General features: G+C 60.7%; 49 protein-coding genes. 22 read left to right on the top strand and 27 right to left on the bottom strand.

The features are described from left to right. Positions 1 to 99: 99 nt before the first annotated feature. Positions 100 to 2,007 (bottom strand): BTAD domain-containing putative transcriptional regulator, encoded by a 1,908-nt coding sequence (locus ACWGTO_RS23400; RefSeq protein ID WP_454577164.1) that lies wholly within the window; start codon positions 2,005 to 2,007, stop codon positions 100 to 102. Between the two features lie 118 nt (positions 2,008 to 2,125). On the opposite strand from ACWGTO_RS23400, the gene ACWGTO_RS23395 reads away from it, so the two are divergent. The 3 genes from ACWGTO_RS23395 (at position 2,126) to ACWGTO_RS23385 (ending at position 4,953) form a co-directional block, all read left to right on the top strand. Beyond that, the gene (locus ACWGTO_RS23395; RefSeq protein ID WP_454577163.1) at positions 2,126 to 2,329 is read left to right on the top strand and encodes a hypothetical protein; all 204 of its coding nucleotides are present in this window, start codon (positions 2,126 to 2,128) and stop codon (positions 2,327 to 2,329) included. A gap of 91 nt (positions 2,330 to 2,420) precedes the next feature. Then, positions 2,421 to 4,502, top strand: coding sequence for an ATP-dependent helicase (locus ACWGTO_RS23390; RefSeq protein WP_454577162.1), 2,082 nt, complete (start codon positions 2,421 to 2,423; stop codon positions 4,500 to 4,502). A gap of 148 nt (positions 4,503 to 4,650) precedes the next feature. Next, the gene (locus ACWGTO_RS23385) at positions 4,651 to 4,953 is read left to right on the top strand and encodes a DUF982 domain-containing protein (protein ID WP_454577161.1); all 303 of its coding nucleotides are present in this window, start codon (positions 4,651 to 4,653) and stop codon (positions 4,951 to 4,953) included. Between the two features lie 33 nt (positions 4,954 to 4,986). On the opposite strand, the gene ACWGTO_RS23380 is transcribed toward ACWGTO_RS23385, so the two are convergent. Then, a complete protein-coding gene (locus ACWGTO_RS23380; protein WP_454577160.1) occupies positions 4,987 to 5,814 on the bottom strand; it encodes a sterol desaturase family protein in 828 nt (275 codons plus the stop codon). Positions 5,815 to 6,496: 682 nt separating this feature from the next. On the opposite strand from ACWGTO_RS23380, the gene ACWGTO_RS23375 reads away from it, so the two are divergent. The 3 genes from ACWGTO_RS23375 to ACWGTO_RS23365 are packed head-to-tail and all read left to right on the top strand — an operon-like array spanning position 6,497 to position 9,831. Further along, positions 6,497 to 7,441: a methyltransferase domain-containing protein gene (locus ACWGTO_RS23375; protein WP_454577159.1), complete on the top strand. Its 945-nt coding sequence runs from the start codon at positions 6,497 to 6,499 to the stop codon at positions 7,439 to 7,441. Positions 7,442 to 7,449: 8 nt separating this feature from the next. Next, positions 7,450 to 8,796 carry a class I SAM-dependent methyltransferase gene (locus ACWGTO_RS23370; protein WP_454577158.1) on the top strand — a complete coding sequence of 449 codons (1,347 nt, stop codon included), beginning with the start codon at positions 7,450 to 7,452 and terminating at the stop codon, positions 8,794 to 8,796. Positions 8,797 to 8,835: 39 nt separating this feature from the next. After that, a complete protein-coding gene (locus ACWGTO_RS23365; protein WP_454577157.1) occupies positions 8,836 to 9,831 on the top strand; it encodes a glycosyltransferase family 2 protein in 996 nt (331 codons plus the stop codon). 132 nt (positions 9,832 to 9,963) lie between these two features. On the opposite strand, the gene ACWGTO_RS23360 is transcribed toward ACWGTO_RS23365, so the two are convergent. From ACWGTO_RS23360 to ACWGTO_RS23350, 3 genes are all read right to left on the bottom strand, one after another. Beyond that, on the bottom strand, positions 9,964 to 10,749 hold the full coding sequence (locus tag ACWGTO_RS23360; RefSeq protein WP_454577156.1) for a GGDEF domain-containing protein: 786 nt from the start codon (positions 10,747 to 10,749) through the stop codon (positions 9,964 to 9,966). 266 nt (positions 10,750 to 11,015) lie between these two features. Next, positions 11,016 to 11,537 (bottom strand): hypothetical protein, encoded by a 522-nt coding sequence (locus tag ACWGTO_RS23355; RefSeq protein ID WP_454577155.1) that lies wholly within the window; start codon positions 11,535 to 11,537, stop codon positions 11,016 to 11,018. A 444-nt stretch (positions 11,538 to 11,981) separates the two neighbouring features. Further along, positions 11,982 to 12,494, bottom strand: coding sequence for a DinB family protein (locus ACWGTO_RS23350; RefSeq protein ID WP_454577154.1), 513 nt, complete (start codon positions 12,492 to 12,494; stop codon positions 11,982 to 11,984). Between the two features lie 70 nt (positions 12,495 to 12,564). On the opposite strand from ACWGTO_RS23350, the gene ACWGTO_RS23345 reads away from it, so the two are divergent. Together ACWGTO_RS23345 and bluB are read left to right on the top strand one after the other, a co-directional pair. Beyond that, positions 12,565 to 13,260 carry a glutathione S-transferase family protein gene (locus tag ACWGTO_RS23345; protein ID WP_454577153.1) on the top strand — a complete coding sequence of 232 codons (696 nt, stop codon included), beginning with the start codon at positions 12,565 to 12,567 and terminating at the stop codon, positions 13,258 to 13,260. Between the two features lie 82 nt (positions 13,261 to 13,342). Next, positions 13,343 to 13,978, top strand: a complete 636-nt coding sequence (bluB, locus tag ACWGTO_RS23340; RefSeq protein ID WP_454577152.1) for a 5,6-dimethylbenzimidazole synthase — start codon at positions 13,343 to 13,345, stop codon at positions 13,976 to 13,978. A gap of 6 nt (positions 13,979 to 13,984) precedes the next feature. Here the strand turns inward: bluB and ACWGTO_RS23335 are convergent, their stop codons facing one another. After that, a complete protein-coding gene (locus ACWGTO_RS23335; protein WP_454577151.1) occupies positions 13,985 to 14,185 on the bottom strand; it encodes a hypothetical protein in 201 nt (66 codons plus the stop codon). A gap of 197 nt (positions 14,186 to 14,382) precedes the next feature. Here ACWGTO_RS23335 and ndk point away from each other — a divergent pair, with 197 nt between their 5' ends. Continuing rightward, the gene (gene ndk, locus ACWGTO_RS23330) at positions 14,383 to 14,805 is read left to right on the top strand and encodes a nucleoside-diphosphate kinase (RefSeq protein WP_142867808.1); all 423 of its coding nucleotides are present in this window, start codon (positions 14,383 to 14,385) and stop codon (positions 14,803 to 14,805) included. A gap of 135 nt (positions 14,806 to 14,940) precedes the next feature. Then, positions 14,941 to 15,552: a class I SAM-dependent methyltransferase gene (locus ACWGTO_RS23325; RefSeq protein WP_454577150.1), complete on the top strand. Its 612-nt coding sequence runs from the start codon at positions 14,941 to 14,943 to the stop codon at positions 15,550 to 15,552. Positions 15,553 to 15,555: 3 nt separating this feature from the next. Here ACWGTO_RS23325 and ACWGTO_RS23320 read toward each other — a convergent pair whose 3' ends face one another. Beyond that, a complete protein-coding gene (locus ACWGTO_RS23320; protein WP_454577149.1) occupies positions 15,556 to 15,750 on the bottom strand; it encodes a hypothetical protein in 195 nt (64 codons plus the stop codon). A gap of 18 nt (positions 15,751 to 15,768) precedes the next feature. Here ACWGTO_RS23320 and ACWGTO_RS23315 point away from each other — a divergent pair, with 18 nt between their 5' ends. Continuing rightward, positions 15,769 to 16,056, top strand: coding sequence for a cupin domain-containing protein (locus tag ACWGTO_RS23315; RefSeq protein ID WP_454577148.1), 288 nt, complete (start codon positions 15,769 to 15,771; stop codon positions 16,054 to 16,056). A 79-nt stretch (positions 16,057 to 16,135) separates the two neighbouring features. Here the strand turns inward: ACWGTO_RS23315 and ACWGTO_RS23310 are convergent, their stop codons facing one another. The 7 genes from ACWGTO_RS23310 to ACWGTO_RS23280 form a co-directional block, all read right to left on the bottom strand. After that, positions 16,136 to 16,405 carry a hypothetical protein gene (locus ACWGTO_RS23310; RefSeq protein WP_454577147.1) on the bottom strand — a complete coding sequence of 90 codons (270 nt, stop codon included), beginning with the start codon at positions 16,403 to 16,405 and terminating at the stop codon, positions 16,136 to 16,138. 262 nt (positions 16,406 to 16,667) lie between these two features. After that, entirely contained in the window at positions 16,668 to 17,435 is a 768-nt protein-coding gene (locus ACWGTO_RS23305) for a YbaY family lipoprotein (RefSeq protein WP_454577146.1), read from the bottom strand. A gap of 68 nt (positions 17,436 to 17,503) precedes the next feature. Next, entirely contained in the window at positions 17,504 to 17,977 is a 474-nt protein-coding gene (locus tag ACWGTO_RS23300) for a molybdenum cofactor biosynthesis protein MoaE (protein WP_454577145.1), read from the bottom strand. Between the two features lie 4 nt (positions 17,978 to 17,981). Continuing rightward, positions 17,982 to 18,233 carry a molybdopterin converting factor subunit 1 gene (gene moaD / locus ACWGTO_RS23295; protein WP_454577144.1) on the bottom strand — a complete coding sequence of 84 codons (252 nt, stop codon included), beginning with the start codon at positions 18,231 to 18,233 and terminating at the stop codon, positions 17,982 to 17,984. Position 18,234: 1 nt separating this feature from the next. Then, positions 18,235 to 18,831 (bottom strand): CDP-diacylglycerol--glycerol-3-phosphate 3-phosphatidyltransferase, encoded by a 597-nt coding sequence (gene pgsA / locus ACWGTO_RS23290; protein ID WP_091577231.1) that lies wholly within the window; start codon positions 18,829 to 18,831, stop codon positions 18,235 to 18,237. A 177-nt stretch (positions 18,832 to 19,008) separates the two neighbouring features. Then, complete coding sequence (gene uvrC, locus ACWGTO_RS23285; RefSeq protein WP_454577143.1) at positions 19,009 to 21,087, bottom strand: excinuclease ABC subunit UvrC; 2,079 nt, start codon at positions 21,085 to 21,087, stop codon at positions 19,009 to 19,011. Further along, positions 21,084 to 21,848 (bottom strand): SDR family oxidoreductase, encoded by a 765-nt coding sequence (locus tag ACWGTO_RS23280; protein WP_454577142.1) that lies wholly within the window; start codon positions 21,846 to 21,848, stop codon positions 21,084 to 21,086. The genes uvrC and ACWGTO_RS23280 overlap by 4 nt, the downstream gene beginning before the upstream one ends. Positions 21,849 to 22,261: 413 nt before the next feature. Between ACWGTO_RS23280 and ACWGTO_RS23275 the strand changes: the two genes are divergently transcribed. After that, positions 22,262 to 22,912 carry an outer membrane protein gene (locus tag ACWGTO_RS23275; protein WP_454577141.1) on the top strand — a complete coding sequence of 217 codons (651 nt, stop codon included), beginning with the start codon at positions 22,262 to 22,264 and terminating at the stop codon, positions 22,910 to 22,912. 63 nt (positions 22,913 to 22,975) lie between these two features. Here ACWGTO_RS23275 and ACWGTO_RS23270 read toward each other — a convergent pair whose 3' ends face one another. From ACWGTO_RS23270 to ACWGTO_RS23260, 3 genes are all read right to left on the bottom strand, one after another. Beyond that, on the bottom strand, positions 22,976 to 23,572 hold the full coding sequence (locus ACWGTO_RS23270; protein ID WP_454577140.1) for a glutathione S-transferase family protein: 597 nt from the start codon (positions 23,570 to 23,572) through the stop codon (positions 22,976 to 22,978). A 298-nt stretch (positions 23,573 to 23,870) separates the two neighbouring features. Continuing rightward, complete coding sequence (locus ACWGTO_RS23265) at positions 23,871 to 24,275, bottom strand: hypothetical protein (RefSeq protein ID WP_454577139.1); 405 nt, start codon at positions 24,273 to 24,275, stop codon at positions 23,871 to 23,873. 593 nt (positions 24,276 to 24,868) lie between these two features. After that, positions 24,869 to 25,396 (bottom strand): DinB family protein, encoded by a 528-nt coding sequence (locus tag ACWGTO_RS23260; RefSeq protein WP_454577138.1) that lies wholly within the window; start codon positions 25,394 to 25,396, stop codon positions 24,869 to 24,871. A 62-nt stretch (positions 25,397 to 25,458) separates the two neighbouring features. Between ACWGTO_RS23260 and ACWGTO_RS23255 the strand changes: the two genes are divergently transcribed. After that, complete coding sequence (locus ACWGTO_RS23255; protein WP_454577137.1) at positions 25,459 to 26,085, top strand: TetR/AcrR family transcriptional regulator; 627 nt, start codon at positions 25,459 to 25,461, stop codon at positions 26,083 to 26,085. 31 nt (positions 26,086 to 26,116) lie between these two features. Here ACWGTO_RS23255 and ACWGTO_RS23250 read toward each other — a convergent pair whose 3' ends face one another. From ACWGTO_RS23250 to ACWGTO_RS23230, 5 genes are all read right to left on the bottom strand, one after another. Beyond that, on the bottom strand, positions 26,117 to 26,953 hold the full coding sequence (locus ACWGTO_RS23250; protein WP_454577136.1) for an EamA family transporter: 837 nt from the start codon (positions 26,951 to 26,953) through the stop codon (positions 26,117 to 26,119). Further along, positions 26,950 to 27,531, bottom strand: coding sequence for a TetR/AcrR family transcriptional regulator (locus ACWGTO_RS23245; RefSeq protein WP_454577167.1), 582 nt, complete (start codon positions 27,529 to 27,531; stop codon positions 26,950 to 26,952). The genes ACWGTO_RS23250 and ACWGTO_RS23245 overlap by 4 nt, the downstream gene beginning before the upstream one ends. A gap of 130 nt (positions 27,532 to 27,661) precedes the next feature. Next, the gene (locus ACWGTO_RS23240; RefSeq protein ID WP_454577135.1) at positions 27,662 to 28,114 is read right to left on the bottom strand and encodes a hypothetical protein; all 453 of its coding nucleotides are present in this window, start codon (positions 28,112 to 28,114) and stop codon (positions 27,662 to 27,664) included. 251 nt (positions 28,115 to 28,365) lie between these two features. After that, positions 28,366 to 29,220 carry a 23S rRNA (adenine(2030)-N(6))-methyltransferase RlmJ gene (locus ACWGTO_RS23235; RefSeq protein WP_454577134.1) on the bottom strand — a complete coding sequence of 285 codons (855 nt, stop codon included), beginning with the start codon at positions 29,218 to 29,220 and terminating at the stop codon, positions 28,366 to 28,368. Between the two features lie 7 nt (positions 29,221 to 29,227). After that, complete coding sequence (locus ACWGTO_RS23230; RefSeq protein WP_454577133.1) at positions 29,228 to 29,842, bottom strand: hypothetical protein; 615 nt, start codon at positions 29,840 to 29,842, stop codon at positions 29,228 to 29,230. 866 nt (positions 29,843 to 30,708) lie between these two features. Here ACWGTO_RS23230 and ACWGTO_RS23225 point away from each other — a divergent pair. Together ACWGTO_RS23225 and galE are read left to right on the top strand one after the other, a co-directional pair. After that, positions 30,709 to 31,746: a UDP-glucuronic acid decarboxylase family protein gene (locus tag ACWGTO_RS23225; RefSeq protein WP_454577132.1), complete on the top strand. Its 1,038-nt coding sequence runs from the start codon at positions 30,709 to 30,711 to the stop codon at positions 31,744 to 31,746. Continuing rightward, positions 31,747 to 32,826 carry a UDP-glucose 4-epimerase GalE gene (gene galE, locus ACWGTO_RS23220; RefSeq protein ID WP_454577131.1) on the top strand — a complete coding sequence of 360 codons (1,080 nt, stop codon included), beginning with the start codon at positions 31,747 to 31,749 and terminating at the stop codon, positions 32,824 to 32,826. Positions 32,827 to 32,986: 160 nt separating this feature from the next. Here the strand turns inward: galE and ACWGTO_RS23215 are convergent, their stop codons facing one another. The 3 genes from ACWGTO_RS23215 to ACWGTO_RS23205 form a co-directional block, all read right to left on the bottom strand. Further along, positions 32,987 to 33,553 (bottom strand): DUF995 domain-containing protein, encoded by a 567-nt coding sequence (locus ACWGTO_RS23215; protein ID WP_454577130.1) that lies wholly within the window; start codon positions 33,551 to 33,553, stop codon positions 32,987 to 32,989. A 228-nt stretch (positions 33,554 to 33,781) separates the two neighbouring features. Next, positions 33,782 to 35,803, bottom strand: coding sequence for a sulfatase-like hydrolase/transferase (locus ACWGTO_RS23210; RefSeq protein ID WP_454577129.1), 2,022 nt, complete (start codon positions 35,801 to 35,803; stop codon positions 33,782 to 33,784). A gap of 743 nt (positions 35,804 to 36,546) precedes the next feature. Further along, positions 36,547 to 37,065: a hypothetical protein gene (locus ACWGTO_RS23205; protein WP_454577128.1), complete on the bottom strand. Its 519-nt coding sequence runs from the start codon at positions 37,063 to 37,065 to the stop codon at positions 36,547 to 36,549. Positions 37,066 to 37,300: 235 nt separating this feature from the next. Between ACWGTO_RS23205 and ACWGTO_RS23200 the strand changes: the two genes are divergently transcribed. Continuing rightward, complete coding sequence (locus ACWGTO_RS23200; RefSeq protein WP_454577127.1) at positions 37,301 to 39,982, top strand: DUF6212 domain-containing protein; 2,682 nt, start codon at positions 37,301 to 37,303, stop codon at positions 39,980 to 39,982. A gap of 285 nt (positions 39,983 to 40,267) precedes the next feature. Continuing rightward, positions 40,268 to 40,555: a hypothetical protein gene (locus tag ACWGTO_RS23195; protein ID WP_454577126.1), complete on the top strand. Its 288-nt coding sequence runs from the start codon at positions 40,268 to 40,270 to the stop codon at positions 40,553 to 40,555. 38 nt (positions 40,556 to 40,593) lie between these two features. Here the strand turns inward: ACWGTO_RS23195 and ACWGTO_RS23190 are convergent, their stop codons facing one another. Then, complete coding sequence (locus ACWGTO_RS23190; RefSeq protein ID WP_454577125.1) at positions 40,594 to 41,607, bottom strand: glycosyltransferase family 2 protein; 1,014 nt, start codon at positions 41,605 to 41,607, stop codon at positions 40,594 to 40,596. Here ACWGTO_RS23190 and ACWGTO_RS23185 point away from each other — a divergent pair. Further along, positions 41,581 to 45,027: a DUF6212 domain-containing protein gene (locus ACWGTO_RS23185; RefSeq protein ID WP_454577124.1), complete on the top strand. Its 3,447-nt coding sequence runs from the start codon at positions 41,581 to 41,583 to the stop codon at positions 45,025 to 45,027. The genes ACWGTO_RS23190 and ACWGTO_RS23185 overlap by 27 nt on opposite strands. Before the next feature lie 83 nt (positions 45,028 to 45,110). Next, complete coding sequence (locus ACWGTO_RS23180; RefSeq protein WP_454577123.1) at positions 45,111 to 45,887, top strand: OmpA family protein; 777 nt, start codon at positions 45,111 to 45,113, stop codon at positions 45,885 to 45,887. Between the two features lie 53 nt (positions 45,888 to 45,940). Here the strand turns inward: ACWGTO_RS23180 and ACWGTO_RS23175 are convergent, their stop codons facing one another. Continuing rightward, positions 45,941 to 46,549, bottom strand: a complete 609-nt coding sequence (locus ACWGTO_RS23175) for a TetR/AcrR family transcriptional regulator (protein WP_454577122.1) — start codon at positions 46,547 to 46,549, stop codon at positions 45,941 to 45,943. Between the two features lie 136 nt (positions 46,550 to 46,685). On the opposite strand from ACWGTO_RS23175, the gene ACWGTO_RS23170 reads away from it, so the two are divergent. The 3 genes from ACWGTO_RS23170 to ACWGTO_RS23160 all read left to right on the top strand — a co-directional run bounded on the left by ACWGTO_RS23170 (position 46,686) and on the right by ACWGTO_RS23160 (position 49,404). Next, the gene (locus ACWGTO_RS23170; RefSeq protein WP_454577121.1) at positions 46,686 to 47,147 is read left to right on the top strand and encodes a carboxymuconolactone decarboxylase family protein; all 462 of its coding nucleotides are present in this window, start codon (positions 46,686 to 46,688) and stop codon (positions 47,145 to 47,147) included. 131 nt (positions 47,148 to 47,278) lie between these two features. Further along, positions 47,279 to 48,223 (top strand): lysozyme inhibitor LprI family protein, encoded by a 945-nt coding sequence (locus ACWGTO_RS23165; RefSeq protein ID WP_454577120.1) that lies wholly within the window; start codon positions 47,279 to 47,281, stop codon positions 48,221 to 48,223. Positions 48,224 to 48,246: 23 nt separating this feature from the next. Beyond that, positions 48,247 to 49,404, top strand: a complete 1,158-nt coding sequence (locus ACWGTO_RS23160) for a hypothetical protein (RefSeq protein ID WP_454577119.1) — start codon at positions 48,247 to 48,249, stop codon at positions 49,402 to 49,404. Positions 49,405 to 49,421: the final 17 nt, after the last annotated feature.

The raw sequence follows: 49,421 nt of genomic DNA, 5'->3' as shown, positions 1-49,421 counted from the left end.
ACGGCGACCACATTACCGCCTCAGGCTGCCAAAAGCTCATCGCCGTGCATCAAGGCGGCTAAATAGCCACAGCGCCATCGTCGCCACAGATTTCGGACTTCATCCGTCCGGTATGCCGACTGCCAAGAGGTCTCTTCGAAGATCATTAAGGACTGTTGGATCGCGGTACGGATCTATCAAGATAGTGCTCACGTTCGCACCAGGCCTCGCTGTCAGACATTGTCTGGCGGCGTTGGCTGCGAGCAGCTTGTCGCCCATCCGCCAATGGCAGACCGCGACGAACGCGTATGCCCAAAATGCGTAGGCGTTGAGATTACGGTAGGACGTTATCGCTTCGGGATACCGTCCGAGCACCATAAGAATCTGTCCGCGCAGATCCCAGAACCAATCGTAGTTGAGCGGGTCACGGGCGATGCAGTCGTCCAGATCGGCCAAAGCTTCCTCATACTGGCCAAGATAGTTGCGGCACAAACCCCGTATCGCTCTCGACCGGGTCTCGTTCGGATTGAGGCTCACGGCCCGTTCGAGATGGGGCAGCGCCTCGTCAAGCTGCCCGATAAAGATCAGCGCGTGACCCAGCGACACATGGCTCCACGCCTGTTGCGGGCCAAGTCTGACAGCGCTGCGACCGTGGATGAGAGCAGACTTGAGCGTGTCGTCGTCCCCTTCAAGCAACCATTTGCTGGTGAGTACGATCGACATCATCGCATGAGCCATGGCGACATTCGGGTCGAGCTCAATCGCCCTGACGAGAAAAGGCATAGCGTCCAGCACAGTGTCATAGCGCGCCATGCGAACACGCGCCTGAAGATAGAGTTCATAGGCATCAAGCTGGGTCATGGGGAGACGCCGTATTTTCTCCACACCCGACGTCCGGACAGTGCCGGCGACGGTGATGGCCACACTCCTCGCGATTTCGTCCTGGAGTTCAAAGATATCCGTTAGTTCCCGATCAAATCGATCGGCCCATATTTGATTGCCGGACCTGGCCTCTATCAACCGCGCCGAGATCCTGACCCTGTTGCCCGCACGGCGGATACTCCCCTCAAGCAAATAGTCGGCGGATAACTGCTTTGCGACAGTCGGGGCGTCGATTGTCTTTTGTTTGAACGTGAAGGATGAATTGCGAGCTATGACGTAAAGGTCGCCAAAGCGGCCAAGCTCGGTGATGATGTCTTCTGTAATTCCGTCGCTGAAGTACTCCTGACCGGGATCGCCACTCATATTTTCGAACGAAAGAACAGCGATGACCGGCTTCTGGCCCGACAGACCGCTGGTTGTCGGTTTGGTCGACATCTCGTCGATGGTCCGGCGCAATTGCTGAAGTTCGTCAGCCGGCTCCGCGCCCAACTCACGCTTCAGCAGCATCTTGCACACCTCGTACTGCTTGATGGCCAAGGCTGTCTGGTTCATGGCAATGTGCGCCTGCATCAGCGCAACATGCGACGACTCCCGCAGCGGATCGAGAGCTATCAGCCGTTCGGCAATGGCGACGCGCTCGGCACCGGTCACCGAGGCTGCCAGCGACTGGAATACCTTGATTGCGCGGATGGACAGGTCGGCACGGGCCTCGCGCAGCCAGTTCTCGAAAGCGTTGTCGGCTGTGCTGAGGCCGTCAAGAAAGGGTCCAGCATAGAGGACGGCTGCCTGCCGCAGCTCGGCTACATCGTTGCTCGCGGATGCTGCGATGAATTCCGCTACGTCGATCGTGACGAATTTTGGATTGAGCGCGACGCGGTCTCCGATCAGGACCAGGGCGTCAGCTCCCAGTGCGGCAAAGTCCTTGCGAATAGCGGTCAGGGCCTGCCGCAGGCTGTTCCTTGCCTGCTCCTCACCTCGGTCGCCCCATAGAAAAGCAGCCAGCTTGTGACGCGTCACCTCCTGCTTCGGCGCTACCGCGAGGATGCCCACAAGTGCTCTGTTCTTCTTGGCAGGCACCTCGAGGATTTCCCCCTCCGGGGATGTCACGCGAAACCCACCCAGCAGATCGAGCCGCGCCAAGCTCATCGCGATTTACTCTGAATTTCTGCTTTTTTCACAATCTTCACGAGACTTTTCACAGCCGGCTCACGCCCCGATTTCGATGTTGCCTCCCTCGACTAAACAACATCCAAGGGGAACTCCAATGACCACCGTCAACGAGGATTTGGGAAACGCAAGCGAAGTCTTCTCCAACGACCTGCCGACGAGGCCGAAGCTTGGTCTAGGTCGATTTTTGTGCCGCGCAGCAGAAACATACGCGTCTGCCGTTCGGATGGCTTACGGGCCAGCAATCGGTTTCCGTGTAGAGGCGCCCATGCGCCGCTTCGACGAGGACGACCGTAAATGAGATCCCTCTCTCTAACGATCTTATCTCCTGCCCTACCGTGACGCTTCTCAAGTCCGGTTGCGAACAAAGCGGAAACGATGCTTGATGGGCGATGACCATCGCCATCAATGATTCGACCCTGCAGCCCGCCTATCTCGCGAAGCTCAATGCCGAGCAGCGGCTGGCCGTCGAGCATGGTGACGGCCAGGTCGCCGGGCCGCTGCTGGTGATTGCGGGTGCGGGCTCCGGCAAGACCAACACACTGGCCCACCGGGTTGCGCATCTGATCGTCAAGGGCGCCGATCCGAGACGCATCCTGCTCATGACGTTCTCGCGCCGCGCCGCCACAGAAATGGCCAGGCGGGTGGAACGCATTGCCGCCGAGGTGCTGGGCCGCGATGCGTCCGTCATCGCCGACGCGCTCGCCTGGGCGGGCACGTTTCATGGCATCGGCGCGAGGCTCTTGCGCGACTATGCGCTGACGATCGGCCTCGATCCGGCCTTTACCATCCACGACCGCGAGGATTCCGCCGACCTGATGAATCTTGCCCGGCATGAGCTCGGCTTTTCGAAGACCGAAAGCCGGTTTCCGACCAAGGGCACGTGCCTGGCGATCTATTCGCGCACTGTTAACGCGCAGGCGCCACTCGGCGAGGTGCTGGGCGCGGCCTTTCCCTGGTGCGCCGGCTGGGCGGAACAACTGAAGGCGCTGTTTGCCGGCTACGTCGAGGCCAAGCAGGCACAGAACGTGCTCGATTACGACGACCTCCTGCTCTACTGGGCGCAGATGGCCGCCGAGCCTGAAATCGCCGCGCATCTTTCCTCCCGTTTCGACCATGTGCTGGTCGACGAATACCAGGACACCAACAGGCTGCAGGCCTCGATCCTTTCGGCGCTGAAGCCGGACGGCGCCGGACTGACGGTGGTCGGCGACGACGCGCAGTCGATCTATTCGTTCCGCGCCGCCGAAGTGCGCAACATCCTCGATTTCCCCCAGCAATTCGCGCGCGCCGCCGATGTCATCATGCTGGAACGCAATTACCGCTCGACCGAGACCATTTTGGCCGCAGCCAATGCGGTGATTTCCGAGGCGTCGGAGCGCTTCACCAAGAACCTGTGGTCGGAGCGCAAATCCTCGCAAAAGCCGAAACTGGTCAGCGTGCGCGACGAGGCCGAACAGGCGAATTACGTCTGCCAGGCCATCCTTGCCGAGCGCGAGGCCGGAACGGTGCTGAAGTCGCAAGCGGTGCTGTTTCGCACCTCGCATCACAGCGGGCCGCTGGAGATCGAGCTGACGCGCCGCAACATCCCGTTCGTCAAGTTCGGCGGGCTGAAATTCCTCGACGCCGCCCATGTCAAGGATGTGCTGGCGGTGCTGCGCTTTGCCGAGAACCCCCGCGACCGCGTCGCCGGCTTTCGCGTGCTGCAGCTTCTGCCCGGCATCGGCCCTTCGGCGGCCGGCGCCGTCGTCGAGGCCATGGCGACGTCGCTCGACGAAGCGATGGGGCTGGCCCGCTACAGGCCGCCGCAACGCGCGGCGGAGGACTGGCCGGCTTTCGTTTCCCTGTTTTCCGGCCTGCGCGCCAGGCCAGGCAAATGGCCGGCAGATCTCGAACAGGTCAGGCTGTGGTACGAGCCGCATCTGGAACGCATGCACGAAGACGCCACGACGCGGCGAGCTGACATCATGCAGCTCGAGCAGATCGCCTCGGGCTACGCCTCGCGCGAGCGCTTCCTGACCGAACTGACGCTGGATCCGCCGGATGCGACCAGCGACCAGGCCGGGCCGCCGCATCGCGACGAGGACTATCTGATCCTGTCGACCATCCATTCGGCCAAGGGCCAGGAGTGGAAGAATGTCATCGTGCTCAACACCGTCGATGGCTGCATCCCGGCCGATCTCGGGGTCGGCACCAAGGAAGATATCGAGGAAGAACGCCGGCTGCTTTACGTCGCGATGACGCGCGCCAAGGACGGCCTGCACCTGGTGACGCCGCAGCGCTTTTATCCGCACAACCAGCCGGCGCGCGGCGACCGCAACGTTTATGCCTCGCGCAGCCGCTTCATCCCGGCCTCGATCCTCGGCGCCTTCGAGCAGACCTCGTGGGCGAGCATCCACGTAAAGGACGATCCTCGCCACAGACCTGAAGTCCGGGTCGACCTCGGCGCCCGCATGCGCGGCATGTGGAAATAGCCGCCGGTGGCCGGCGCCACCCAGGGAACGGCGTCGAAAGCAAAATTCGCTGTCATGGAACCTCGGGCCGCCAGCCGCGTTTCTCGGCGTCCCACCCGCGATCGGAGAGCGGCGACCGTCGCTCTTTCGCCCATCCAGAGAGGCCAGAATGCACCACGCAATGTTCTTCACCCCGGTTGCCGTCACCGTTGGCGCCGGCCACAAACGCATGCTCGCTTCGCTGTTCGAAATGCACGATTTCCTGACCGAATTTCCGCCGTCGCGCCGGCGCCTGAGCTATGGCGCCGCGGTAAAGGCCTGCGAGGCGGCACGCGCCGGCGAAATCTCGACTGAAGCCGCGCGCGATGCCTTGATCACCTTTGCGGTCACGGCGGGCATCCTCTGGCCCGCGGTCCAGCCGATCATCTCGGTCAAGCCGGTCGCGCGCGGCTATGGCGGCTACGCCGCCTGAGCGTGGCTGGACCAAGCCTGACCAGCGAAAAGATCAATCGGACTTGCCGGCCGTCGTCGGGGAGGCTTCGGCCAGGCTCGCCGGCTGCGCGAGCCGTTCGGTGCTGCCGACAAACGGATAGGCAAGCTGCTGATGATAGAGCGGCGGGACCGGGTCACCGGTGCCGTATTTCTGCGGCATCCTGTCGGGCATGAACAAGGTCCCTCCCAGCATGTCGAGCAAAGGCAGTTGCCCAGCGAAATTCTTGTCCCAGGCTTCACGCTCATTGGCATGATGCCAGTGATGAAACTGCGGTGACGCCAGAAGCCATTTCAACGGTCCGACCCTGATGCGCGTGTTCGAATGGACGAACAGCGACTGCCACTGATAGACCAGTGTGAAGATCAGTATGGCGGTGGTCGAGAAGCCCAACGCGAAGACCGGCAGGAACGAGGCCGATTTGGTCAGGATCTGGTCGACAGGATGGACGCGGTGCGCGGCCAGCCAATCCATCTCCTCGATGCTGTGGTGGATCGAATGGAAGCGCCACAGGAACGGGATGGCGTGAAAGGCGCGATGCGCCAGGTAGAAGCCGGTATCGGCCAGCACGAGAACCTCGATCGCCTGCAGCCAGACCGGTTGCGACTGCACCGCCTGCGCAAGTCCGGCCGGAACAAACCGGTGGAGCACCAGCATCGCTGTGCCGATCACGGCGAGCAGGCCGATCTTGATGATGATGCCGTTGAACAAGAGGTAGACGACGTCGTTCAACCAATGCCGGCGCGCCGGCGATTGCTCGGCATGCAGCGGCAACAGCCTCTCCAGCGGAATGAAGATGAGCGCGATGACCAGCACCGCCTTGAGGTCTACGAGATCGGACACCCCTGCCCTCGTTGTAGCCGAAGATTGGTTCGCAGAGATTAATGGCCAAGGGATGAACGGATAGTTGACGGTGGCTTGCCGCTACCGATCACCCAATTTTTCGAAAATCGAGATTCGATCCGTATAGCGATTTTTCTTGCTCCATTTCTTTAATATCGCATCGAATACGGAGTTGATCTCAGAGGCGATAGTTTTAAGAGCAACCAAAAAACAAATATATTTGTCGATGATCGCAACCAGAAATTGTACACCATCTTCGATTTTAGCTTATCTAAAACTCTCATTCCAAGTATGTTGATTCATGATGTACATAACTCTCCAATACGTATTGTGTGATCAAGCTTTGGGAGTTAACGTGCCTTTGTGAATCGGGGAGGCGGCCAAGCGACCTGTGCGCTGGACACGCTATTAAGCGCAAATCCATAAGTATATCAGCGTAGGCATGGGTGGGACCTTGCAGAATACACAAGGAATATTGACGTCTCGACTGGGCAACTTTTGGAATAGAAACAATCTTGGCTCTCTGGTCACGGTAGTCCGCCGGCTCGGCTTTCAACAGCTTTTTGCTCTTCGAAAACAACCTGCCCTGGACATATCCAACTCACTGCCTTCCGCGGTGCCTCCCGAAGCACCGTCCGCAGTACCGCCTCCCGAAGCGCCGCTTGCCGGAAAATTTGTCCATATGATCGACAATCTCTGGTGCGATACATATGGCGTGTTCGTGAAAGGCTGGGCTCATGCTTGGGAACTCCCCATCACTGCGATGCGGTTGAGGAGCGGGGATTTTCAGGTAGAGGTTTTGGACTTCCACGACCGATCCGATCTGGCGCCCTTCTTCCCATCGCTAAACTCAATGAATTGCGGCTTCTCCGCCTATCTGGCCTGCAGTCCGTTCCGGCCGGTGGTTTTGGAAATCGAGACGCTTGATGGCTCAGCGGAATTCGAAATCTCCGCACTTTCGGCCAATCATCCTGTCAATACTGCCCTTCCCGAGCCGGAGCTCGCGCACCAGCGTTTTGTCGAAGAGATGAAGAGGACCGGCGGTGTCGTTGTGGAAATCGGGGCGCGTGTCGTGGGACCGTCGTCTTCGCTACAGGCACGCCGGTTCGAGCCCGAGTGCACATTCATCGGTGTCGACATTCATGAAGCGCCGGGCGTCGACGTTGTGGCGGACGCACATTTCCTGAGCGAACATTTCGAACCCGGTTCAGTAGACGGAATATTCTCTTATGCGGTGATGGAGCATCTTAGTTGTCCGTGGCTGCTGGCGGCGCAGATAAACAAGGTGCTGAAGGTAGGAGGCTTGACCCTGCACTCGGTGCCGCAAGCCTTTCCAATCCATGAAATGCCCAATGATTTCTGGCGGATTTCGAGCGAAGGCTTGAAAATCCTGTTCGCGCCCGAGATGGGCTTCGAGATCCTCGAAGTCGGAATGACGACGCCGGTGAAAATGTATGTGCACCCGACCTTCCGGAAAGGTCCCATGCTCGAATTTGCGCTCCATGATGGCATGGCGGCGTCCTATGTCCTGGCGCGCAAGACTTTCGATCTTCCGGATGGTGCGGTTTCCTGGCCCCTCCAGCGCAGCAAATCCATGGAACACAGCAAAGCCTATCCGAAGCACTGAGCACAACGATGCCAGAGAAGAAATTCATAAACTTCGACTGCCCGCCGGCCCCGGCGGAATTCGTTTGTCCAGCGTGCGGTGGCGCCAATGCCAAGGCGAAAGTTCTTAGCGCCGGAACGATGTCGCTTTACCGATGCGATCAATGTGCGTCGCTGATTTATCACCCATTTCCGTCAATCGACTATACGGAACACACTAACCCGCTGGGTATCCGCAACTACGTCGAAATGAACGCCTCGATCGACACTGTCGCGCGGAACATCCTGAGGGTTGTTCCAGAAGGTCGCGCCGGCCGGATCGTCGATATCGGCTGCGGTTTCGGCTTTGCCCTGGATGCCGTGCGCACCATTGCCGGCTGGGAGGCCAAGGGCTTCGAGCCTTCCCAGTATGGTCGCGCGGGGCGAGATCAACTCGGCCTCGATATCCTCCGCGATTTTGCGCCGCTAAACGCCAATCCCCAATATCTGTATGATGTGGTGCATTGCTCGGAGGTGATCGAGCACATTCACGATGCGGCCGGCTTTCTGACAATCCTGACGTCGTATTTGGCCGAGGACGGCATAATCGTCCTGACCACGCCCAACCCCGAGCGGATCAATCCTGCCACCGAACGAAGCACCCTTTTGGCGCTGCTGTCTCCTGGAGCTCACACGATCCTCTTCAGCGCTGAAGCGCTGATACGGCTGTTCGATGAAGCGGGATTGCCATTCGTGTCCGTCGACAAAAGCTCAGACAGCACCTTGTTCTATGCATCGCGCAAACCGATCAAATTCCAACCCGCCGAAAATTGGGAGAGTAAAGTTCTAGCGTATCTCGAGAATGCGCTTGCCCGCGCCATCCCTGGTTCCTCGTTGGCAATCGGCTTGCGCTATCGCCTTTTTCGTGGAGCCATCGACCACGGCAGGTACGAACTGGCCGAAGAGAACTTCGCCTCAATTCTTGCGGATGCCCGGCCCAAACTGGATGACATAAATACCTTGGCCGAGTTTGCCGACCGGTGGCCGCTTTGCATAGCGGCTTCGACCTACTATCGCGGAATGCTGCTGCTCATCCACAAGGGCGACTATCTGAACGCGGCCGAGCATCTCCATGCGGCACATCTGCTGTGCCGGAAGAAGCTCTCAATCGAATCCTCGGTAGCGGGCGTCGAAGCCGATTTGATCTGGCGGGCGAAGTACCACGAAGCGCTTTCGCTAAAATATGCAGGCCAGAACCGTCGAGCCCTCTCGGTTCTTGACGCATTGGAGAATAAGGATCTCATGGTGGAAGTACCGTCGAACCTTGTTCCGGACGTTATAAACCTTCGATCCTCACTCAAAAATTTACTTCCTCAATATGAAAGACTCAATGCTTGATGTATTTTGAACCACGGACCGGAATGAAGGTTTAATTTGATGGAACGATCGATAGTTGCCTGCATACCGCTCTATAATGGCCGGGATTTCATTGGAGCGTCACTGAAAAGTGTTCTCGAGCAGACCCGTCCGCCAGACGAGGTGATCATTGTCGACGATGGCTCCACCGACGATGGTGCCGAAGTCGCACGTGACATAGCCAAGGGCGACAATCGGGTTTGTATCCTGACAAAACAGAACGGCGGCCAATCGTCGGCCCGCAACATGGGCGTCCGCAACTCCAGGAGCGACCTGATCGCTTTTCTTGATCAAGACGACTGGTGGTACCCAAAACATCTGGAGACTCTGGAAGCTGCGGCAAGGCCTGAACCTCAGATAGGTCCATTCGGATGGGTCTACAGTGACCTCGACGAATACGATCGGGATGGAAATCTCGTGGTTCGGCAGATGCTCAAGCGACTTGGTTCAGAACATCCGAAACGGACCATCTACAACTGTTTGTCCCAGAACATGTACGTTCTCCCATCTGCCTCCCTGATCTCTCGCGAAGCATTCGAGGCGGTAGGTGGATTTGACGAGCGGCTTTCCGGTTACGAGGACGACGATCTTTTCCTGCGCCTGTTCAGGGCGGGCTACACCAACAGGTTTCTGAGAGAGGCCTTGTCGGCGTGGCGCATTCATGGTGAGTCCGCGTCATACAGCGCAAGAATGGCAAGGTCGGCTCTAATCTACGCAGACAAGCTTCTGGAGACATTTCCAGACGACGTTTCCTTGCGACGCTACTACGCCAGAGACTTGATAACGCCGCGTTTCTTTCGAAGTGCGGCTGGCACCTACCGGATTGCAGGTCGGTGCGGAAGCTCGGAACTGATGACGCCAGCACTTGCGCTGATCGACAGGATCACGCCTACAATGAGGATCAGGCGATGGCTGATCATGCGCGCGATACGGCCTTTCCTCGGCAGTCATTTGGTTGCGAAACTGGTATCTTTGGAATTCACACGTGGCTTTGTAAGCCGGGTCCTCGCAATTTAGGGTGTCACGCAATTAGTTTGTCCGACTATGCAAGTCTGTTTCAGCGCATTCTTTGCGCGATGGCCAGGAGGTAGATAGTTCCTCCCCGCTCCGGTGTTCCTGTAGCACCGCGCACGCAGACAGGCACGCCGCTCAGTGGAGCGTCGTATCCCCTGCCAGCAGGCCGCGCGGCCCGGTTGTCTCGAAACTGACCTGGTCGCGCCCGTTCGACTTGGCCTTGTAGAGGTGCCGGTCGGCTGTCAGGAACATGTCGGCATAGGTGGTGGGTCCGCTGAAGGCGACGCCGCCGATGCTCACCGAGAGCGGACAAGGCCGGCCGTCTGGGGCGAACTCGACCTCACGGATTCTGCGCCTGATCCCTTCTGCGACCAGCCACGACTGCGACGGGTCGGCGCCAGGCAGGAAGATGGCGAATTCCTCGCCGCCGATGCGCCCGACGATATCGGCGCCGCGCAGCTGAGCCTTGATCGTCGCGGCAATCAGCTTGAGCGCCTGATCGCCGCAATCATGGCCGAGACGGTCGTTGATGGTCTTGAAATGATCGGCGTCGACGATCAGCAGCGCGCCGGCATCGACGACGGCCTGGCTGCGGGCCTGTTCGAGATAGGCTTCGACCAGCATCGAAAACGCGCCGCGGTTGAACACCGCCGTCAGGCTGTCGGTCGCCGCGACGATGGCCAAGTTCTTCTGGGCAATTGCCAGCTGGCGCATCTTGTACATCAGGAAAGAGAAGAACGATCCACCCAGCACGAGCGGCAGCAAAAGGTCGGTGAGTTGCGCCCAGCGCAGCGCTTCAGGCGACAGCGACGGAAAATTGTAGGAATCGACAAAGAAGGCAGCCGCGATACAGATCGCTGTGCCGACAACTGTAACCGCTATGACCCTGCCCCAGCTCGTGGGCGACAGATCGATCCGCATTCCATTCTCCCACCGTGTCCGCCATTTTGCAGTGGGAACACAAATGAAACCCTAAAACCTTGCCTTCAATTGTAATGTGGTTAACAGCCCGTAGAAAGCACGGCCGGTCGCCGTGAAGATGCCGGCGGTCACAAAAAGCCCGCCACTTGCGTAGCGGGCTTTCCGACTGGCCGGAGGCTTCTCGTCAGCACATGTCCCTCGGGGCATGCGGTAGGAGAGTGCCGTAAAGCCTCACGGCTGGTTTCGACACTCCCGCGAAACCCGTCTCAGCGACGGGAGATCAGCAGGCAGAGCTGCCGTAGATCGCTGTCGTAGGTGCCCTCGCTGCTGAGCACATCGACGCAGCGCTTCTTCATGCGTGCGATCTGGCTGCTCGACATGTCGGCGACGACGCCGGGGATACCCCGAGTGCCGGAGGTCCCCGGAGTGCCAGGCGTTCCAACGCCGACTCCGACATTGACGCCGTTGTTGGTACCAATCGATACGTTGGCAGTGGTGCCGTTTGTGCCGATGGATGCCGTGGCACCGCCACCGCCAATGGTGGCGTTCGCACCTGCGCCACCAGCGCCGCCGATCGAAGCGTTGGCACTGGTGCTGTTACCACCAAACGACACACTTCCGTTGGCCCCGTTGGCGCCGCCCACATTCGCGCTGGCTCCGCTATTGCCAACGGAAGCGCTGCCGATGCCACCAATGCCAACATTTTGGGCGTTTGCGGGAATGGCAAAAATAACGATAATCACGCCGCCTGCAAGTGTTCTGGCGAGTTTCTTTATAATACTAGTCATAACACTCTCCTTTGTGACACTTCTATTTATTGCACTGCAACAATCCGGTATCGATCCCGCGTTTTTGTTTGTGCGACTTAAATACGCGCCAGGAGTTTTCAAAGTTTCTTAATTTTTTCCAACTTGTTTCATCGTAGTTTGCAACTGTTGTACTGCTGTTCTAAAAAGAAATATGATTCTTCTTAAAGATTTAAATTTTATCGAATCGGCCAACAAAAGATCCACGCTAAAACCGGTGTTGCGAACTTCTCTTCCCCACAAGCGGCTACGAGCGACCCGGAATCGTCAATGACGGAAGCTCCAGCGTGGCGCGAAAACGGGCACTATGGGGATGTCGTCACCGGCCACGCCGCTTGCGGAGCGGCCATAAAGCGCAAGCCGTTTTCTCGGGCGCGCGCAAGGCACACCCGTCGCCAAGCCGGCGACTGCCGCGAGCACCTGTCGTCAGGCGTAGGCGCGGCCTTCGTCGGTGCGCTGAAAAAACGCCAGGTCGAGCGGCACCGAAGGCCGCCCGAGAATGGTCAGAATGGCGTGCGCCTGACCGCGGTGATGGGTCTGGTGGTTGAAGACGTGGCCCAGTGCCGGCGCCAGCCGCTGCGAGACGGTGCGCATGTCGGAAACGGTCATGTAGGAGAAGCGGCCGGACAGGGCCTTTTCGCTCAAGGTCCCGACCCAGTCGACGATCCGCCTGTCCTCGGCCTCGCGCGCCAACTTCAGGCCAGGCAACGCGCGGTGCAGGATGGCGTCAAGCTTTGCCGGTGCATCGCCCTCGCCGGTGAAGCGTTTCATCCAGATGCGGTCGGCGGCAAGCAGATGGTTGAGGGTGCCCATCATCGAGCCGAAAAACGCGCCGACGTCGCGGTTGAACTCTTCTTCGTCAAGTTCGGCGACGGCACCGTAGATGCGGCCATTGGCCCATTGATTGTAGGCCGCAAACATCATGAAATGCTGTTTCATCTTTTCTTCCCGCCGACGAGTTCCGCTTCAACCGCAGGCGCCTAATTAGACCGCGAGGACGCAGCCGCCAATGACCATTCTGTTCTATGAACTCGTCGGGCGCGACACGACCCGTCCGTTCAGCCCCCATTGCTGGAAGACTGCCATGGCGCTTGCGCATAAAGGGCTGGACAGATCCAGCCTGCCGACGCGCTTCCTCGACGTACCCAGGGTCGAAGGCGGCATCTCGAAGACCGTGCCGGGGATCCGCGACGGCGATCGTGTGGTGGCCGATTCCTTCGCCATCGCGCTTTACCTGGACGAGACCTATCCCGAGCGGCCGACGCTGTTTGCCGGCGACGGTGGCAAGGCGATGGCGCGTTTCATCGAGCGCTGGTCGCAGCTCACCATCCATCTTTATGTCACCACGGCTGCGCTGCTCGACATCCACGCCATGCAGGACGACGAGAACGCCGCCTATTTCCGCGCCAGCCGCGAGCAGCGTTTCGGCAAGCCGCTGGAAGCGGTGACGGCCGGCCGCGATGCCGGGCTCGCAGGTTTCCATGCCGCGCTGGAACCGCTGCGTTCGATGCTCGGCTATCAGCCGTTTGTCGGCGGCGCCTCGCCGCTCTTTGCCGACTATATCGTCTTTGGCGCGCTGCAATGGGCACGCATCACCTCGCCCTACCGCTTGCTCGACGACAGCGACATCGTTGCGCAATGGTTCGAACGCTGCCTCGACCTTCATGGCAGCCTCGGCCGCACGGTGGAGGCGGCAGCCGCCTAGCGATCAGGGAATAGGCAGTAGGCAATAAGGTCTCCGCGCTGTATGCCTACTGCCTATTCCCAACAAAAGCCTCCCAATCGCCATGCCACCACCCCCCGATTTCACCGACGATTTTCGCGCCGGGCTTGTCACGCTGCTGCGCTGGCGCAGGGATGTGCGGCGCTTCGAGCGGACGGCTTTGCCCGAAGGGACGCTCGAGCGGCTGCTGGAGCTTGCCAGCATCGCTCCGTCCGTCGGGCTCAGCCAGCCGTGGCGCTTCGTGGTGGTCGAGAGCGCCGAACGGCGCGCAGCCGTGAAAGACTCTTTCGAGCGCTGCAATGCCGAGGCGCTGTCCTGCTTTTCGGGCGAGCGCGCAGCGCTCTATGCCCGACTGAAGCTTGCCGGCCTCAATGAAGCACCCTGCCAGTTCGCGGTTTTCGCCGACCGCACGACGGAACAGGGCCACGGGCTCGGCCGCATGACCATGCCGGCGACCATCGACTACTCGGCCGTCATGGCGGTGCATACGCTGTGGCTGGCGGCGCGGGCGGAGGGCATCGGCATGGGCTGGGTGTCGATCCTCGATGCGGCCGAGATGGCCGCAATCCTCGACACGCCGCCCGAATGGACGCTGATCGGCTATTTCTGCCTCGGCTATCCCAGCGGGGAGCATGATGTGCCGACGCTGGAACGTGAGGGCTGGGAGCAGCGGCGGCCGCCGGTGGTGATCAGGCGGTAATGGCGGTCACTTCGCTTCATCCCCAGGGATGAGCTTGACACAGATCGGGTCGCCCTTCGCAATCGGGGTACATTGCCATTCCGGACCGAAGCCGAAGTTCGTGTTCTTGCCGAGCACGAGCAGCATCGCAGCGACCAGGCCGCCGAAGACGGCAAGCATCAGCAAGATTGCCTTGATATCTCCAGGCCTGCGATCGTGCCAGCTCATTTTCCGCCAACCGACCTCCTTCGGAGATAGTACCTCAACCCGGAGAGCCGTCCAACGTCTCGCCGCGACCGAACAGCGCTGCCAAGCGCATCGTTGGCGCCTCCCCTTGGCAATGGACCGGGCGGCTTGTATAGAGCCCGCCACTCCCAATTTCACTCTTCATCACCCAATTCCTCTCTTCATCACAAGGACGACCAATGGCGATCGAACGCACCTTTTCCATGATCAAGCCGGACGCGACGCGGCGCAACCTCACCGGTGCCATCACCAGGATGCTGGAAGAGGCCGGCCTGCGCGTCATCGCATCGCGCCGTGTATGGATGAGCCGCCGCGAGGCCGAAGGCTTTTACGCCGTCCACAAGGATCGCCCGTTCTTCGGCGAACTGGTGGAGTTCATGTCGTCGGCACCGACCATCGTGCAGGTGCTGGAAGGCGAAAACGCCATCGCCCGGAACCGCGAAGTGATGGGCGCCACCAACCCGGCCAACGCCGCCGAAGGCACCATCCGCAAGGTGCATGCGCTGTCGATCGGCGAAAATTCGGTGCACGGCTCCGATGCGCCGGAAACCGCCGCCGAAGAGATCAAGTACTGGTTCTCCGACACCGAGATCGTCGGCTGAGCCGACGCGAACGGAATTCATGCAAAAGGCCGGCGTTTCGTCGGCCTTTTTCTTTGGCGTCGGACCTCGCTGCACTCCCCCCGAAGATCGGCCTCAGCTAAGGTCGGTCCAGGCACCACCGGATCCGACCCGACCATGGCCAGCACCATCCCCGGTTTCTTCCAGGGCACCGAGATGCCGTCGAGCGGCTGGTGGGAGGCGCTGTGGCCTGATCCCGCCGGCGTGCTTGCTGCGACCGGGCTGAAGCCAGGCATGGAGGTGATCGACCTGTGCTGCGGCGACGGCTGGTTCACGCTGCCGATCGCCACCGTCGCCCGCCATGTCATCGCCATCGACATCGATGCCGACCAGTTGGAGGCCGCGCAACGCCGGCTGACCGGCGCCGGCGCGACCAATTGCGAATTCGTCGCCGGCGACGCCTACGAGCTCGCGAGCCTGGTCTCTCGGCCCATCGATTTCGTCTTCATGGCCAACGCCTTCCACGGGGTGCCGGACCGGCCGCGGCTGGCACGTGCGGTGCGCGAAGCGCTCGCCCCCGGCGGACATTTTGCCATCGTCAACTGGCACCAGCAGCCGCGCGAGACGACGACAGTGCTGGGCGAGCCGCGCGGCCCGCGAACCGAACTCAGGCTGTCGCCGAAACAAACCATCGCGGATGCCGAAGCCGGCGGCCTGAAGCTTGTCAAACTGGTCGAGGTGCCGCCCTATCACTATGGGGCGATGTTCGGCCCGGCGAAGCCGGTCTGAGCCTCAACGAATGAGCGGCGTGTCCCAGAGGTCGCCGAGCAGCGTTTTCAACTCGGTGAAACGCTTCTCGCCCAGCTCCTCGGCCCATTCCCGCTCGACGTCCAGCAGGATGTCGGCCATCTTCTGGTAGGCGGCGCGCCCACGGTCGGTGAAGTGGACGATGGTCCCGCCGCTCTGCCCGCCCCGGCACACAGCCACGATTACTATGAAGAGACGATGTACGGGATCGAAGGCGTGCTGATGCTGACCGTCGACGGACAACGGCACGATATCGGACCCGGCCAAGCACTGTGCATTCCGCGCGGCGCGGTCCACCGCTTCGACAACGACACCGCCGAGACCGCCAAGGTGCTGTGCGTGGTGACGCCGGTGGCCATCGGGCCGGACTATTTTCGCGATGCCTTCGCCGTCTTCAGTGCCGGCGGCCCGCCCGACCGCACCAGGCTGATGGACCTGATGCGCCGGTTCGGCCTGACGCCGGTACCGCCACCACCGCAGGTCTGATGCTGCCCAGGGCGGTCAACCCGCGGCGCGGAATGTCAGACAAACGAGAATTCCCGCCGCTACTCGCGGCGGGTTGACGTCATTTCGCCTGGCGCTCTTTCACATTCGCATGATCATTCGCCGCTTCCGTGTCGGTGGCCGGCGTCCTGGTGTCCTCACCGGCAAACGGACTGCCCTGCCCCGGCGCGAGGTCGCCACCATGGCCGGCCTTGTTGATCGTGAACGCATGGCTGTCGGGGCTGAGACCATGGTCAAGCGCGTTGACGAGATGATCATCCGCCCAGGCAAGGCCGTTAAGTGCCATCAGCGATATGCCCGTGGCGGCAAGGATGAACATATGCATTTTCATCTTCTGGACTCCCTGTTGGGCCGGAACCGGCCGCAGCCGTCTGGCCGCTTCGACGAAGGGACATTCGCCAGAGCATGAAGGAACCATCCCGATTGCATCGGGGTGGGGTCAAGCGCCGGGAAATCCCTGTGCCACCCGCCCTCTGTAAAGGAAACGCTTGCCGCGCCCTGATTATTCCGAGGACGGCGAGATTGTGTGGCGACTGGAGACCATGGCAGCGCAGGACCGTTCCGTAGCAAGCCTTCGTGCCTTTGTCGCGGTCCTAGCTGGCGGCGTTGAAACGCAGGATGTCGCGGCCGTCCTTGTCGGCGATGGTGAGCTTGCCGGCGTCGATCTTGTAGGACGCCGCCTTGGTCAGGGCGTCGAACAGCGCCTGTTCCTCAGCCATCACCTTAGGCGCACAGGCCATGCGGGTCGAACCGATGTCGCCAATGGCGATCGCCTGGCCATCAACGCTGACGGTGGCGAAATAGGTGTTGCACGGGCCTTTGCCGCCGGCCTTGCCGGCCTCGCTCACCCTGAATGTTGCTTTCGGTTGAGGGATCACACCGATGCCGTCGATATATTCGACCAGCCAGCTCTGTTCGAACAGGGAGGCCGAGGTCGGCTTGTCGCTCGGCGCTACCATCTTCAGCACGATAGTCTGTGGCGCGTCGCTCAGCGGATCGACCTGATAGCGTGTGTCGGTGATGAACAGCAGCTTGTCGTCGGCGGTAATGCGCGCCTGTAGCGCGTAGCTCATGTTGGCCCGGATCACCGTTGGGTCGAAGCTGATCTCGAACTTGATCGGCACCTGGCCGGCCGGCGCCACCTTGCGTTCCCCGACAATGGCGGCCGGCGCATCGGCCAGCGACACATCGGCCAGCTGAACCGACAGCACAGCGTTGGGCGGCAACGCGATGCGCTCACGATACATCACTTCGCCCTTCAGGGTTCTCTCGGCGGCAACAGACATTTCGGGAACGGCCAGCATGCCGACGACCAGCGGCACGAAACCGAAGACGAAGAATTCGGCGATCCTGTCCAACATGCCCTTGCTCCCTTTTGCCGAAGGCGATTTGGCCAAGGGATTGCGGTCGTTACATGGCTACGCAGAGATTATTCAGACCGCGCCTTCCAGCGTGCCGCAGCCTGGTCATCGGCGTCCTTAGCCTCAACCCAGCCGCCGTCGGTGCCGTCCGCGCGGTGTTCCTTCTTCCAGAAGGGGGCGCGCGATTTCAGGAAATCCATCAGGAAATTCGCCGCTTCGAACGCCGCTTGCCGGTGCGCGGACGCCGCCACCACCAGCACGATGTTTTCGCCCGGTGTTATTTTGCCGTGGCGATGGATTACGGTCAGCCCTTGCAGCGGCCAGCGCTGAACCGCCTCGGCGGCGATACGGGCGATTTCGGCCTCGGCCATGCCAGGGTAGTGTTCGAGCTCAAGTGCCGACAATCGGCCGTGCTCGTCGCGGCACAGGCCCTGGAAAGACACCACGGCGCCGATGTCCGCGCGACCCTCGGTCAGTTTCGCGATCTCGGCGGCAACGTCGAAATCCTCGCGCTGGATGCGCACCATTGGCGCGATCGCCATGGTGTCAGCCCCCGGTCATCGGCGGAAACAGCGCGATCTCGCGCGCGCCGGCTATCTTTTCCCGATGCTCGACATGTTCCTGGTTGATGGCGACGCGGATCACGTCGGGATATTGCAGCGCGTGCTCATACTCCTCGCCGCGCGATTTCAGCCAGCGCAAAAGGTCGGCCACCGTCTCAATGCCGACGGGCAGATCGACGTCCTCTTCCGGCTTGCCGATCCGTTCGCGCACCCAGGCGAAATAGATGAGCCGCATCTCACTCGTCCATGATGTGCTTGAGGCCGGCGCGGAAATAGTCGTAGCCGGTGTAAAGCGTGACCAGTGCGGCGATCCACAGCAGCACCAGCCCGGTCTGCGTGGTGAGCGGGAAGATCTTGTCGCCGGCAGGTCCGGCAAGCAGGAAGGCGATGGCGACCATCTGGATGGCGGTCTTCCATTTGGCCAGCTGCGTCACCGGTACCGAAACCTTCAGCGCCGCCAGATATTCGCGCAGGCCCGAAACCAGGATCTCGCGGCACAGGATGATGATTGCCGCCCACAGCGACCAGCCGGCAATGCCGGCGTGGCGATCGGTGTCTGCGGCGAGCAGCAGCAGGCAGGTGGCGACCAGCAATTTGTCGGCTATCGGATCGAGCATCTTGCCGATGTTGGAAGTCTGCTGCCAGGCGCGCGCCAGATAGCCGTCGAGATAATCGGTGATCGAGGCCAGCAGAAAGATGATCAGCGCCGACCAGCGGGCGAAGTCGCTCGATTTCAGATGCCCTTCGAGAAAAAAGCACAGCACCACCAGCGGCACCGCGATGATGCGGGCGTAGGTGAGCATGTTGGGCAGGTTGAACGCGCGCTTGGCCATATCTCAGGGACTCTTTCTGCCTGCGTACTCAAATCAGAAGCGGATGTAGGGGGTCAACAGCCGAGATTCGATTGGCCAGACGAAAATAGCGCGCGATTACCGTGATTCGAGCGGGCCACCCTTGGAACGGAAACAGAAGCCGCCATTCGAGATCGAGCCGAGCATGCCCAACGCCACTCAGCTCTCATGGAAATGATTGTAAACCAGTTTCGCCACCTGCTCGGAAATACCGTCGACCTTGACCAGATCCTCGACTGCGGCGCGGCTGACTGCCTTGGCGGTGCCGAATGCCAGCAAGAGGGCGCGCTTGCGGCCGGGGCCGATGCCGGCGATCTCGTCGAGCGGGCTCTTGACCAGCTCCTTCTTGCGCCGCGCGCGGTGCGAACCGATGGCGAAACGGTGCACCTCATCGCGCAGCCGCTGGACAAAGTAGAGCACGGGATCGCGGACCGGCAGCGAAAACGAGTCCCTGCCCCTGACGAAGAAACGCTCACGGCCGGCATCGCGGTCCTGCCCCTTGGCAATGCCGATCGCCACGACACGCTCCTCGATGCCGAGATCGGCGAGGATCTTGCGCACCGCACTCATCTGGCCCTGGCCGCCGTCGATCAGGATGACGTCGGGCCAGGCCGGGAAGCTGCCGGAAATGTCGTCCTCGACGTCGTCGGCCGCCTCGCCTGCCGCCGCATCGTCGGCCACTGCGACATCGCCATGCTCCTTCAGCAGCCGCGAAAACCGCCGCTCCATCACCTCGCGCATCATGCCGAAATCGTCGCCGGGCGTGATGTCGGTCGAGCGGATGTTGAATTTCCGGTACTGGTTCTTCACGAACCCTTCCGGGCCGGCGACCACCATGGCGCCGACTGCGTTGGTGCCCATAATGTGCGAATTGTCGTAGACCTCGATGCGCACGGGCGGCTTCGGCAAGCCGAAGGTCTCGGCAAAACCGGCAAGCAGCCGGCCTTGCGTCGAGGTTTCAGCCAGCCGCCGGCCGAGCGCCTCGCGGGCATTTTGCAGCGCGTTGTCGGTCAGATCCTTCTTTTCGCCGCGCTGCGGCACCGAGATCGACACTTTGCGGCCGGCGCGGGTGGACAGCGCCTCGGCCAGCAGGTCCTGATCCTGGACGCCCCGCGACAGGAGAATGTTCCGTGGCGTCGGCTTGTCGTCATAGAATTGCGCCAGGAACGAGCCCAGCACCTCCGACCCTTCCAGCGCCGGATCGGCCTTGGGGAAATAGGCGCGGTTACCCCAGTTCTGGCCGGTGCGGAAGAAGAACACCTGGATGCAGACCTGGCCGCCCTCCTGGTGGATGGCGAAGACATCGGCCTCGTCGACCGTGGCCGGATTGATGCCCTGGTGGCTCTGCACATGCGACAGTGCGGCCAGCCGGTCGCGATAGATGGCGGCGCGCTCGAAATCCAGCTCCTGTGACGCCTGCTGCATGGCATCAGAGATTTCGGTCTTCACCTTCTGGCTGCGGCCGGACAGGAAATCCTTCGCCTCGGTGACCAGCTCGGCATAGTCACCATGCGAGATCTCGCCGGTGCAGGGACCGGCGCAGCGCTTGATCTGGTAGAGCAGGCACGGCCGGGTGCGGTTTTCGTAGAAGGAGTTGGTGCAGCTCCTGAGCAGGAAGGCGCGCTGCAGCGAATTGATGGTGCGCCCGACCGCACCGGCGGAGGCAAACGGGCCGAAATAGTCGCCCTTGCGTGAGCGCGCACCGCGATGCTTGTAGATGCCGGGCGAGACGTGATCGCCGGTCAACAGGATATAGGGGAACGATTTGTCGTCCCGCATCAACACATTGAATCGCGGCCGCAAGCGCTTGATAAGATTGGCCTCAAGTAGCAGCGCTTCGATCTCGGTGCGGGTGACGACGAACTCCATCGTCGAGGTCTCGCGCACCATGCGGCCGATGCGGGCGGTGTGGAATCTCCCTTGTGCGTAGTTGGTCACCCGCTTCTTCAGGCTGCGTGCCTTGCCGACATAAAGCACGTCGCCGGCGGCGTTCATCATGCGGTAGACGCCCGGCGCATTGGGCAGCCGCTTGACCAGCGTCTGGATGACCTCGGCGCCGACCATGCCGTCGGCGTCGCCGGCATGCGGCGCCCAGTCGATGGCGGTGAAGGCGACATCGGGGCCTGCTGCCTCCGGCTCGACGATCTCCTCGGCCGCCTCATCCTCGAGGTCGATGTCGGGCGGCATATCGTCTGCGGCGCCGGCGCGCGTCTTGTGTTTCTGGTCTGCGGGACTCATTCCACCATGCCTGTCACATCCGGCGTCTGCCATGCAAGATGCTGGCCGCCGTCGAGCGCGATCATCTGGCCGGTCACCGAGCGCGCATCCCAGAGATAGCGGATGGTGGCGCCGAATTCGGCCAGTTGCGGGCCACGCTTCAGGATCAGGCCATCGACCTGCTTTTGGAAATCATGATCTTCCTGGCTCGCATTCTTCAGCGTCGGGCCTGGGCCAATGGCGTTGACGCGGATGCGCGGACCGAGTGCCTGCGCCAGCATCTGCGTCTGCGTCCACAAGGCCGACTTCGACAGCGCGTAGGAGAAATAGCGCGGCGTCGGCCGCCAGACGCGTTGGTCGATGACGTTGACGATCAGCCCCTCCTGGCCTTGCGGCAGGGCACGGGCGAAGTTCTGCGCCAACAGCGCCGGCGTCTTCACATGGATGGCGAAGTGGCGGTCCCACGCCGCCCAATCGAAATCCTCGACGCTGTCGTCGACGAACAGCGACGCGTTGTTGACCAGTAGCGTGATCGGGCCGAGCGCTGCCTCGGCGCGGCCGACGAGATCGCCAACGGCGTCCATGTCAGTCAGGTCGGCGGCGAGGGCTGCGGCGCGGCCGCCCTCGCCCCTGATGCGCGCGGCCAGCGCGTCGGCATCGGCGCCTGAGCCGTTGGCATGGATGGCAACGGCAAAACCGTGCGCGGCCAGATCGTCGACGATCGCCTTGCCGATCCGCTTTGCCCCGCCCGTCACCAGCGCCGTTCCGGCGGCTTCGATCATCTGTCAATCCTCAATCTGCGCCTCAATTCCGCTAGCCGGCACATTGTGACGCGTCCAGGTGTTAAATGCCGTTTCCACCTGGGGCAGGAATGTGGCGAAACGGCTTTTTCGGCACCTGACCCCGCCCCGGACTCGGGTCGGCAGGTCCGCAATATAGGACGCTGGACTCCTTGCACCAAGCCGAGTGCAGTGCAGCATCGTAAGCGTGCTGACATTTCGCTGTTGCGAAGATGCAACGTCAAGCTTCGGCCTCATTCGCGCCGGGGAATGACCCAGTTTCAGGTTCGCTGCCGCCGCATTTTGACACGACATTCGGAACCGTTGAGTGCCAGATCCGTTTCATCCCCCGGACGGGTTGATGGCGTTCAAGACAAACAAGCCTACGTGTCTTGTGGCTTAAGGAGTAAACAACAATGCAAGCCAATCTCAAATTCGCGCCGCTCGCGGTCGCGCTCGGGCTTTTCGCCCTCAGCGGTACCGCTTTTGCTGCCGATGTCGTCTCGGAAGAGCCCCCGGCACCGGCGCCGATCGCCGAACTCCCCGTCGCTTCCTGGGCCGGCCCCTATGCCGGTATCAGCGCAGGTTACGGTTTCAGCGGTCATGCCAAAGTCCATGACGGCGGCCCCGACATCAAGACCAAGGGCTTCGTCGGCGGCGTCTTCGGCGGCTACCAGTGGCAGCAGGAGAACTTCGTGTACGGTGCTGAAGCCGATCTCGGCTACAACGGCGTCAAGGGTGACAGCGGCGGCGTCAATTCCAAGGGCGGCTTCGAAGGCTCGTTGCGCGCTCGTCTGGGCTACGCTGTGACCCCGGAAATCCTGCTCTACGGCACCGGCGGTGGCGCCCTGAAGAACCAGAAGGTCTCGGTCCCCGGCGCCAGCGACGACAACACGATGCTCGGCTGGACGGCCGGTGTCGGCACCGACATCAAGATCACCGACAATGTGTTCGGCCGTGTCGAGTATCGCTACACCGACTTCGGTTCGAAGAGCTTCGACAGCGTCGGCACCAAGGTCAAGGAGAGCGACAACCGCGTCACCTTCGGCGTCGGTATGAAGTTCTAACTGTCGTTCAAGCCACGACACAAGAAAGCCGGGCCTCGCGCCCGGCTTTTTTTGTTCTTGCCCTCAAGCCGGCACGGCCCCCTTCAGCTCCGGGAACTTCTCGTCGAAGCGCGCTACCCAGCGGGTCAGCCGGCCGCGGCCCTTTTCCCATTTGCCGGCGAAGCGCAGCGAGAGATAGCCAAGGCAGGCGCGCAGCGCCAGCTGGCCAAGCGTGATCTTCTTCGGAAGTTTCGGCGGATTGGCATTGAGGAGGTCGAGTGCGGCGGTGATCTTGGTCCACTGGCGATCGAGCCAGGGCTGATAGACCATCTCCTCGGGCCGCGTGCGCCGCTCATAGACCATCGACAGCGCGCAGTCGCAAATGCCGTCGGCAAGCGCCTCCAGCACTTCGGCCTCGAGGCGCTTGTCGGAATTGCGCGGCAACAACATATTCTTGGACGCGCGGTTGAGATGCTGGGTGATGGCACGACTGTCGTGGATCGAGCGGCCATCGTCGAGCACCAGAACCGGGATCTTGCCGAGCGGATTGGCCGCTAGCAGTTCGGCGGGCTTGTCCTCGGTCTTGACCGGCACCAGCTCGACGGCGATGCCGGCATAGAGTGCTGCCATGCGCACCTTGGAGCTGTAGGGAGATGAGGACGCGTAGAGCAGCTTCGGCATGATCGGTTCCTGTTTCGCAGACAGTGAGTTTCTACCGATCGACGCCTGCAGGCAAATGCCAGCAGAAGAAAAACTGACCGCCAGAACAACCGGCAATCGAGAGCCGCGCGGTTTGCGCAGGGCAACAAAAAAGCCCCCACCGGACTTCGCCGTGAGGCGAAGTCCTGGGAGCTGCTAAAGATAGAATACGTTCGCCCCTCTTTTCGTGCGCCTTAACACCGGAACGGAGAGCGCGGCGTATCCAAGGCGCCCGCCCTCATATGTCCCGGCATCGTCCCCGGCGCGCGAAGAAACGCGATTACTTTTTCGCGGCCTTCGCAGGCGCTGCCTTCTTGGCAGGCGCTGCTTTCTTCACGGCTGCGGTAGACTTCGCAGCAGCAAGCTTGGCCGGAGCCTTGGCGGGTGCCTTCTTCGCGGCGGGTTTTGCCGCAGCCTTGGCAGCCGGCTTCTTGGCAGGCGCCGCCTTCTTTGCCGGCGCAGCCTTGGCCTTGGCCGGTGCTGCTTTCTTTACTGCCGGCTTGGCAGCGGCCTTCGCAGCCGGCTTCTTAGCCGGTGCTGCTTTTGCCTTGGGCGCTGCCGCCTTCGGCTTTGCAGCAGGTGCTGCCTTCTTCACTGCAGTTGCCGCTTTCGCCGCCGCTGCCTTTACTGGTGCTTTCTTTGCCGGTGCCTTGGATGCCGGCGCTTTGGATGACGTCTTAGCCATGCGATGCCCCTTGCGTTTGTGCCGTTGGCCGTTAGTGACCCGGCGAGCCTATGCATATCTGACTCGCGCGTGTCTAGCCAGCGAAGCATTACACTGAATTTTGCAGATTAAATTTCGGTTACACCGAGAGCATGTTTGCGATGATCGACAGCGAAATCGGCAAAGAATCTTCGCGCGTCAGAGCGAACTTTTGCAGCAGAATTTCTGGGCGTTGCGACTCATGCGATCTTCTCGTCAAGCTCACAATCTCTTGCGGCGGCGTCGATCGCGCGTGGTCATCGACGGCTTGTCGGGTGACAGAAAAGCACCGCATCACAGAGCCTGATCTTGCTTCATCTTGGCAGCGGTAGAAACAGCACCAAATTTAATGCGAGCTTTTTACTCGTATAGTGACAAAGGTTGGATGGGAGCAATGAAAGGCGGCATTTGAGCGGGACAACATCCACCCTGTTGTGCCGAACATCTTCCAGACGAGAAGGGAGAGCGCCCGCGTCAGTGCCGGGGATGCCCAGCGAACAAAGGGACGTGAAGGATCGCGGCGATCCTCATCCCTTGGGAAGCCGCCACCCCTTGGAAACCAGGGGCTACAGGCGCTACACCCCAACCGGATCACGCACCTGCAGCCGGCGCGAAGGTTCGGTCTGATGCAGATGTACGGCAAACGTATCCCATGGCGGCGTGACACCGATCTGCACCAGGATCCGCCCGATCTCACCGCGATGGTAACCTCCGTGGGTGACGACATGCGTCAGCATTTCCCGGCGCGACATCATCGCCTTGCCACCATCGGTGAAGACGAAGGGCACCGGCTCCGACAGGAGCTTTGGCGACACGGTTTGCAGATACTCGAGATACCAGCGATCCATGGCGGCGACATCGGCGCTGAGTTCATCGAGTGCCGGCGTGTCCTCGGTATTGTCGGACGCGTATTCATGACGCGTGCCGGAAAGATGCGCCGAAAATATTTTCGACACGACGAGATTGTGGTTGAGCAGACGGATCGCCGCATGACGCTCGTCCGCATGCTTCCGCTGGTCGAGACCCGCGAGCTTCTCCAGCAACTCGCCATTGGCCCAGGCTTGATAAACGAAGAGACTGCTAAGCAGATTCAGCGCGCTCATGGTCTGTACCCTCTCCACAAAATGTGAGTATGTTGTCCATATTCTTGGCTGATGGAGCGGACATGTCTACTCGCATTGCAAAGCCGCGCTCGCGCATGCGCAAGCAGCCGCGCCAGGCGCGTTCGCGCGCAACGGTCGAGGCGATCATCGAAGCCGGTGCTCATGTTCTGAGCGCGCTCGGCTGGGCCGGCTTCACCACCAACAAGGTGGCCGATGCCGCCGGCGTCAGCATCGGCTCGCTCTATCAATATTTTCCCGACAAGCTGTCGCTGGTCGAGGCAATCCGGCGGCGACATTTCGATCAGGTGCTGTCGGTGATCGCCGAATCAGCAGAAGGCGACAAGCCGCTCAAGCGATTCGCGCAAGAGCTGGTTCGCGGCATGATCGATGCGCACAGCATCCATCCGACGCTGCATCAGGTGCTGCTCGACGAGGCGCCAGGCGATCGCAGCTCACGCGCCGCCCATGCCTCGTTCCAATCGCGTTATCTCGACCACTACACGGCGGCGGTGGCGCAGTTTCGCAGGCGCAGGAAGGACAATGAGACCGTGGCGCGCGTGCTGTCCTCGGCGGTCGAGGGCGTCATCCACGATGCCGCAAGGCGAGACATGCTTGAGGCACCGGAGTTGCAGAAGCAACTCGTCGAGCTGATCTGCGCTTACCTCTCAGGCGCGGGCCGCATCGCGTGAGCAGAATGGCGCGATCGGGATCCCTCGCCGCTCACGGCTGATAGCCGAGGCAGACGGCGCCAAGCGCGACGACGGCGCAGGCGCCGACGCGCCTCGGTGTCAGTTGCTCGCCGAGGAAGAACTGGCCGATGAAGGCGGCAAAGACAACGCTGGTTTCGCGGATGGCGGTGATGGGGCCGGCCGGGCCGAGCGCGAAAGCGGCGACCACGACGGCATAAGCAAGCAGCGCGAACAAGCCACCGGCGAGAGCCTTACGGGTTTCGGGCGCGCTGAAGTTGACGACGAGCCTGCCGCGCAGGGCGATGAAGGTCGCCGGCAGCAAGGCGCCGTAAATCAGCAGCACCCAGGCGGTGTAGGCGCCGCTGTCGCCCGCCACACGCACGCCGATGGCGTCGACCGTCGCGTAGGCCGCGATGATCGCGCCGGTCGCCAGCGCGTAAAGGATCGACGTCGTCGATGCCCTGCCCCTGCCAAGCGACAGGCCCATGATGCCGCAGGCGACCAGCGTGACGCCGACGATCTCGGGCATTGTGAGCTGCTGGCCGGCCAGCGCGAAACCGCCCAGTGTAACCAGCAGCGGCACGCTGCCGCGCACGATCGGATAGACCTGCCCCAGTTCGCCATAGCGGTAGGCGGCGACCAGGAACACGCTGTAGCCGACCTGGAGGCCGGCAGAGAGCGCGACATAGAGCCAGGCGCCGGTCGCGGGAAGCGCGTGGAAAAGCGCCATTGGAATGGCGATGAGCGTGCTTGAAAAGCTCATGACGGTGACCGTCCACAGCCCGTCGGCACCAGTCCGCAGGAAGGCGTTCCAGCTGGCGTGCAGAATGGCCGCGAACAGCGCGAGCGCGATGACCGTCGCGCTCATTGCGCTTTACGCGCGCTGGCTATGACGGCGTCGGCCGCCTTGCGGGCGCTATCGATGGCGGCTTCGGCCTCGCCCATCTGCGCCATCAGCGTCGCGCCCTCGATCAGCATCAGCAGCGCCGCCGCAGCACCCTCAGCCTGCTTCGGAGGCATTATGTCCTCGAGGATTGCCTGCATGCGCCGCTTGAGGCCATTTTTCTGTCGGGCGACGGCCTGGAACACCGGATGGGTGGGATCGCCGAACTCGGCCAACGCATGCGCGAACAGGCAGCCGTGGAAATCAGGGCTGCCGAACCATCGCTCGTGCCAGTCGATGATTTTTGCGATCTTCCGCTCCGGCGTGGCGACCTCTTGCGCAAGCTGGTCGAGCTGACGCTCGAAGCGCCGGGCGCGATAGTCGAGTACCTCGACGATCAGTTCGTCCTTGCTGGGAAAGTGGCGATACATCGTCATCTTGGCCACATCGGCCTCGGCGATGATCCGGTCGATGCCGGTGGCATGGAAGCCGGCGCGCTTGAACAGGGCGTAGGCCGTTTCGACGACGTGCTGGCGTTTGTCTGTTGTGGGCGACGATGCCATGGTCTTGCCGGTGATGAGACAGGTCTGTCTCACATCTATGCGACCAATCAACTTCGTCTGTCAACATGCCAAATGAAAGCGCCTGCGGCCGATGTCACCGCAGGCGCGAAAACAGAAGAAAGTGATGCGCTCAGCGCAAGACGCGGCAACGGCCGTTGTAGACCATCCAGCGGTCGAAGCCTGACACGCAGAACTCGACATTGTCGCCGATCGAGGCAAAACCCTGACCTTCCTCGATCAGGTACCAGATGGTGCGGGCACGGCCATCGGAGAGGCTGACGGTTGCGCCGCAATAGCGGCGGCCGATCGGCCATTCTTCGCTCGCCGGCAGATAGCGATGCTGGTGAATGCGCTGGAAATCGGTGATCGAGACATCAGGCAGATGCGGCACGTGATGCACCTGATAGGAGAAGCGGCTGGAGATCTTGTTCAGCACCCACGCCTGCCCGCAGACACCGCTGTCCTCGTCGGAATAGACGGAAAGGTCGGCAGCCTGCGCCGCCTGGGTGATGCCAAGGGGTGCGGCCAGCGGCGTGCAAAGCGAAATCAGGGCAGCAAGAGCGGATTTGGCAAAGCGAGTCATGGCAGCCTCTCAAAGGTCGACTGCGCGCACTGTGCGGATTCGGCGGCGCGCGGTCAAGCGGTTGCGCGGACGAAGGTTTACGGCTTCGGAGCTGGTTTTGCCGGTGCGAAGCCGTGAAACTGCTGCCCTGAGCCTTTGAAGAATCCGCCCTCCCTGTGTCTGGGAAAGCGACCTGCTGTCAAATGCTTGGCGAATTTGCATCGCTGCTGCGGCCGAGGCGCGGTCGCGAACTAGCTGTTCCTTTGAGCGACCTAGAGCTGCTCCCCAGCCAACCATTCCAGCGACCAGTGCGCGGGTTTCTCGACCGCCAGCAATCTGTGCAGAGCCGGCAACACGATGCGCAGGTCACGCTCCAAGGTGAAGGGCGGATTGACCACCACCATGCCGCTGCCATCGAGGCTCGGCTCCCGCGATGCAGGCCGGATCTCGAACTCGATGTCGAGCAGCTTCGGGACGCCGGATTGCTTGAGGGCCTTGCGGAAGGCGATGATCGCCTTGCGGTCCTTGATCGGATACCACAGTGCATAGATGCCGCCCGGCCAGCGCTTGTGCGCTCTTTGCATCCCGTCGACGAGGCGGTCGAATTCGCCGGCTTCCTCGAACGGCGGATCGATAAGAACCACGCCGCGCTTTTCCTTCGGGGGCAAATGCGCGCCGAGCGCCAGCCAGCCGTCGAGTTCGATCACCCTTGTCTGGAAATCGCCGGCAAACAGCGTCTTCAGCCTGGCGGCATCATCGCCATGCAGTTCGATCGCCGACAGCCGGTCCTGCTTGCGCATGAGATGGCGGGCGATGAGCGGCGAGCCAGGATATTTCTTCACGCCGCCATCGGCATTGAGCGAACGCACCACTTCGAGATAGGGAGTAAGCAGCGCGGCCGCCGATTTGTCCAACGGGGCGCCGATCAGTCGGCCGATGCCGCCTTGCCATTCGCCGGTCTTTTGCGCCTCCGTCGACGACAGGTCGTAGCGGCCGATGCCGGCATGGGTGTCGATGACACGGAACGCCTTGTCCTTCTGCTTCAGATAGTCGAGCAGAAGGCTGAGCACGACATGCTTGACGACATCGGCGAAATTTCCGGCGTGATAGGCGTGACGGTAATTCATGCCGCACTCACGTCGAGGAGCCCCTGCCCCAACGCGGCGGTGGCGGCTTCGAGTTGGGGTTCTCCGGCCGGCTGCCGCCGAAACGCAACGAGAGCAGGAAACCAATCAGGCCGACGGCCATCAGCCCATAGCCGACCGGCCGGGCGCGGCTGTCGATCTCACCGGCGCCGGAGCGCAGCACCAGCTCCACCGCCCGCATCGGGATATCATCGGCATCGCCCGGGCCGACGGTGAAGAGATAGGCGCCGGGGCTAACGGTCGCGATCACGCCCGCCTCGTCGCGAAAGACCTTGTCGGGCAGCTGCGGGCTGACCTGGCGCGGATTGTCTGAATGGTTGAATTGCAGCGCCGACGCGAGCACCGTCTTGCCACTGGTAGCCGCGGTCAAGGTCAAGACGGTGCGCTGCTGCGAGACGATGCGCTCGGCCCGCGCCGTCAGGTCGACCAGCACCCTGACAGGCGCATCGCTTGACGAGAGCGCCACCGTCACCGGCTTGAAGCGGCCCTGCTCGTAGACCCTGTAGCTGCCTATCTCATGGCCGGAGAAATTCATCATCGCCCAGGGATAAACGACGCCGACGGCGATACCGGCGAGCAGGATCAGGAAGAAGAGAAAGCGCATCGAGAATAACCTGTGTGTTCGACCAATTGCCAATAACGCTCCAGGGATCAAAAGGCGATGGCTTGCGCAGCGGTCCTCGTCTGTCCAAGACAAGGGATAATCGCCAAATGGATGTTTGTGCGGATTTGGCCAAAGCGAACTGCCGCCGTCCAACCGTATCGGCGTCATGTCTGCGTCACAACGCCGACGGATTTCTACCTATGCGCTCAAAAGCTATAGCTAAATTAGTAAAGTCTACATAAGTGGATGAACGCCAGAACCTTTCCGCATAAGAATTTATCGACAAAGCAAGATGTTATAATATTATCGATATTTCTAAACCCAAATTACTTTTAAATACAAACTGATACGCGCGCGACTATTATTTGCCTTCAACTAGCTATTTCCGCTTTATGTCTGAAATTATCCCGCTGCATCTCAGGATTTTGGCGTCAAAAAACTCCTGAGTATTTCTATTTTTTGTTGATATATTTCCAATTTCGCGATCAGCCCTCGGGATGGAGCGGCAGACGCTGCGACCCCATGATTAACCACTCCCAGATGATGACGGTTAACGATTCGCTAATTTAGTTGACTATGTTGTCCACAGGTATATTTTCGATACGTTGGGATGTGCAATTTGGGCGAGTAGTGGGCGATGGTGGCACCAGACGCGTAACCGCGATTTCGGGGCGTATCGAATGCTGAACGGCAGCCAATAAGCCGCATAGCGTCGACCAACGAACCCAAAAAGCAATCGACAGACATCAGGAGTGACGATTCCGCAGAAGCGGAAGGTTTGTGACGTTCTCAGGAACGGCGCCGGGCAACGCTGTGTCCCGGTCCGGCGGTAGCGTGCGCAGTGCGTAAGGGCGAAGGGGTGCAGTATGGGTAGGACTGTCAATGTTCTGAAACTCGAGTCCGGGAACAGCCGAAGGGGCGCCAGGTCCAATCGGCGCCGTGCCTTGGTTGCCGGAGGGGCAGGATTTCTTGGTTCGCATCTGTGCGAGCGTCTTTTGCTGGATGGATATGACGTTGTCGCGCTGGACAATTTCCACACCGGCAAGAGATACAATCTCAATGCCCTGCTGCGCGATCCACGATTTGCCTGCATCGAGCATGACATTGTCGATGCCTTGCCTTTGGACCTGCAGGTCGATGAAATCTACAATCTTGCCTGCCCGGCCTCCCCGCCGCATTACCAGGCAGATCCGATCCACACGTTCAAGACATGCGTGCTTGGTTCTCTGAACCTGCTGGAACTCGCGCGGCGGAGCAATGCCAAGATATTCCAGGCTTCGACGTCCGAGGTCTATGGCGACGCCTTGGTGCATCCGCAGCCGGAGAGCTACTTCGGCAACGTCAACCCGCATGGTCCGCGATCCTGCTATGACGAGGGCAAGCGTTCGGCCGAGACGCTGTTCTTCGACTATTCGAGGACGTATGGCCTCGATGTCCGCGTCGCGCGGATCTTCAACACCTATGGCCGCCGCATGCAACCAGACGATGGCCGCGTCGTGTCGAACTTCATCGTCCAGGCTTTGCACGGTGACGACCTGACCGTCTACGGCAGCGGCCAGCAGACCCGTTCATTCTGCTACGCGGACGACCTGATCGAAGGCTTCATCCGGCTGATGAACGCACCGAGCGCACCGAAGCACCCGGTCAATCTCGGCAACCCTGCCGAATTCACCATTCTGGAACTGGCGACACAGGTGATCGAATACACCAACTCGCGGTCGAAGATCGTGCATCGGCCGCTGCCCGTCGACGATCCCAAACAGCGCAAGCCCGACATCTCCTTCGCCCGGAAAAATCTTGGCTGGGAGCCAAAAATCAGCCTGAGCCAGGGGCTCGCGCATACCACGGCGTATTTTGACGCCCTGCTCTACTCGAGCCGGCCCGTCAAAGAAGCTGCGATGTAAATGAGCCGCCCGGCAATCCTGGTGACGGGCGGAGCCGGATACATCGGCAGCCACACCTGCAAGCTGTTGTCAGCTGCCGGCTACCTGCCCGTCGTCTTCGACAATCTGAGCCGCGGCAACGAGAGATCCGTTGCCTGGGGGCCGCTTGTCGTTGGCGATATCCGGGACCTGAACGCGCTGCAGCAGGCGATAAGCACCTATCAGCCGAAAGCGATAATCCACTTTGCAGCGCTTGCCTATGTCGGCGAGTCCGTTCATGAGCCCGCGGGATATTATTCGACCAATGTGTCGGGCACTATCGCGGTGCTTGATGCGGCGCGCGCCAGCTCGATCGAAAACATCATCTTTTCAAGCAGCTGCGCGACATACGGTGTGCCCGAAACACTGCCCATTCGCGAGACCTCGGCGCAAAATCCGATCAGCCCCTATGGACGGACCAAGCTGATGGGCGAGCAGATCATCAGGGACTATGCCTCCGCCTACGGAATGAAATATGCGATCCTGCGCTATTTCAACGCTTGCGGCGCCGATCCGGAGGGCGAACTCGGCGAATGGCACACGCCGGAGACGCACCTGATCCCGCGAGTGCTCATGGCTGCATTCGGCACGATCGACGAGATCGAGGTTTTCGGCACGGACTATGACACTCCGGATGGCACCTGCGTGCGCGACTACATTCATGTCAGCGATCTGGCGCGCGCGCATCTGAAGGCTCTGATGCATCTGGAGGCGGGTAGCGCAAGCCTGTCGGTCAATCTCGGCAGCGGACGCGGGGTGTCTATCAAGGAGATTCTCCAGGCGGTCACCCGGATGACGTCAAAATCGGTTCCGGCTGTCTTCAGGCCCCGGCGCCCGGGAGACCCGGCAGAGCTCTACGCCGACCCGGCCAGCGCACGCGAACATCTCGATTTCATGCCGGAACTTTCCGACATCGATACGATCGTCAGGACAGCCGCACCATTCTTCGGACTGGAGGCTGCCGCGTCCACAATTCCGATGCCGACGCCGAAGCGCCGGCGGGCAACTGCGCCAGGCGCGCCAAATGCATCGGAAAGCAATACCAGCTCGCAAAGCTGGTAGCGGTCGTCCCGTTTGTCGTGTGTCGGGACGTGGGCTCGCTGAGGTGGGTGAGGGCTTCTCAGCGAGCCTTTGATACGGCTCAGAACCTGAAACCAAAGCACGTCAACGCGCTTATCCTTTTCTTCATGCACGCCGTTGTCCCAAAATCGGGCCGCATGCATCAACTCCTGGAATCGATCAGGCTACGGATCTGGTCAAACTGCGCGCCCTTGGTGTCGCCTTCCTCGAATTTCCGTTGTTCGTCGGAAGCGTCTTCCGGAGAGTGCCTGAAACTGTACCAGGCTCCGTCCGGATCCTTGCGCTGCTGGAGAGTCCCACCCCGGATGCGGTGGCTGAAACACGTGCGAATCGGCGCCGCGTAGCCCTTGGACCGCCAGACGAGTTCCATGCACATCTTGCCATCGTTGCTCAGATGCCATCTGCCTTCGCCGACCGAAGCCGTGTCCTGCCCTGAGGTCCAGGCCCGGACCGGTCGATCCTTCTGTCCGAAATAGGCCGCTCCGTTATCCCATATCCACGTGCGGTCGGCATAAACAAGCTGAAGTTCGAAAGCCGTCGGGACGGTAACGGCAGGTCCGCTGTCTTCGGCACCAGTTGCGTACGCGGCTCCGCAAAGCGCCATCTGGCACCAAATGGCCAGGAGGGGCGCAAGGGGGACACGCCTGGCGAGTCGATGGCGCCTTGCCCCGCTCTCTGATTCAGATGGCAATCCGGTCTGGGTCGTCATGCCGAGCGATCGCATTCGATGTTCGCTTCCAAGCGGGCGCAGACCAGCCGAGTATACCGCAAGAACGGGCCCGGTCCGTCCTGCGCTGACAAGTGGCTCCATGCCACAACCATCAGTATCTCGCATGCTATTGACTGCCGCGCGAAGATGTCAACAGGAGGGGCCGACAGTATCTGTCGCGGCGCTCACGGGCCGTAAATCGAGGACGACGGTCAGGCACGCGGCACGCTATACGCATCCCTCGACGAAGGGACCGCTAACCCATAGCGAGCCGTTGCTGTACATAGCGGTCCCGTTGTCGTCGGTGTAGCCATGGGACTGCTCGTCGACATGTAGCCTGGCGTTTGGCACCAGCTGACCGTTCACCTTGACGCTCTTGATGAACAGGTTGCGATCACCTGGCTTGCCCTCTCCGCCCCACAGGTCGTTGATATAGCGAAGCTCGATTGTCTTCGGGTTCGGCACGCTGCTGAGATCGATGTGGAACGGCCTGGACTCGGTTGACGCCTGCATTAACTCCGCCACGGCGGCTTCGGGCGTCGATGCGACGCTTTCCTTGCCCGGGACGTCGATCCCGGCGACGGTCTTTCCGTCGACCAGCACGTCGAACCGAGGCGCGCCCTGGAGACTAATGCCGGCAGCGTCGACCTCCAGACTGGTGATGGTGCAACGTCCCGAGTCTTTCGCCGCCGCGGCCACCAGGTCGGCCACGCGTTGCCTCTGCGATTGCACCCATCCGGCGATGGGCTGCAGCAGCGCGTTTCGGTCGCCGGTATCGACCTTGAAGAGGTTGGTTCGTTCACCGGAATCGGCCTTGAGGTCGTATTCCTCCACCTTGCCGGTGGTCGCGTTGAAGATGACCTTTCGATCGTTCTCGCGATAGCCGAACAGGAAACCGGCCCAGGGATTGAAGAAGAAGGTCTTGTTTGGCCGTTGCTCGCTGAACAGGCTGCGCCCCTGCCACTGCTTCGGCAGCGGGAGTCCGAGTATGTCGAAGATCGTCGGGGCGATGTCGACGATGCCGCCGACCGGATGCGCAACTTCGTCATGAAAGAGATACTTGTTGATCATGATGAGCGGGATGTGGATGTTTTCCTCGTAGATCGCGCTGGCATGAATGTAGTCGCCATGCTCCCCGAACGCCTCGCCATGATCGCCCAATATGACCACCAGCGTCGAATCGAGCTTGCCGGACTGCTTGAGCGATTCAAGGATCTCGCCAAGCGCCGCATCGCCGACCTTCAGCGCGTTGAGGTAAGCATTGAATTTCTGGTCATCCGAGTAGTGGACCAGCGTGTTGCCATCGGAGGAAGTCGCCATCTTCGAAAACATCGGGCTGTCGATGATGTAGGGATAGTGGGTCATCGCCGTGAACATTATGCCGAAGAAGGGTTTTCCCGCGTCCTTGTTCATCCAGTCGATGATCGACTGCGCCGTGCAAAGATCGCTGTTGTAGTCCATGTTCTTCCACTGCTCTGAGCTGAGCTTGAACGTCGGGGTACCGCATTTCTGCCCCCGGTAGTCCTGGATCACATCCAGTCCCTTGTTGAGGAAAAACTCATCGACCCGTTGGAATCGGGAATCCGCGCTCCAGAAAAACCCTGTACGGAAATTGTTCTTGGACAGGACGTTTGAGATCGAGTCCAGAGGCAGATATGGATACCTGGTGGTCATGCCATAGTATGAAATGTCGTTGTACATAGAGGTGAGCAGAGAAAACACCGAGTAGTGCGTGGAAGGTGCGTGCGCATATATGTTGTCGAATCGTATGGAGTCCTTTGCATAACTCTTGATATTTGGTGTGATCGGATACTTGCCGCCAAACGTCTCGATGTATTTGGACGGCACCGACTCCATCATGAAAACCAACACGTTCTTGATCGGGTTCGGCGTCGGCGCCTTGAAGGTCGACGTTTCCGGCGGACGCTCGCCGACGCTCGCGACATCCGGGTCATTGGTGTTGGCATTCATTGTCAGCACGACCGGCGTTGGACTGAGCACAGCCGATTCAACAAAATACAGGATCGGATTGACGATCTCGGCCGCCGGCAACGCCTGCGCACGCACGTGGTATCCGGTGCCGGCGATGGCCGCGCCGACACAGACAACGAGCACGCCCAGAAAGGCCCCGTAGCCAGCAGCGCTCATTGGCCGCTGGCACAAGCTGCCCGCGGCATAGCCAAGGATGAGCACCAGGATGACGGACCCGGAAAGGGTCGCGAAGTCCTTGATGTTGAGCGCGTCACCCATCGCGTTCCTGGCATCGGCATTCTGCAGGAAGTCGCCATAGACCAGCCATTGGAATGTGAACGGTTCGCCCAGCATCTTGACGAGATTGATGTTGGCAAACCCCCAGCCCAGAGAGACCATGACAGCAACATAGAAGAGGAAGACGACGATTGCCGAGCCGAGACGGCTGGCCTTTGCCAGGAAAAGCAGGATCAGAGTCACCAGGGTCAGGGACGCAACGACAATCAGGTCGTAGTAGCTTGACGCCAATCCCTCGGGGATGGCCCCCAAAAGACCTGGAAAAGTCGTTTGCGGATCAACGATTGCGCTGCGGTAGACACCCAAAAGCAGCCAGGACAACAGGCCCGTGCAAATGATCCGCAGGCTCCTGCGCCGAAAGCGCAAATCCTTCGACGAAGCCGTCCCCGCCTTCGATTCCATAAGGCCGCTCTCAGGTCGGCTCGCCGACCCCGTACCGCCGCCGATGCTCATACAACTACCCGCCGCCAGTTTGCGTTTCGGCCCAAACCACGGCCGATAGCCTTCAGACCCCCACCCGCAGAATCGGCTGGCGCTAAAAAAGAGTCAACAAAATCAAGTTTCCGTTAACCAAGCCTCTTGAGAACTGGTTAACCGAACGCATTGAACGGCGATGTGTTTGGCCAAGTGAGCTGTTCAAACAACTGTGCACCCGCCGTATGAATCGGCGACGGCGGGCGCTGTCGAGCACCCGCCGTCGTCATGTTTCAGTACCGCGTCAGCAATCAGCCGCCACGCAGACGCGTCGGGCTCAGGCTGGCGACGGTCATGCTCCGCTGTTCGGAAGGACACGTCGGCAGAAAGCGGCTCGCATCCGCGTATGTCATCGTCGCGATGGAACTCTTCAGCCCACCACGCTTCGCGATCCAGCCGCGAACCCAGCCAGGGTAGTTTTTCATCATGAAATTAGCGGCGACCTGATTGCCCCGGGCAGAAACGCCATATGGCAGATGAAAGCCGAACGAAGCGTTCCGCGTGACGCACACCTTGCTCTTGGGCATCGACAGATAGAGTGTGCAGGCCGAGTCGCACGACCCGCTGAACCGCACAAAAGTGCCGCTGCGGCGCATTTTCAGCGCACGGATTGCATAGTCGATCACATAGCCGCCGCGGTCACCACTGATCGTCTTGACGTTGGCCGTGCCAAGGTTGATGCGCGGTCGCAGCAATTCATCCGCGGAGCCCGCCGAGACCATTGCGCCCATCAAACCGAGCGCACCGAGAAACTTCATTATCGTTTTCATTTGCGCCTCCTGCTATGCCGTCAATGACTAGCTGAGAGGCGTAAAGATTGAATATTCCGTGTCGCTAAAGTTGTATCAGTTGATTGATTGTGCAGCCGTTTCAGGACCTGATTGACGATTTGGTTTACCAATGGCGCAGAAGGATGATCACTAAAACGTAAACACGCGCGGGCATCGTTGCAGATCGACTGTGCTGCGGAGCGCACTCGGGCGGAATTGGATCAGAGGAAGTCGGATGGCCGTTGACGGGAAAGAGCGGAGGCCGGCAAAGGAAGGCAAGCCTCGCCGCGTCTGCGTCGTGACAAATGTAATCGATCCCGGTGGCGAAGAAGGCGCCATGGTCGAACTGGCCCGGGTTTTCGCCGAAGATGGCGACGACGTCACCCTGCTATGGGTTCCAGGCAGGATTGCTCCAGCCGAGGAGGCAGCGCACCACCGCGACCTGGAGGCGGCCTCGGTGCGACTGGAAGTTCTCGACAAGTCCGATCAATTGCTTCCTTCGCTGGCGACGCCCGAGAGTCGGTCCGCCGCTGTACTGCATTATCTCGAACGGTCCGGCCACGATTTGGTCTACGCGCCGCTTGAGGGCGGGTTGCCTTACTACACGCTGCTGGCGGTCGAGACTGCGGCCTTTGCCGCGCCGCCGATCGTGGTCGTCGCCCACGCTCCGGAAGAATGGGAACACGAAGCCGACAAGGCGTTCATGGACAGCACCGAGGCGATTGCCGTCGCCTACATGGAGAAATACTGCGCCGAGATGGCGAACAGGACGATCTGTGTGTCGGCAGCCTTGCGACAGTGGATGTTGTCGAAGGGCTGGAAGGTGAAGAGGGGGATCGTGACGCCGATGTTGCTGTTGCAGGATCGTCTCGCTCCAGCCGGAGCGCGGCCGCCGATTGCGACGAGAAGCGCCAGAGAACTTGCCGTCCTGGCCGGGTGGCGCTTCCGCGATGGCCTGACGCTGTTTTGCGACGCGCTCGACATCATCGCGTCAACAGCGCCAAAAGAGCTGACGGTCACCGCATTCGGTCCATTCGGAAAGATCATGGGCGAGCACAGCGGTGGACTGCTTCTCAGACGCGCCGAGCAGTGGCCGTTTAAGCTCAACCTGTTGGCGCACGCAAGCCCCGCCGCAAAGCTCGACTACGTCGCGCGGAGCGGCGCGCTTGCCGTCATTCCCGCCCGCGCCGCATCGACGGGTGGCAGTGTTGCCGCATGTATCGAGGCGGGATTGCCTTTCGTTGCGACCAATGTCGACGCGAACGCCGAGAGCTGGAATGCGCAGGCGGGGCAACCGCGGCTGGTCGATCCTGACGCTGCCGCGTTGGCGCTTGCGATTTTAGCCGCGCTCAACGACCCGCCTTGCCCGCAGCCCGTCGACAGGCTGAGCCAATGTCGGCAGTCCTGGCTGGATACGCGCAATCTGCCGATGCCGGCCAAGCGCAGGCGCGTCGACAAAAGCGCCGGGCCGTCACCCCTGGTCTCTATTGTCATGGCCCACCGCAACCGGCCACTCTATCTGAAACAGGCAATCGCGGCGATCGAAGCGCAGACCTACGATCACCTGGAGCTGGTTCTGGTCGACGACGGAAGCGACCTGGACGAAGCGAGGCGGTTGCTGGATACGCTGGAACCGACCTTCCGTCAGCGCGGATGGAAGATCCTGCGCCGACCGCACAAGCATCTCGGCGCGGCGCGAAATGCCGGCATCCGCGCTTCGCATGGCGAGCTCATCCTGTTCGCCGACGATGATAACGCGCTGTTTGCGGAGGCCGTCGATCATTTCGTGCGTGCGATGGCTACATCGGATGCCGACATCTGCACTGCGTTCCAACTGATCTTCTACGAGGATTTCGTGCCGGAGGATCGCGCCGACGGGCTGATCCAGTACCTGCCTCTGGGTGGTCCCGACGCGCTCGGCCTGATCCATAACGTCTACGGTGACGCGAATGCGATGATACGCCGATCTGTGTTCTCGCGGATCGGGTTCTTGATCGAGAAGCCCGGCTACGCCATGCACGACTGGGAATTCTTTGCGCGAGCTTCTCTGGCAGGTCTCAAGATCAAGACGATTCCAAAGCCGCTATATTGGTATCGCTCGAAACCGGATGGAATGTTCCGGCAGTCGAATTGGTACGACAACCGGCTTCCCGTCCTGGAGGCGTTCAGGTCGAGCCAATCCGATGACGTCCGCTTGCTGCATCATCTGGCCATCGCCCAGAACACGCACCGGTCCGAAATTGAGAGTGGCCGGGAAAACCTGAAATACACCCCCGGCAATCGAAAATATCTGGAGCTGTGCGACATCGAACCGAACAGCAATACAGCCATAGAGAAACTTGCGAGCACTGCTGCGTCGATCGGCCGTCCCGATACGGCTGCAACCTTGCTTGGACGCCCCGCCGCCACATACTCCAATGCCCCGGATCGTCCTGATGCTGGCGGCAGTTCGATCATCCTCGACCACGACATACTGAGGAGCGCACGGTTGCTTACCCCACGCGTCTCGGCTCTCCCGCTGCTGCTTGTCGCACCGGATGACGGCGGGGTGTTCTTGCGCCCGCATGCGGACGGCGCGGTCGCTGCATCGCTTGATTATCAATTTCCAGCCTTCTTCCGGAAAGTGGAAGCTACCGTTGAAATCGCTCATGCCGATGCGGCGGCGATGGACTTCGGTCTGGCCCTTGCTCGCCCCGACCAAACCATAGATTGGCAACAGGATATTGGCGCGCAAACGATCGCCTTTTCAGGCTGGATGAGCATCGAAGACAGATTTGTGCGTCATCCGTTGGTGGCAGCGCTTCGCGCACGACGGAAGATGCCGCTTTCGATCGTTCTCGCCGTTCGCTTCACCGGAACGTTCAATGGTTTTCCGACCAATGCGTTTTTCCGCAAGCTGACCCTGTTCAGCGACTAAAGCAATTCCAGGAAAAGTGTGAAACCGTTTTCCCGGGAAAAGCGCGTCGCGCTTTCCCTTGGGAATTGCGTCAAAACAAAGAGACAGAGCGGTTTGCCGTTTCCGTGAAACGGTGAACTGCTCCAGCGGCGATCCAACCAGCAAATGAAATTCCCGAGCGCCAGCGAAGCCCGGTCCGGTCAAGTGCGCGCGTTAACCATGTTGGCCGAACCTTGCCAGAATGGTTGACAAAACGTTAACAGATGCTAATATTTTCAGTGGGTTGTTTTGTGTGTGGGGTGTGTTATGCGCAAGGTTCATTCGTTGCTTTTGGGCGGACTTAGTCTGCTTGGGTTGAGTGTCGCTTTCACCGGCGCGGCACAGGCGAAAATCGACGTTGGCGTCCAGGAAGCCGAGCTTGCCTGCGAGCAGGCCCTCAAAATCGGCACCATCGAGGCGCTTGAGGATTATCTGCACCGTTACCCAGATGCTCCGTCAGCCTGCAAGGCGCTTGCTCTCAACAGTTTGGGCCAGTTTGGGCCAGAAGGTGGGGACCCGAAGGGTGGTGACGGTGGCCACCGCTACGGCGGATAAGCACGGGTCGGATTTTTCACTTCAACAGTTCGGGCACATCAGGTGGCCTTGTCACTGCGCTGGTGCGGTGTAGCCAGAGTTGACACGAATCCGGCATAGCGCTCGGAGGTTTTCATCCAACCAAGCTCCACCAGTTGCGCGGCGTCACCGCGATAGCGGACAGACCTCTGGTTTCGGAGCGCCAGTTTTGGATCGCGCTCCAGGGCTTCCATGTAGGCGGCGCGCTCTTCGAGCGTCTTTTCCTTGAGTTGCGCATTTTCACTCAGAGACGATGCCGATTTCTGGCGGAAGCCCCAGACGAATTTGAAGTGCAGCAATGCGACGCGGAGTTCGCTGAACCGCACCTTGCTGATTGTGTGCTGTGCGACGTGATAGTGCGTGCCCCGCCCCCATTTTACGATCGGCACCTTTGTCAAGCACGGGGGAAAGGTTTGCTTGAACCGGCCGTGCCAGAAGACCCGTTCCCTCACGCCACCGAACATCTGCTCCGGTGGATACATACCGTCGCGGGCGCGCAGCCACCCTGGCTCCGGGTCGAAGTAGGGTGAAGCTTCAACAAGCGGGATTGTGCCATCGTAGCTGTATTCGGCCAACGGGCCGTCGGCATACATGTCGATCATCGAGCCTATCACAGCGTCCGCGCCGGTCGAATCGAGATAGCTGCAAAGCTGCCCCAGATTGACCCGCTCAAAATCGGGATAGACGAGAAGCTCGTCAGCGTCGATCGAAAGGCACCAATGGCCGGTGCCGAACACATTCATGAGCGTGTTGATCCATCGCGGCGGATCGATGTTTTCAGCGAAATGCGATCCTTCCGTGTGGAAGCAGTGGCTGTCCGGCTGCTCCAGGATCAGCTCACGCGTCCCGTCCGTGGAACCATTGTCCAGGAAGAAAAACCGATCGACGCCGAGGCCGCGGTAATGGTCGAGAAGTTGCGGTAGCAGCTTCGCTTCGTTGCGCAGTCCAACAAAGCACAAGATCTCGCCATCGCTCACGTCGATCGGCCGGTCGTCCAGTCGCGCGAGATGTTTTGGGGATCGAGGTTCAACCATCCGAACGTCATCAAACCAGTTTGCGCGAAGGGCAGGTGCCCGCGAGACGATTATCAAAGTATTATCCAACTGTTGGCAAGACTGTTTCGAACGAAGCGGACTGACAAGGGGGACTCGTTGAGCGTTGGTTCCAAGGCAGGCGCTATGCCTAGGGGCAAGCGACAGGCAAGCCAGAAGCCTCGCAATGTGTGTGTCGTTTCGGAGGTTGAGTTCGGCTCGACGGTGACTGGCGATCACGGGTCGGTGACCTACGCGCTGGCGCAGCATCTGGCAGGAACCGGTGACACCGTGACCTTGCTTTGGGCGCCGAGCCCGCTCGGCAGCCAGCCCGATGGTCAGGAAATCGCCAGGCTGGGCAAATGGTGCTTCGACAATTTCCTTGTGCGGCTCGAATTGTTGCCGCAGTCGCCCGAGTTGCTGCGCGGCATGGATTCCAGCGACAAGAACTCATTGGCCGTCTACCACTACCTCAAGCAGAATGCGTTCGACGTCGTCTATTTTGCGCTTGAAGGCGGACTGGCTCATTTCTCTGCCCTTGCGAAGCGCACAGGCGTCTTTCCCGACCCTCCTGCGATCGTCGTGCTCGCGCATGAGCCGCTTATGTGGAAGCTGGAAGCCAATTCCCGGGCGGTCGAACGAAAGGAGCAGATGACCGTCGCGCACATGGAAAAGACGTCGGCCGAGACGTGCGACCACCTTGTCATCGCTGGCCAGTCGCTGCTCGACTGGATGGCCAAGGCGGCATGGAAGCTGCCCACCAGCCGTCACATTGCTGCGCCCCTTGAGCCGGAGGAGTGGCGTTCGAACTTCGCTGTCGACCACTACAGCCCGCGAGAGCGGCCCGCCGCCGAAGTGGTTCATTTCGCAGGCACAGAGGCGCGTGATGGCCTGACGCTGTTCTGCGATGCACTGGATCGTCTGGCCGACAGCGGCGTCACCGATCTGACAGTGACGGTTGTCGGCGCGTTTGGTCATGTCCTGGGCGAGCATTCGGGCGGCATGATCGTTCGGCGTGCGCGGCAATGGCCGTTCAAATTGAAGCTCCTGCCCATTCGAGATGAGCCTGATATCTACAGATACCTGCGGCAGAGTCATGCTCTGGTGGCGATGACGCACTCGGCGGCTCAGCTCCCGCTGGAAGTGATGACGTGCCTCGACGAAGAGATTCCGTTCGTCGCCACGGATGTCGGCAGCATTCGTGACGTGCTCCATCCGAAGTCGGCTGAAGCCGTCCTGATGGCGGCGTCAGCTTCCGCAATCGCGGCCAAGATTGCGTCTGCGTTGGAAAGCCGATCGTTCGGTCCGGCAAAGCCCCTGCAAAAACGGGAAGCGCGCGAGAAAGCCTGGAGCAGGCTGCACGCAATATTCGCCCGTGATCCCGCTAAGCTCTCCAGCCGCAGCCGGAGCCGGCCACCGCTCGTTTCGATCATAACGGCGCACTACAACCGGGCGCGCCTGTTGCCGCAGGCGATTGCCTCGGTTCGACGCCAGGACTATCCCAACATCGAATTGATCGTCGTCGATGACGGCAGCACCGATCCCGATGCAATTAATCTGTTGGCGGAGCTCGAACCGGAGTTCGAGCAGCGAGGCTGGCGGATCATCCGGCAGAAGAACGGCTTTCTCGGCAAGGCGCGCAACACGGGAATCCGCGCCGCCAAGGGTTCGCTGATCCTGTTCCTGGACGACGACAACGTTCTGTTCCCAAACGCCGTCAGTACGTTCGTCGCCGGCATGCAAAACTCCGGCGCCGACATCTGCACAACCTTCGCCAAGTGGCTCAACGAGCCCTTCGTGCCGCCGGACACCAAGAGCGGCTACATGCTTTACTTTCCGGTCGGCGGACCTACGGACATCGCCTTGCTCAACAATCCGTATGGCGATGCCAATGCGATGTTCCGGCGTGAGGTGTTCGACAAGATAGGTTACCTGAACGAAGAGCGGGGGTTTTCCGCGAGCGATTGGGAGTTTTTCCTTCGCGCAGACCTGGCAGGTCTGGAGATCGTCCCCGTCCCGGAGCCGCTCTATTGGTACCGGTCGGCACCGACGGGCATGAATCGCAATGCCGAGTGGCTGAGGAACCGCAAGCCGATCATCGCTGTCTTTCGAAAGCATAGATTCGCGAAAACGGACATGTTCGTGCAACTCGCCATCAGCTCGAACACCGACAATCATGAGAAGGAGCTCAACCTCTGGAATTTGGAACTGCGCGTCAACGACGAGCGGTATCTCAGGTTGAGTACGGGTCCCGCCAATACCGCGGACGCAATGCAGTTGCTGGCCGAGATCGCGGCACGCGAAGGCAGGGCTGATACCGCAATTTCGCTTCTCGCCCATGCCGGGCGAACCGACTTCGCCCTGGGTGTGGTCGAAATACTCAACGCGGCGACCGAAGAGACCGTGCCGGAGTTGCATTCCTCCCTATACCGCGAGCAATATCTTTCCGCCGAGCCCATGCGCCTGGCTCATGTCAGTTCGTATCCGGATGCCGATCCGGACCTGCTGAGCTATGTCGAACAATCGCCGGACCAGTTGTTCCTCGAAGCCAAGGGCAGCAATGTCACCATGGCTTTGTTGAAAGGCGTCTGCCCGCCAGGCGCCATAGGCGCGAGTTGTTGGGTTTACCTCGACGAGGAGCTGACGGGCTCTGCGCAGTTTCAGCTCGCGATCGTGGACGCAGAAAACCAGACCTCAAGCGATCTCGCGCAGCTGCTTGAGGATGGGAGCGGGAGCGGTTGGGCTGATGTCAGCCGACGGCACGAGGCGCGTGAGATGACGGCGACCGTTAGTTCGCCATCAACTGGCCGACGCGATTTGTTGTTTGCAGTCAAATGCGGCGGCAACCGCCCGGATGCGCGCGTCCTCGGCGGCTTTTCGAGCGTCCAGATACGCCATGTCGTTTCGACCGATGCGAGGCGCCCGCGCCTCAACGCACCGCAACAGCGCCAACGCACGCGTCGAATGACCAATGATGAACTGAAGCGTGCGACGCTTGTGACCAACTATCCGTCCGAGCTGCCGACGCTGCTCATCGCCGCTGACAATGGCGGCATATTCCTGCGGCCGAACACGCATGGCCCGGTTGTTGCCGCCCTCAATTCGGCCTTCCCGGCCTTTGCCAGAAGTGTCATCGCGACGGTGGAGATCGCTCACGATGACGCATCCCCGTTCGAGTTCGCCATGGCGCTGGGCAGGCAGGAAGAAAAACTCGTGTGGAAACACGATGCTCCTGTCGGCGCCTTGTCCTTCTCCGGATGGACGCGCGTTTCGAGACCTTTCGAACTGCATGACTTGAAAGTTTCGATCCGGGAGATCGATCGCAAGTGGCTGACGATCTATCTGGCAATCCGGTTGCCGCGCGGGTCGAAGCCGATGCCGTCCAATGCTTTCTGGCGCAAGTTGTTGTTGCTGTGGGACTGACAGGCAGGCGGTCGCGAGAACGTCACCTTGTCGAAGCACTGAATGCGATACTAAACTGAGCGAGTCCAGGAGGTGCCAAGAAGATGAAGAAGTCATTCAGTCTTGTACTGGCCCTTATTGTCATTGTCTGCAGCGCAGCATTTTTCACCGCGTCCGCCCAGGAACGCGACGTGGGGCCGAAATGTGTCCAGTGGAACTCATACCGCGTCCTGTTCACGAAGGGCGTCGGCACGATATCCGAGGAATCCGTGAAGGCCCTGGCGGCGTTCATCAAGGATGCTGGCCATGATTGCGGCTACCGGCTCTACGCAACGGCGAGCAAGGAAGGGAACTACAACAAAGCCTACGACATCGCTGGTCGCAGGCTCGATGCAACCGGCGATTTTCTCAAGGCGCAAGGCGTCAAGCCCGAAATGGTGCTGGCGCTTTCGCATTGGGTTGATGACGGCGCCGCCGATACCAATACGGCGCGGAGCGCGATACTGTACACGCTGCCAAAGCAAGGAATATCGTGCCGGCAATATGAGAAGCGCAGCCCTGTGCAGGTCGACCTGTTTTTCTACAGCCAGTCCTACGTGATTTCTCCGCAGGTCAAGGCTGACCTTGAGAAGTTCGCCGCCAGCATCCGAGACTCACGTTGCAATGTCGAACTGACGGCTTTTGCGGCCACGGAATTCACCGGCGCCAACGCCGCAAAGACGAACAAGGAACTGGCCAAGCAGCGCGCGAAGGCGATCGAGGATATCTTGACCGCGGCCGGGATCGACAGCGACCGTCTGGTGGACACGCACGTCGAGTATGTCGGCGACCAGAAGCCGAACGTCGTTCGCAGTCGTCTGGCAACGGCGTCGCTGATGTAACGGCTCGCGAAATCTGGATTGGCCGGCGCCTTTTCGGGCGCGCTTGCCTACAACTACCTTGTGTTGGCGCTGTCGCGCAGGCGTTCCATCTCATCCAGCAGCATGTCGAGGCCGAGCTCGAATGTCGCGTCGAATTCGGCAGTGCCGAAATAGCGTCCGGCGGCCATGACTTTGGGAAAATCGCGCGCCAGTTGCTCGTCGCTGACCGTGCTGACCGCGGACGGACCCGTAGCATAGCCTGATGTCTCGTCGAGGATGGCGCCCATAAGGTAGTATCCGGCAGTGCGGAACAACCGCGCCCCCAGCTCGGTGCTGAAGCCGCCGGCTTCGAACAGACCGATAACGCTGTTTAGCCAGGCAAGGCAGGTCGGCGAATTCATGCGGTAGGTAACGAGGAACGGCGCAAACGCCGGATGCTCGCGGCCGACGCGGCGGAAATCTTGCATGGCCATGCGCATCCTTTGCCGCCACGGCAGGCCGGCGTCGGGGATTTCGAGCGCACCGATCAGCCGGTCGACCAGCGCTTCGTGCAGATGCGCCAGCGAGGGGAAGTGATGGTAGATGCTCATCGCCTCGCAACCGAGCGCGGCAGCGAGCTTGCGCATCGAAAAACCGGCAAGCCCTTCCCGCTCAATCACCTCGAAGGCGGCATCCTCGATCATCTGTCGAGAGAGCCGGCCACGTGTTCGCGTTTTTTTGATCGGTGAGTCCATGGCGCTGCTTGACAACTTACACTGTAAGGTTCACGTTCCGCATGACCTTACACCGTAAGGCTAACGAACACCAGAGGAGAAAAACATGTCTGCCACGCTTTCATCGAGCCATTCCCGCGTTCCGTCGCTGCTTGCGGCCGCCGCTTGCGCGCTGACCTTGACGCTGGCCGCCCCAGCCCACGCCGATGACTATGACGCGACTATCAAGGACATCCAGTCGACCATGGGCGGGATACCGAGCTTCGTGAAGCAATTCCCGAAGGCTGGACTGCCCGGCGCATGGGCAGAGGTCAAGGCTATCGAGCTCAGCGACAAGACGGCGCTGCCGCCGAAGGTCAAGTCGCTGATCTCGCTGGCGGTGGCGGCGCAGATCCCGTGCAATTACTGCGTCTGGTCGGACACCCGGGACGCCAAGCGTGCCGGCGCGACCGACGAGGAGATCCAGGAGGCGGTGGCGATGGCGGCGCTGACCCGCCATTGGAGCACCATCTTCAACGGCATGCAGGTCGATTTCGACACGTTCAAGAAAGAGATGGGCGGCGAGTGACAGGACATTTGGCGATGGCCCGCATAGCGGGCTATCGCTAAATCCTAGGGTCAGCTGGGACCAAGCTAGCGTGCGCACGGCTTCCGCCAGCGGCGGTTGCCCATCGTTCTGATGCAGCGCATAAGCAAGAGATGGGAAAAAGCGATGTAGATCAGATCATTGAATGGAAAGGCCGGCGAGGACATTCTCGTTTGGGAGTGGAGTTGGTATTCGAGGTAGAGCGCCTCCAACGCCTTTGGATATCCAGGGCTGAGCTAGCGCCAGAGTTTTTTGACTTTATCCCCATGAGGTTGGTGACGATCATTGAGGTATTTGTGCGCGAGGTAATTCGCGAAATCGTTGATCACGGCCAGCCGTACCTAGAGCGCTCCGAGAAGCTCGTGAGGGGAGCGAAGATCGACTTCATATTTGCTTCAACTCTGCAAGGCCAAAAGCTTTCGATTGGCGATTTGGTAGCCCATACAATCTCGATCAACAACCCGACCCAGATCATCGCCTCGTTTGAGGGCCTGATCCCTGATTTTATAAAGCATCTAAAGATTTCGCATTCGAGATGGTCAGAAGATGCTGCTGATTGGCCATTTCCGCCTATCATTGGCAACTACAACAAGACGATTGCGAACCTCTCCAGACTGTTCGAGGTGCGCCATATCGTGACTCATGAATTGCCCTCTCAAGAATCGTACGACGCCGATGAAATCGACGGCTTCTTGACGGCAAGTGAGGAATTTCTGAACGCCACTGATTGGCTCGTCGTCGAGACCCTCAAAGGACATATTCCGCGCACTCAGATGGAGATGAACCTCCAAGCTGGTGGAACTATGGAGAAGCTCGAAGCTGAGATGGGGGAGTTGCTGGGTGCTATCGGGCGGGAGAATACCGTCGACAGCGAGTTGTTGAGACAAAGCCAAGAAGCTTGGGCCGCCTACGCTAAAAGGGAAGCAGATCTCCGCGCGTCCTTGGTGCAAGGTGGCTCGATGTACCCGATGGTATGGGCCTCTGCCAAGTCGGAGGTCATTGGACAACGAATTGATGCACTTCGATGGTGGCTCGACCGGGATGAAGGCGACCGATGAGCATTCGTTGATGCAGGCGTTTCATGCCAAATAACACCGTGCTGGTCACTGGTGCCCGCGCACCGGGGGCGCTGCATCTGGCACGGTTGCTCAACGGTGCCGGCCGGCGGGTGATCCTGGCCGACAGTCCGGCCCGGCCGATCGCCGCCGCGAGCACGGCATGTGCCGCCTACCATCTCCTGCCGCCGCCACGCTTTGCTGGCGAAGCCTATGCACAATCCGTGGAAGCGCTTGTCCGCGCGGAAGGCGTGGAAACAGTCATCCCGACCTGCGAGGAAGTGTTTTATCTCGGCCAATTCTGGCGCGACCGCGCCGTGCCGGCCCGCCTGTTCGCACCCGACATGGCGATGCTTTCGCGCGTCCACGACAAGGATGCCTTCATCCGGCTGGCGCAAGGCCTCGGCCTCGAGGTGCCGGAGACGACGCTGCTGCAAAGCGATGCCGATGTTGCGAGCGTGCGCGGCCATTCGCGCGAACTGGTGTTCAAGCCGGTGTGGTCGCGTTTCGCCCGTGACGTGCTGCTGCGGCCGTCGCCAGGCGAACTCGACGTCGTCCGCCCCTCGCCCGCCGCCCCTTGGGTGGCGCAGCGCTTCATCGCCGGTGACGAGATCAGCGCTTATGCGGTGGCGCTGAGCGGCAAGCTCAAGGCGCTGGCGCTGTACCGGTCGCTCTATCGCGCCGGCAAGGGCGCCGGCATCTGCTTCGAGCCGGTCGAGGATGCGGTTGCCCGGCACTTCGTTGAAACCTTCGTCGCCGGCACCGGCTGGACCGGCCAGATCTCCTTCGACCTGATGCGCGAGCAGGACGGCACGGTGCTGCCGCTGGAGTGCAATCCGCGTGCCGTGAGCGGCCTGCACTTTTTCCGCGATCCGCAGCGCTTCGCCGGTGCCATGCTGGACGATGGCCCGGAAGTGAAGCCCGATGTGACGGCGCCGCAGACTGTGCGGTTGGCGATGTGGATCTTCGGGCTGCCTGCGGCGCTGCGATCAGATGGTCTTGGCCGCTTCCGCCAAACCATGCGCGAGGCCGATGAGCTGCTCGACTGGCCTGGCGACCCCGCGCCCAAAAAAGCGCAATGGCGCGCGCTGGCCGAAGTTGCCGGCGTCGCACTGCGCCAGCGCATCAGCCTGCAAGCCGCGTCGACGCGCGACATCGAGTGGAACGGGCCGGATCAGACGTAGAAGAGATCTCGCAGTTT

This window comes from Mesorhizobium sp. PL10 (assembly GCF_053714315.1).
The sequence above is the reverse complement of the archived record's forward strand: the minus strand, read 5'-3'. Positions and strand labels throughout refer to the sequence as shown.

Bases quoted from the DNA above. Each gene is read 5' to 3' on its own strand.
- ACWGTO_RS23400 (WP_454577164.1), bottom strand. From the start codon at position 2,007: ATGAGCTTGGCGCGGCTCGATCTGCTGGGTGGGTTTCGCGTGACATCC.
- ACWGTO_RS23395 (WP_454577163.1), top strand. From the start codon at position 2,126: ATGACCACCGTCAACGAGGATTTGGGAAACGCAAGCGAAGTCTTCTCC.
- ACWGTO_RS23390 (WP_454577162.1), top strand. From the start codon at position 2,421: ATGACCATCGCCATCAATGATTCGACCCTGCAGCCCGCCTATCTCGCG.
- ACWGTO_RS23385 (WP_454577161.1), top strand. From the start codon at position 4,651: ATGCACCACGCAATGTTCTTCACCCCGGTTGCCGTCACCGTTGGCGCC.
- ACWGTO_RS23375 (WP_454577159.1), top strand. From the start codon at position 6,497: ATGATCGACAATCTCTGGTGCGATACATATGGCGTGTTCGTGAAAGGC.
- ACWGTO_RS23370 (WP_454577158.1), top strand. From the start codon at position 7,450: ATGCCAGAGAAGAAATTCATAAACTTCGACTGCCCGCCGGCCCCGGCG.
- ACWGTO_RS23365 (WP_454577157.1), top strand. From the start codon at position 8,836: ATGGAACGATCGATAGTTGCCTGCATACCGCTCTATAATGGCCGGGAT.
- ACWGTO_RS23360 (WP_454577156.1), bottom strand. From the start codon at position 10,749: ATGCGGATCGATCTGTCGCCCACGAGCTGGGGCAGGGTCATAGCGGTT.
- ACWGTO_RS23355 (WP_454577155.1), bottom strand. From the start codon at position 11,537: ATGACTAGTATTATAAAGAAACTCGCCAGAACACTTGCAGGCGGCGTG.
- ACWGTO_RS23350 (WP_454577154.1), bottom strand. From the start codon at position 12,494: ATGAAACAGCATTTCATGATGTTTGCGGCCTACAATCAATGGGCCAAT.
- ACWGTO_RS23345 (WP_454577153.1), top strand. From the start codon at position 12,565: ATGACCATTCTGTTCTATGAACTCGTCGGGCGCGACACGACCCGTCCG.
- bluB (WP_454577152.1), top strand. From the start codon at position 13,343: ATGCCACCACCCCCCGATTTCACCGACGATTTTCGCGCCGGGCTTGTC.
- ACWGTO_RS23335 (WP_454577151.1), bottom strand. From the start codon at position 14,185: ATGAGCTGGCACGATCGCAGGCCTGGAGATATCAAGGCAATCTTGCTG.
- ndk (WP_142867808.1), top strand. From the start codon at position 14,383: ATGGCGATCGAACGCACCTTTTCCATGATCAAGCCGGACGCGACGCGG.
- ACWGTO_RS23325 (WP_454577150.1), top strand. From the start codon at position 14,941: ATGGCCAGCACCATCCCCGGTTTCTTCCAGGGCACCGAGATGCCGTCG.
- ACWGTO_RS23315 (WP_454577148.1), top strand. From the start codon at position 15,769: ATGTACGGGATCGAAGGCGTGCTGATGCTGACCGTCGACGGACAACGG.
- ACWGTO_RS23310 (WP_454577147.1), bottom strand. From the start codon at position 16,405: ATGAAAATGCATATGTTCATCCTTGCCGCCACGGGCATATCGCTGATG.
- ACWGTO_RS23305 (WP_454577146.1), bottom strand. From the start codon at position 17,435: ATGTTGGACAGGATCGCCGAATTCTTCGTCTTCGGTTTCGTGCCGCTG.
- ACWGTO_RS23300 (WP_454577145.1), bottom strand. From the start codon at position 17,977: ATGGCGATCGCGCCAATGGTGCGCATCCAGCGCGAGGATTTCGACGTT.
- moaD (WP_454577144.1), bottom strand. From the start codon at position 18,233: ATGCGGCTCATCTATTTCGCCTGGGTGCGCGAACGGATCGGCAAGCCG.
- pgsA (WP_091577231.1), bottom strand. From the start codon at position 18,831: ATGGCCAAGCGCGCGTTCAACCTGCCCAACATGCTCACCTACGCCCGC.
- uvrC (WP_454577143.1), bottom strand. From the start codon at position 21,087: ATGAGTCCCGCAGACCAGAAACACAAGACGCGCGCCGGCGCCGCAGAC.
- ACWGTO_RS23280 (WP_454577142.1), bottom strand. From the start codon at position 21,848: ATGATCGAAGCCGCCGGAACGGCGCTGGTGACGGGCGGGGCAAAGCGG.
- ACWGTO_RS23275 (WP_454577141.1), top strand. From the start codon at position 22,262: ATGCAAGCCAATCTCAAATTCGCGCCGCTCGCGGTCGCGCTCGGGCTT.
- ACWGTO_RS23270 (WP_454577140.1), bottom strand. From the start codon at position 23,572: ATGCCGAAGCTGCTCTACGCGTCCTCATCTCCCTACAGCTCCAAGGTG.
- ACWGTO_RS23265 (WP_454577139.1), bottom strand. From the start codon at position 24,275: ATGGCTAAGACGTCATCCAAAGCGCCGGCATCCAAGGCACCGGCAAAG.
- ACWGTO_RS23260 (WP_454577138.1), bottom strand. From the start codon at position 25,396: ATGAGCGCGCTGAATCTGCTTAGCAGTCTCTTCGTTTATCAAGCCTGG.
- ACWGTO_RS23255 (WP_454577137.1), top strand. From the start codon at position 25,459: ATGTCTACTCGCATTGCAAAGCCGCGCTCGCGCATGCGCAAGCAGCCG.
- ACWGTO_RS23250 (WP_454577136.1), bottom strand. From the start codon at position 26,953: ATGAGCGCGACGGTCATCGCGCTCGCGCTGTTCGCGGCCATTCTGCAC.
- ACWGTO_RS23245 (WP_454577167.1), bottom strand. From the start codon at position 27,531: ATGGCATCGTCGCCCACAACAGACAAACGCCAGCACGTCGTCGAAACG.
- ACWGTO_RS23240 (WP_454577135.1), bottom strand. From the start codon at position 28,114: ATGACTCGCTTTGCCAAATCCGCTCTTGCTGCCCTGATTTCGCTTTGC.
- ACWGTO_RS23235 (WP_454577134.1), bottom strand. From the start codon at position 29,220: ATGAATTACCGTCACGCCTATCACGCCGGAAATTTCGCCGATGTCGTC.
- ACWGTO_RS23230 (WP_454577133.1), bottom strand. From the start codon at position 29,842: ATGCGCTTTCTCTTCTTCCTGATCCTGCTCGCCGGTATCGCCGTCGGC.
- ACWGTO_RS23225 (WP_454577132.1), top strand. From the start codon at position 30,709: ATGGGTAGGACTGTCAATGTTCTGAAACTCGAGTCCGGGAACAGCCGA.
- galE (WP_454577131.1), top strand. From the start codon at position 31,747: ATGAGCCGCCCGGCAATCCTGGTGACGGGCGGAGCCGGATACATCGGC.
- ACWGTO_RS23215 (WP_454577130.1), bottom strand. From the start codon at position 33,553: ATGACGACCCAGACCGGATTGCCATCTGAATCAGAGAGCGGGGCAAGG.
- ACWGTO_RS23210 (WP_454577129.1), bottom strand. From the start codon at position 35,803: ATGGGTGACGCGCTCAACATCAAGGACTTCGCGACCCTTTCCGGGTCC.
- ACWGTO_RS23205 (WP_454577128.1), bottom strand. From the start codon at position 37,065: ATGAAAACGATAATGAAGTTTCTCGGTGCGCTCGGTTTGATGGGCGCA.
- ACWGTO_RS23200 (WP_454577127.1), top strand. From the start codon at position 37,301: ATGGCCGTTGACGGGAAAGAGCGGAGGCCGGCAAAGGAAGGCAAGCCT.
- ACWGTO_RS23195 (WP_454577126.1), top strand. From the start codon at position 40,268: ATGCGCAAGGTTCATTCGTTGCTTTTGGGCGGACTTAGTCTGCTTGGG.
- ACWGTO_RS23185 (WP_454577124.1), top strand. From the start codon at position 41,581: ATGTTTTGGGGATCGAGGTTCAACCATCCGAACGTCATCAAACCAGTT.
- ACWGTO_RS23190 (WP_454577125.1), bottom strand. From the start codon at position 41,607: ATGGTTGAACCTCGATCCCCAAAACATCTCGCGCGACTGGACGACCGG.
- ACWGTO_RS23180 (WP_454577123.1), top strand. From the start codon at position 45,111: ATGAAGAAGTCATTCAGTCTTGTACTGGCCCTTATTGTCATTGTCTGC.
- ACWGTO_RS23175 (WP_454577122.1), bottom strand. From the start codon at position 46,549: ATGATCGAGGATGCCGCCTTCGAGGTGATTGAGCGGGAAGGGCTTGCC.
- ACWGTO_RS23170 (WP_454577121.1), top strand. From the start codon at position 46,686: ATGTCTGCCACGCTTTCATCGAGCCATTCCCGCGTTCCGTCGCTGCTT.
- ACWGTO_RS23165 (WP_454577120.1), top strand. From the start codon at position 47,279: ATGGGAAAAAGCGATGTAGATCAGATCATTGAATGGAAAGGCCGGCGA.
- ACWGTO_RS23160 (WP_454577119.1), top strand. From the start codon at position 48,247: ATGCCAAATAACACCGTGCTGGTCACTGGTGCCCGCGCACCGGGGGCG.